The sequence below is a fragment of the Desulfitobacterium sp. genome (assembly GCF_035539115.1).
Classification (GTDB): Bacteria; Bacillota; Desulfitobacteriia; order Desulfitobacteriales; family Desulfitobacteriaceae; genus Desulfitobacterium_A.
This window is the reverse complement of sequence record NZ_DATLJA010000078.1, coordinates 1-43,140: the sequence shown is the minus strand read 5'-3', so window position 1 is coordinate 43,140 and position 43,140 is coordinate 1. Positions and strand designations below refer to the sequence as shown.

The following is a 43,140-nucleotide window of genomic DNA, read 5'->3' as shown; positions in this document are numbered from 1 at the left end:
GCCAGTAAATATTATCCCGCCATTTTTGTGAAAGGAAGGCTTTATATAAGGGTTTGTGACTACTAGTCGGGATGCCGCATTTTGCGGGATAAGTGGTGTGGGAGGTCGGCCACTCAAATAATGGGTGGCCTCCTACCCGATTAGAAAGTCTGTTTAAGCGGTGCCGCTAAGAAAAAATTATCTGATGATAGAAGGAATTAGAAAAACAATCGAGAATAAAATATATTCATATTCAGTTGTATTCAGTTGAAGAGTTTATGAAAGAGTTAATGACATCTCGAAATTACAGCAGGGTGTAATTCGGTGAATGGAGTTAACTCTTTTGTGGTTCAAGCATGAAACTGCATAAGTAACCATAATATTCAGTGAGCTCATATATCCTCGATTATTGGTTCGGGGGTTTCTACGTGGCAACCGAAATTGCCACTCTATGAGTTAAGCCGGAACATTTGTCATGGGCTTAACTTGGAGTGGGAAGGATGGTTGCTTTTATATTTGCAAAATAGAAAAAAGGAGGTGATGCCAGCAAGATCGGGATTGACAAAAGTGAATGAGTAACAAGTCGTCCTGACCCAGTGCTTTGAAAGTAGTGAAGTACACGTTAACGGTTCTGTTCATATTGCATTTCGTTTTGGGATAGGATAGATCGTAGAGGGCTGTGAGGGCCAGATTTGGCGTAAGGAACAGACTGGTCCTCACTCACACACAGAGGAGCGGTTCTCGCGAAACGTTATCAATTTTTTTAGTCGAAGAGAGGGGGTTTTATCATGCTGATCCTCTTGAAAAATGCGAGGATTGTGACGATGAATCCAACACGAGAAATTCTGAATGGAGATTTATTGGTCGATGGGGATCGCATAGCGGCTATTGGGCAAAACCTCACCGAACAGGCCGACCGCGTGCTTGATATTCACGGGGATGTTTTAATCCCAGGCCTGATTCAAACCCATATTCATCTGTGTCAAACTTTGTTCCGCGGGCAGGCTGATGATCTCGAACTTCTTGACTGGTTGCAGCAAAAGATTTGGCCGCTCGAAGGCGGTCATGATCCGGAATCGATCCGCGATTCGGCTTTGCTGGGAATCGGCGAGCTTTTTTTGGGGGGGACAACCACGATTGTCGATATGGAAACGGTTCACCATACTGAATATGCGCTGCAGGCGATCTTGGACACTGGAATACGGGCGCTTTCGGGAAAAGTCATGATGGATGATCCGAACGGAGGTATTCCGGCTTCGCTCCAGGAAACTACACAGGATTCCTTGCAAGAAAGCATGGATCTGTTTGAAAAATATCACGGCCAAGGCCAAGGAAGGTTAGAGATCGCTTTGACCCCGCGGTTTGTCATTTCCTGTACCGATGACCTGCTGAAAGAAGTCGCGCGCTTGGCTGGGGCGAAGAAAATTTTTGTGCACACGCATGCCTCCGAAAACCGCAGCGAGATTCAGGTGGTTGAAAGGACCCGAGGGATGCGCAACATCGTCTACCTCGACAAGGTCGGACTGACAGGGCCAAGACTTCTTTTAGCCCATTGTATTTGGTTGGAGGAGATTGAAAAAGAGATTTTGGTGCAAAGCCAGACACGGATTGTCCATTGTCCCTCTTCAAACTTAAAACTGGCTTCCGGGATTGCACCGATTCCGGAACTGCTTGCCCGAGGTGCCGAAGTTTCGTTGGGAGCGGACGGGGCACCGTGCAATAATAATTTGGATGCTTTCCGCGAAATGCGTCATGCTGCTTTGATCCAGAAGCCCTTGCATGGACCGACAGTTATGCCGGCGCAGCAGGTGTTTGAAATGGCTACTTTGGCAGGAGCACGAGCCTTGGGGCGGGAACAGGATTTGGGCAGTCTGGAAGTCGGGAAAAAGGCCGATTTGGCGGTGGTCAGTCTGGAGGGGCTGCACACTTGGCCGAAGGAAAACATCGATCTGTATACGCAGCTCGTGTATCAAGCCCAGTCGTCTGATGTGCGGCTCACGATGGTGGATGGCCGGATCGTGATGCAGGATCGGGAATTATTGACGATTGATGTTCCTCGTTTAAAGACGAGTTCAACTCAGAGTCTGAAGCGGGTAATGAACCGGGTCGGACTTGCGTAAGGAGAAAAGAAGGGGGATAGTCATGCAGGATTGGCGCCAACAGATGGATCAAGCTCGGGGCTTGGTCCCCATTGATTTTGTTCTGCGAAGGGCGCAGCTTGTCAAGAAAACAGGCCTCGATGAGATTTCTTTCATCGAGGCCTGTTTTCTGTTTGCAAAGCTTAATATTTAGGGGCTGGTTGGTGTGCCATTATGCTTAAGTCTATCAGCAATGGTTTAATTATCCTTATGATGATGGTATAATATGGTTGAAGTTAATTGCAGTGAGAAGGTGGTTTCAAATGGATCCATATGAAAAATTCACATATTGGGAAAATAAAGCGATCTATGATATTGAAACATCTAAGGCTATGCTACAAACAGGAAGATATACGTATGTGGCATTCATGGCGCAGCAAGCTGTAGAAAAGATTGTTAAAGGACTTTATGTGCTATATACTGACCGGGAACCTGTACGAACTCATAATATCTGGACAATTTTTAAAGAACTAATGGAAGAAGAGACGTTTAGAGATCAAAATGGAAATTTATTTGAAAAAGTGGGAAAATATAAACCTTTTTTTTCGGATTTGTTGTTTTACTATATTGCTGAAAGATATCCGGACTATAAGCAACAACTATCATCAAATCTTACTGAAATAAGGGCGAAAGAGGTGCTCAATAAGGCTGAGGAGGTTTTCGCATGGCTTCAGTCCCTCAGCCGGTACAAGAGCTAATCTATGATTTTCTCCGAAGGGTAAATCTTCAAATTAAAATAGATAAGGTCATACTTTTTGGCTCATATGCAAACGGAAAGTACACGAGTGAAAGTGATATTGATTTAGCAATCTTTTCAAATGATTTTATGGGTATGGAACCTATTGAACGATTTAGATTTTTGTTTTTACAAACTTGTGATTATGACTTCGATCTTCAACCCCTAGCATTTACAGCGGATGACCTAATGGAACCTGCTGGGATTGTTGCCGAAATTATAAACACAGGCTTAGAAATTGCGATCACAAACTAGCTCAATCACAATTCCTCAGTCCCGTCGGAATTGTGTCGGGGTCGCACCTGTCTGGGCAATAAGGGGTTATCAATAAGGATGTAAATAATTGTGTTTACATCCTACATTTTTGAGGGACTGTTTGGACGGCTCAGTCTCTCAGCATTTCCAAATACCGATCCAGCTGTTCTTTTTTTCTTTAGTACATCGACTTGGTGATATTGGCCTTCATCGTTTAAAACATAAAATGCTAAAACTTAACTACAAATCGTGCCCTTAAAGAAGTATAATGAGCATCTGATTGAAGCCTAACCACAAAAGGTAGGGAAAACAAGAGAAATTATGGGTATTTTTAAGCAATACTTTAAAAAGTATAAATTCTTATTTATTACGGCGGTCTGCTTGGTGTTTTTAGAAGCCCTTTGCGATCTGCTGCAACCGACATTAATGGCCCGCATTATTGACGAGGGCGTGAAAAACGGGCAGGTGGAGACCGTGGTTAAGTTGGGCTTGATGATGCTGTTGATCACTGCTTTAGGAGCATGTTTCGCCGCTAGCCGGAATATTCTAGCGAGCAAGGTTTCCCAAGGCTTCGGAGCGGATTTAAGGTATGATGTCTTTGCCAAAATTATTAACTTTTCGGAAATCAGTGCTGATAAAATTGAAAGCGGTTCGTTGATCACTCGGATGACGAATGACACCTCTCAGGCCATGCAATTCATCAACGGTTTAATGAGGGTATTCATTAAGGCTCCGGTTACCTGCATCGGCAGCATCACTCTGGCAGTTATGTTAAGCCCCTGGTTGAGTGTAATCTTGTTTATGGTTGTGGCTATTGTTGCTGTTTTTATTGTGATCAGCATGAAAATGAGCTATTTGCGCTTTGCTAAGGTGCAATATGCCATTGATAAAGTCAATACAGTTGTTCAGGAATACCTGATGGGAATTAGGTTGATTAAGGCTTTCGGGCGGTATGAAGATGAAGAAGAAAAGTTTGATCGTACCAACACGGATTTATTGAATAAAAGCATATCTTCCCAGATTGTGATTGCTTATTTTTCCCCCCTAATGTCTCTGACGGTCAGTATCGGGATTGCTTCGATCCTTTACTTCGGCAGCAAACTTTTCGGCAACGGTGAGATCGAAGTCGGTAAAGTAGCGGCTTATATTACCTATATGGCCCAGATTTTAACGTCGCTTATTATGATTACCAATATTTTTAACAGTTTTGTCAGGACAAAAGCATCGACTGAACGAATCAATGAAGTATTGAATAGCGAAGATGATTTTCAAGGCTTTGAGCAAACTTCAACGTATCACTCCGGCGAACTTGCTTTTAACGGTGTGACGTTTGCCTATCCGAACGGAAGCGGTATACCTGCGCTAAAAGACCTGACCTTTGAGGTTAAGCAAGGAGAAACGCTGGCGATAATCGGTCCTACAGGTTCTGGCAAATCAACGGTTTCTTGGCTATGTTTGCGTTTTTATGACATCCAACACGGCACAATTTACTTAAACGGTATCGATATTAAAACATTGGATAGCTATCAGTTAAGAGAAAATATGGCGATAGCGCCGCAAAAGAGCATGCTGTTTGCCGGGACCGTCTTTGAGAACATAGCCTGGGGCAATCCCGATGCCTCGCCCGAGGAAATAAGGGAAGCAGCCCGGGTGGCACAGGCTGATGAATTTATTCAAAATATGCCTGATCACTATGAAAGCAATTTAGGTCAGGGCGGAGTTAATCTTTCCGGCGGTCAAAAGCAACGCATTTCGATTGCCAGGGCACTGGCTAAGAAGTCGCCCATTTTGATTTTGGATGACTGCACAAGCGCTCTTGACGCGGTCACGGAAGCAAAGGTCAGACAAGGCTTAAAATCGTTGGAAGATGAAAAGACAATCCTCCTGATTACGCAAAGGATCGGGAACGCCATGTTCGCTGATAAAATCCTCGTGCTGGATGATGGGGTGAATGTCGGCTTTGGCAACCACCAAGAGCTGCTGCATACCTGCCAAACCTACCGAGAAATCTACGATTCGCAAATTGGCGGCGATTTGAAGGGTAATGAATATGGCTGAAAATAATATTAACGAAAATTATAAAAACATGCCCAAGCTGGGAAAGATGGGCGGCGGTGGCCGGCAGCGTTTTAAACCGACTGAAAAGCCCCAAAATGCCAAGAAAACCTTGCTCAGATTGATGAAGATTTTCAGGCTATGGCGCAAATCTATTTTGTTAGTGGTCGTGCTAACGCTAGCTTCGTCTGCGGTTTCCCTTATAATTCCCTTATTATTGGGCAAGGCCATCAATACGTTTAATATTCAAACTCATTTAGTGGATCAGTCGCTGCTGACCGTTATCCTGCTGGTACTTGTCGCGTGCTACCTGGCAAACTGGATTATTGATACCTTCAATGGGGTGATGATGGCCAAGATTACCCAGAAACTAGTCAAGCATATCAGGACTGAATTTTTCGCAAAGTTGCAGAGGATTCCGTTGAACTTTTACGATGTCAAGCCACACGGGGATACCATGAGCAGGATTACCAATGATGTCGACAATATCAGCAATATCATTTCGCAGACGACAACCCAACTGATCTCCAGCATTTTTTCCATCCTTGGCGCCTTTGTCATGATGCTGGTCTTAAGCCCAGTTTTAACACTTTTGGCCATGGTCGCTATTCCCTTGCTCTTGGTGTTGACCAAAATAATCGCTAGCCGCAGCCGAAGTTATTTTTTGGGTCAGCAGCAAAAGCTGGGTGCTTTAAACGGAGTGGTTGAAGAGAACATTGTCGGACTTAAAATGGTTAAGGCGTTCAACCGGCAGCAAACGGTCTTAACCGATTTTAAAAGCATCAATCAGGAGCTTCGCGATTATTCGACAAAGGCACAGATCTGGTCTGGCTTTATGATGCCGTTTATGAATGTCATCAATAATATAAGCTTTGCTTTGATCGCTTGTGCCGGAGGAATACTCTCAATCAAGGGAATGATAACCATCGGCGTAGTGGTAAGTTTTTTGACTTATTCGAAACAGTTCGGTCAGCCGCTCAATAATATAGCCGGCATGTTCAATAACATTCAGTCGGCTCTGGCGGGGGCGGAACGCGTTTTTGAAATCATGGATGAAGAGGAGGAAACTCCGGATAAGATCGGCGTTCAAGAGCTAACCCAGCCTCAGGGAGAAGTAGAATTCTGCAACGTGTCGTTTTCTTATAATAGCAACAGTCCCGTTTTGAAGAATATCAATTTTAAAGTCAACCCTGGAGAAGTAGTTGCCTTGGTTGGCGAAACCGGTGCCGGAAAAACAACGATCGTCAACCTCCTGACCCGTTTTTATGAAGTGAACCAGGGAAGAATTCTAATTGACCATACCGATATAACGGACATTTCGCGCAAGAGTTTAAGAAGCTGTTTTTCGGTCGTTTTGCAGGATACCTGCCTTTTTACCGGGACGATTTATGATAATATCCGCTATTCAAGACCGTCTGCCTCTAATCAGGAAGTGAAGGAGGCGGCCAAATTAGCCCATGCTGATGCGTTTATCTCCCGTTTGCCGAAGGGCTATGATTCGTTCATCACAGGCAGCACAGACAATCTTAGCCAGGGGCAGAGGCAATTACTGGCGATTGCCCGGGCCATTTTGGGTAATGCCCCGATTTTAATTCTAGACGAAGCTACAAGCAGCGTTGATACAAAGACCGAAAAGGAGATTCAGCATGCTTTGCTGACGCTCTTGAAAGACCACACCAGCTTTTTAATCGCGCACCGTCTTTCCACAATTCGTGATGCCGATCAAATCATGGTCATCGGCAGTGGGGAGATACTTGAGAGAGGCACCCATGATGAGCTCATGGCTAACAAAGGCGCTTATTATGAAATGGTCATAAGCCAGGTGGGAGCTGAGAGACTTATAACTACAGATTTATGACTCCAGTGCAGTAACACTGGAGCCATTTAAAATTTAGCGGGATTATTTTTTACTTTTTCCTGTTTTTCGTTTAGCGTTTTTACTTTTACCCTGCCCGCTTCCTGGTATGGAATTCGCAGGAGCAGGATTTTGGGAATTTTTCTTAGCCTGGGTTGGGGAGTTGCGTTTTTTCATAAAGCGGTCAAGTAGAAAGGTTAGACTGATTGAGAAGAAAGCACTGATCAAATAAGCATATCGGGCGATACTTTCATTTTGTTGCGATAGAAGCATGTATGATCCGATGAAAACGACAGAAAAAAAACTCCAGATGATTACATTTTCATTGCGTTTCAAAGAGTCCACCTCGCTATTATATTCCGATGGCTAAAAGCTATTAGAAGAATAATTCGCGATAGATCCCTAAATTTCCTGCACTCAAGGGACAGAAGGACTGTACTTGGTTAGAAGAGTTCGCTTCAAGGCACGATGTCTGGCTCCATGAAAAATTATAAATTGGAGATTGACAATTAAGGGTGAGCTCGATTATAATATAATTAAGAACGATAATCATTATAAATAATGCATAAAATTATGGGATATTTAACCGAATAGGTAATAATAATACTAGTACGTGGGTTTAAGAAAGAAGTCGAATATTGAATTAAATATGATATGGGGAGGTATTTGCATGGCTATCTTGGAATTCGCTATAAATATGGAACATGAAGGAGAAAAATACTACCTTGAGCAAGCTGAAATCAATAAAGATAATGGTTTAGACGTGGTTTTTCGTATGTTAGCAAAAGATGAACACAAGCATGCCGAAGTTCTCCAAAACAAGGCTAATAACCTAGCTTATAAATTAGATCCAAACGAAACACTTACCGAGATTAAAAACGTGTTTAAGGGAATTGGCGATTTTAAAGATAAAATAAAACAGATTCCGAATCAATTAGACGCGTATCGGAAGGCCTTAAAAACCGAAAAAGAAAGTATTGATCTTTATCAGACATCTTTAGCGGAAGCGACGGATGATAAGTCCAAAGAATTATTCGAATTTCTGATCAAACAAGAACAAGATCACTATACAGCACTTGAGGAATTAGTTTCACTCCTTAGTAAATCTGAGGAATGGGTAGAGGATGCTGAATTTGGGTTAAGAAAAGACTATTAAAAAAGATGATAGATGTGATTTTGAAAGTGTGATTTAGAAAGCGCAGTCTCAATGAGATAATTCTCACCGAGATTGCGCTTTCTAACTTAATTTTTGTGAATCAATGATGACTGATGCTAAAGTAAGGAGGATTTTTGTAAGGAACCGTACACTTTCTTGGTCAGGATCCCGGCAACGATAGTCGCGACAACAGTAGTGATAGATGATGTTAAGAGGGCAATCTTCCAGTCAAGATGAAAGACATAAATCAGTCCGATCATCACGCAGAAGTTGCCAGGCACATTACAAGCGATCTGGGCTAGGATATGATGGCTTAATTTCTCCATGGAAAAATTTCTGGCAACTAAAGAGTAGCCAATGGAGCCGATGGTATTGGCGAATAAGAAGAAAAAGGCCAGGGGTGAATAGGCTGTTGCCATGGCGACAATGACTTCCACTAATCCGCCAATTACACCCGCTGGTTGTTTGTACATTAAGACAATGAGGCCGGTAAAGAAGGACCAGGTTGTGCCATTAAGAAGTAAAAGGGTAGGGTCCATAATACCGTCGATACGTCCTGTTACCTGCTCCATAATGACGAACAAGATTCCGACGATGACCGAGCCTACAAGTGCTTTTGTGTCTGTTCTGAATAATTTTTCTTTCAATTAATTCTCCTCCTTAAAAATATTGTGATTATATTAATGGTAATATCCTGCTTGTAAAGCTGATGATTATTACCAATACCATCGCAGTGATTAAAGCAATATCGTAAGGCTTAATCGCTAAACTCGAAGAAAAGGTTCGGGTTTTGGTTCGTCCATAGCCTCTTAACTCCATGGCCAGGGCGGTTTCTGTTGAGCGTCGGACGGCGCGATATAAAAAGGGTAGGAAGGTTGGAATAATGCCTTTGAGATGATCCCAGACGCTTTCCATCTTAAGGCCCCGGGTACGCTGGCTATCGACAATGGATACATATTCAGTTTTCATGATAGGGAAGAAGCGGACTGTCAATCCCACAAGCATGGCAAAGCGGTAGGGAACTTTGAATTTCATGAGCATTAAGGTAAATTCTTGGGGTGTGGCCGAGGTAAAAAATTGCATACTTGCAAAGAAAATAATGCTAGCCTTTAGTATGCCGGTGATCGCTAGGGGTAGGGCTTGACTGTAGATTTTAAGGATTCCCCATTGATAGATGAGAACGCCTTCACGGCAGAAGAGCAACTGAATGATCAGAATCTGAAGTCCCAAAAGCAAGAGGACCATAATCATGACCTTATACTGCTTCAAGGAACGGGTTAAGATAAGAGAGGCCAGAATACATACCAATAAAACAAGGCCCAACTGAACTGCGGTTGTGGAAATCAGTGAAAAATAGATCATGAGAGAATACCAGACAAGCTTTGTCCGGGGATCAAGCTTCGAAAGTTCCATCTTGAACCTCCCTAAATGAAATTGTATTATTTAAAATTCAGGCCAAAGTCTTGAAGTGCAGCGAGATGTTTTTCGAGGTCTTTTGTTGAAATGTCCAGTTGAATGCGGTGGTTATGAAGGGCAACTAAGCGGTTTGAATAGGTTTTAGCCATGGCCAAGTCGTGGGTAATCACCAGGATTGTTTTGCCCTTTTGTGATAAATCGAAGAGCTTATCCATGATCATATACCCTTGGTTCTCGTCGAGGCCGGAGGTCGGCTCATCCGCAATGATGAATTCCGGATCACTGACGAGGATGGAGGCGAGTGCCAAAAGCTGGCGTTGGCCGCGGCTTAAACGCTGGGGGTGTAGTTTCTTGTAGTCCAGCAGCCCCACAAATTTTAGGGATTCCTCAATTTTTTGATCGATTACTTCATTCTGTTCACCCCTCAGCTTGAGGGAAAAGCCAACTTCTTCTTCTAGGGTGCTGGCAAAGATCTGATAGTCAGGGTTTTGAAACAGGAAACCCACTTGCGTGCGGATCTTTGTGAGGTTTTTTTTATTTAAAGGCTGGTTAAACATTTTAACTTCACCCATAGAAGGTTTTAACAGACCAATCAGCAATTTAGCCAAGGTCGACTTACCAGAGCCGTTTAAACCGATGACTGAAATAAAGTCGCCCTGATAAATTTTTAAATGAAGGTCTTCACAACCCAGTAAGTTGTTTTTGTACTGGTAGGAGACCTGGGTCATTTCGGCAATAATTTCTTGGGGTTTATCATTATTGGATTTTAACCTTTCTGGGCGATACCCGATTTGATCCTGGTAATATTCCTCAGGTGAATACTGCTTGACAATTTCACCGTCTTTAAGATAGAGGACTCTGTTGGCATAGTTCAGGACTTCTTCGATTCGGTCCATGACCAAAATAATCGTAAGCCTCTGGGTTTTATTCAAAAGTCCCAGCCGCTGATAGAGTTCGAAGCGGCCTTGGGGATCGAGTTCCGCCGTCGGTTGGTCAAGGATCAAAATCGGGGCATTGAGGGCCAGAACTCCGGCCAAAACAACACGTTGAGCCTCCCCGCCGGAAAGCGAAGCGGTTTGTCTGTTTTCATAGTCTGTCAGACCTACAAGTTCCAACGTCTTTTTAACGGTTTGAGCGATTTGTTCAAGGGGAATTTCCAGGTTGCCGAGACCGAAGGCCACATCTTCATAGACATTCAGACTGATCAATTGATTCTGGGGTTCTTGCATCATGTAACCCACATAATCGGACATTCGATTGAGGGGTATGTCCTTGATATCTTGGCCCAGGAGGGTAATTTTGCCGGTTAATTCCGCAGGATGGTAGTGAGGGATGGCGCCTGTGAGGGTGTGCAGCAACGTCGATTTCCCAGAGGCTACCCCCCCGGTAATGACGATGAAATCGCCCTGATTAATTTCAAACTCGATGTTTTTGAGCGCTGGCTTATCTTCCTGCGGAAAGATGAGTTTTTCAATTTTAACGTGTGCAATCGTCTCCATGGCGGCTCCTTAACTCTAAAAAGATAAATAAAACAATTAAAAGTAAATAAAAAAGTTCTAGCTTACACGAAGCTAGAACTTTACCATTGTTCCTTTGTAATATTTTATAGGCAGGTCTCCTGACTTATAGATTCCGATGTGCGCCTTCCCAGTAATCCTAGTTAGCCCAGCAATCCCAGTGGCTTAATGCACATCTTCAACATCTAATTACAGTGGTGGGTCCGTCCAGGATTAGTAACCTGGTTCCCTATTATCCCTTGCGGGCACCTATCAAATAGTGTATATTCATTTTTCATTTGACCCTATGTTAGAATAGTTTTTTTATTTTGTCAAGCTAGATTCAGGAATTCTATCAGACAAAAGCTGAAGAGTCGAAGAAGACGGTTGGTGTCTTGATCGGATATAATATAATTTTTCCCGCTCGTTATCCAATCTTTTCTTAAAGTTATATTGACAATGAGCAGGAAAATACTGTAAACTAATCATATAACTTCATCCGCTTATAGTCTTAAGTTAATCAAAAGTTATAAAGGAGTCTGCTATGCTTCCAATAGATAAAATCAAGTTAGTATTTGATGGCCACGGCGAGGTGATGCGCACTGTCGATCTTTCCGCGTCCAAAATCTATTATGCGGATATTCAAAAGCTGATTCGAGAAGGAGTAATCGAGAAGATCCGCTATGGCTACTATCAATGGATCGACCACGAGAACCCCAGTGAGGTCACGGCCGTCACAGGGCTGTTCCCTGACGGAATTTTTTGCATGAACACGGCGCTGTTTTACTACGGATACAGCGACCGGACGCCGTTGGAGTGGCACATCGCTGTCAGCAAAGACTCTGGCAAGTCACGATTCAATGTTGATTATCCTTTTGTGAAGCCCTATTATATCGAGCCTGCAGTGCTGGAAATAGGGCAGACAAGGGTCAAAATGGATGGGCGTCAGGTTCGCATTTACGATAAAGAGCGTGTGATTTGCGACTGCCTGCGCTATGCAAAAAAGATGGATAAAGAAATCTTCAATAAAGCGATCCAAGCCTATGTGAACGACACCGGAAAGAATATTTCGCGTCTGATGGAATATGCCAAGAAGCTGCGTGTTGAAAAAAAGGTAAAAGATTTGATTGGAGTATGGCTGTAATGCTGGATATCGGGGTATCTGTTCTTGCAAAGCTGAAAAACAAAGCCAAGACTTCCGGAGTGAGCTATCAACAATGCCTGCAGCTCTTTTTTCAAGAAGAGTTTTTGCGTAGGCTATCCGCTTCGTCTTATGCCGAAAATCTGGTGCTCAAAGGCGGTTTGTTTATCTATACAATAACTAACTTTGAGAGCAGAGCAACCGTAGACATCGACTTTCTGCTGTGGCACTTGTCCAACGATTTGGAGCGAATGGACAGCATTATTTCGGAAATCCTGTTGGTCTCCACAGGTAACGACTTCGTACAGTTTGAAGCCAAAAAGATGGAGCCGATTGCGGTACATCGAAAATATCGCGGGGTCAGCACCCAGATCATTGGCCGTATCAAAAATGTGCGAGTCCCCTTTAATGTAGATATCGGCGTGGGCGATGTGATTGTCCCGAAGGCGGAAAAACGAATGATCAAAACCCAGCTGGAAGGATATGAATCCCCAGAAATATTGACCTATTCGCTGGAAAGCACTATTGCCGAAAAGTTTGATGCCATCCTGCAACGATTTGAGCTGACCAGCCGCATGAAAGACTTTTACGATATTTACTACCTGGCATATACCTTTGATTTTGATGGACTCAAGCTCCAGGAGGCAATCAGCCAGACATTGCAAAATCGAGGGACACCCTATGAACGGGACAGCTTTAAGCGTGTATTGCAGCTGGTAGATGACGAAGATATGCAAATCAAATGGCGGTATTTCCTCAAAAACATCCGTTCATCGGAGTTGGATTTCCAGACGGCCATGAACACGATTAAAGTTTTTTTGCAGCCGGTCTATGCAGCTATCGTGGATGAGGACGAATGGCTGAAGGAGTGGCGTTGTCAAGAGCAGCAATGGATGAGTGTAAGGTGAGCGGCTCAGAAATATGGCAATCGATAAAGATGCGAGTCGGTGTTGTTTAAAAATTTAATGTAAAATTATAGGACTTGGCAGGAATATTAGAAACTATGCCGAATTGCATATACAATTCAATAGCTGTTTTAGGTGCCCCGTGTCGGGGATAATAGGGAACCGGGTGTAAGTCCCGGGCGGTCCCGCCACTGTAATAAGTGAGTTACGCACAATGCCACTGGGTTGCCGGGAAGGGTGCGGTCAACGATGAACTTAGAGCCAGGAGACCTGCCTGAAATAACGAATGACCTGCGTCGGACAGGTATTTTGTGGATGATGGAAAAGCCCACAGTCGTTTTGACTGTGGGCTTAATTTTTTGATTTAGAGGAGGAATTACTGGTGCAACAAGATTTACGTTCGTTTATGGCCCAAGTCGAACAGGGAAATTCCCAAGAGGTTGTCCACATTTATGAGGAAATTAAGCCTGAATATGAAATCAGTACCTTAATGATGGAGCTGGAAAAAGCGCAGCGCTATCCGATGGTTGTCTTTCACAACGTCAAGGGACATCAGATTCCCGTTGTGACCAATGTTTTGGCTCCACGCCAACGCCTTGCACAGGGACTCGGGGTCGCGCCAGAGGATCTAGCTGCGGAGTTCTCACGGCGCATTAACCAGCGCTTTGAACCCCGGGTAATCGAAGAGGCCCCATTCCAAGAAAACGTGTTTTTCGGCGAGGCAGCGAATCTTTATGACTTGCCGATTTTAACCCACTTTCCGATCGATGCGGGACCTTACATTACAGCGGGACTCGTGGTGGCTAAAGATCCGGAAACAGGGGTGGAAACAGCCGGTTACCACCGGATGCAGTTGAAGGGCAAGGATAAATTAGGGATCAGCTTCCACTCTCGCCAACGGTTATGGGAATATTTCCGCCGGGCTGAAGAACGGGGACAATCGTTGGAAGCAGCTATTGTGCTAGGAATTCACCCCAATATTTCGATGGGCTCGATGGCTTTAGTGCCTTATCATCTGGGAAAATTCGGTGCGATGGGCGGTCTGTTTGGCGCCCCGCTCGACGTTGCACGCTGCCGCAGCATCGACCTCTGTGTTCCCGCTTACGCAGAAATCGTGATTGAAGGGGAAGTCTTGGCCGGCGTGCGGGAACCGGAAGGGCCTTTTGCAGAATTCACAAACTATGCCTGCTACCGGAGTACCGAAAATGTATTTAAGGTTAAAGGAATTCAATACCGGACGAAACCCTATTTTCAAGATATTACCCCAGGCATCAGCTCAGAACATATCACGATCGTGGGTGTTCAGCGCGAAGGTGATGTGCTCAATGCGCTGAACCGGACACTGCCGAACGTGAAAAATGTCCATGCTCCTGCTTCGGCCTGTGGTTTGTTCCATTGCTATATTTCCATGAAAAAGATTGCCGAGGGGCAAGCCGCGCAGGCTATTTTCACGGCTTTTTCTGTGGATCACAACCTGAAGTGTGTGATTGTCGTGGATGAGGATGTGGATGTGTTTGATGAACGTCAAGTCCTTTGGGCGGTAGCGACGCGACTGCAAGCAGATAAAGGGGTGATGATTATTCCCCAGCATATGGGGATGGGCGTTACTTTAGACCCGTCTAGTGATGAGTTCAGTCGGAGTTCAAAAATGGGGATCGATGCGACTAAGCCGTTATCCGGTTTTGCACCGACGGTGGAGATTTCTCCAGAAGTTCAAGCTCAGGTGCGCCGTTTTATGCCCAATTTCGGACTATAGGAAGGGATGAGATCATGTACGAAATTTCAGTCGATGTCGGGGGGACCTTTACCGATTTTGTGTTCCGCGACCCTGCCGGCGCGATGAGCACGCTTAAAGTCCCTTCCAATTCACAACACCCGCTGCAGCCGATTCAGCAGGGCTTGACCGAATTTGCGGAAGGTCAGCAAATGACTATACAGGAATTGTTAAAGAAAACCGGGAAATTCCTGCACGGCACGACGTTGGGCATTAACGCGCTGCTGCAAGGACAAGGCGCTAAGACCGCTTTGTTGACAACTGCTGGGTTTCGCGATGCGTTGGAAATCCGTCGCTCTCAGCTCAAAAATCAATGGGATTTTACTGCAGCCTTGCCACCGGTGCTGGTTCCTCGCTACCTTCGCCTCGGGGTACATGAACGTCTGGATTACCAAGGTGTTACCCTGACACCGGTGGATGAGGCTCAGGTTCAGGAGATTGCCCATTTTCTGGCCCAAGAAAAGATTGAAGCAGTCGCCGTTTGTTTCCTTTTCTCCTGTCAAAATCCAGAGCATGAGCGCGAAGTGAAAGCGCTGCTACAGGCACTTCTGCCAGAACTCTTTATCACGCTTTCGTCCGAGCTTTCACCCCAACTGGGAGAATACGAGCGGACCGTCACGACCGTTTTAAATGCGCGCATCAGTCCCTTGGTCAATGCTTATCTGGATTCCTTGCAAGGTCTTTTGCAGGAACAGGGCTTAGGCGTGCCCATTCTGGTGGCCCAAAATAAAGGGGGCTTGACTGATCGGCTGCGGGCTGGCCGTGAAGCGGTCTTGACCCTCTTTTCCGGGCCAGCGGGGGGAGCTAAGGGCGGTTGGGCTTTAGCCCAAAATACGGGTTTAGCTAATTTGGTTATCGCCGATATGGGTGGGACGAGTTTGGATATCTCCCTGGTCCGCGAGGGACGTTTGGAGATGACGCAAAATGCTGAAATAGCTGGCTGGTTCAAATTCAAATGTTGGATATTCATACGGTGGGAGCTGGCGGCGGAAGTATCGCTTGGCTAGATGAGGCCGGCATGCTCCGTGTGGGTCCGCAATCAGCCGGAGCCTATCCTGGACCCGCTTGCTATGGGCCGGGTGGCGAAGAACCTACGATTACGGATGCTACGCTCATTCTAGGACTTCTTGATAAACACGATTTCTTGGGTGGGCGAATGGAGTTGGATCAAGAGCAAGCCCGTCTGGCCATCCAACACAAGATTGCTGGACCCTTAAAGATGACGGTTGAAGAGGCGGCTTACGCGATTTACCGGATTGCCCTTTCCCGGATGATCGATGCCTTGTACTTAATGACGATTAAAAAGGGATATGATCCGCGTACTTTTACCCTTGTTTCTGTCGGGGGCGCTCTTTCCATGTTTGCTACGGCTTTGGCCAGAGGAGCGGGAATTCGCCAGGTTATCGTACCTGATTCGGCCCCCGTATTTTGTGCAGATGGACTTCATTATGCCCGTCTGCAGGTGGAGGGGGTGCGGAGTGTCCTTCAAACGCTTAATGAACATACTCCAGATTTCACCGCTGCCCTCCGGCAGAGTTTGCGGGTGCAGGCTGACCGCGAATTGGATCGTTTGGGGGTTGATCCCGATCAACGTCAATACTTCGGTTCCGCCGATTTAAAATATACGGATCAGCATCATACGCTCAATGTTTGCTTCACTGGTTTTGGCGTTTCAGATGGATTAGGTGACTTAAATGGGGAAGACGCTGCCAGGTGGCAGCGTCTGGTCGAGGATTTTCACGCTAAACATTGCCAGCTTTATGGCTACAGCCAGCCTGAACATGAGCTGCAGTTGGTGAATCTCCGTCTTTTCGCTCAGGAAGCGGAGCTGGGGGGTAGCCTATGGGCTAGAACCAGCACTGGCGAAGCTAATTCCGCTGAAGCTAACGTTGCGCAAGGGAAACTTCCCCTGGCGCAAGCGGAGGGTTATCGCTCAGTTTTCCTCGAGGGACGGTCGCCGCAGGAACTGCCTGTGCACGACTGGAATCATGTGCAGAGGGGGCAGATGATCAAAGGACCCGCGATTATCCGTAAACCGTTGACGACGCTCTTCCTTGATTCGCACAGTTGGGGTGAAATCGACCGTGTTGGTAATTTCCGCATCACGATAGAAAAGGGGGGTGAGTTAAGGTGACCTTGCTGACCTCAGATCAAGTGATTGATCGCTCGGTGATTGCCAATCGCCTTGATACGATCACCAAAGAAATGGGCTATGCCTTAGAGCGTTCTTCACGTTCACCGATTTTTGCCGAGGCCTGTGACTTCGCCTGTGGCATTTGCGATGGTCAAGGTAATTTAGTTTCGCAACTGAGTGGCATTCCTATTCTGGCTGCGGCGGGTGCCTTTAGTGTGCAAGCTATCCTTGCCAAATTTCAGAACAACATCCACGATAGGGATGTGTTTATCATTAATGACCCCTATCAAGGCGGAAATCATCTTCCTGACATCGGCATCATCAGTGCGCTGGTGGTGGACAGCGAACGTGTCTTCTTTTGTGTCAGCCGAGCCCATCATGGGGATATCGGCGGCTCGGTGGCGGGGAGTTATAACACGCAAGCCACGGAGATTTTCCAGGAAGGAATCCGCATTCCGCCCACGAAACTGATGAACGCTGGGGTGCTCAACGAAGACATCATGGACTTGATCACACGCAACGTCCGCGATCCGGAAATGATGCGCAGTGATCTCTGGGCTCAGATCGGGGCCAATCAAATTGGGCTTGCCCGTCTGCAGGACATGATCCGGGAGTTTTCCTTGAAACGGGTGCAGGAGTCGGTGGCGAGGATTCTCAGCCATGCTGAAACATTGACCAAGAAAGCGATTGCCGTCCTGCCAGATGGAGTTTATACAGGTGAGGAGTGGGTGGATGATGATGGGTTTCAAGCAGAACCGATCAAGCTGGCACTCACGGTTAAGATCGCCGGGGAAGAGATGGTCCTGGACTTTACGGGGACAGATCCCCAAGTCAAGGGCTTTGTCAATACAGCGAAGGTGACGGCGACGTCCGCGGCTTGGATTGGAGCGCTTTGGGCTTTGGGTGGGGATATTCCCCGCAACAGTGGGGCTTTCCAGGCGATTAAAGTTATCCTGCCGGAAGGAAGTATCGTCAATCCTTTGCCTCCGGCACCGGTCACTTTGAGTACGTTGACCCCGGCTAGCGAAATGATCAGCCTAATTTTCCGTACCTTGGCACCGGCTGCACCGGGACGATTGCCGGCTGGCTTTGGCCGTTATTGCGGGCCGTCCTTTTATGGGATTGACCCGCGTAATGACAAGTTCTATATTGGCTTTTGCTTCTGCTCCCTCGGTTCAGGAGGGGCACTTGAGAGCAAAGATGGCAATCCTTATATGGCGCCGTTGTCCAATTATGGCGGTGTGCGGACCCCGAATATTGAAGCAAATGAAGTTCAGTACCCGCACCTCACGCTCTGCCATGAAATGGAACCAGATTCGGCGGGCGCTGGACAATGGCGGGGTGGCGCCGGTATTCGCTACACAATAAAATTTTACGGTGATCCGACCCACATTGTGATGTACGGGGATGGCATGAAAATACCCCCGTTTAGTATCGGTCAGGGGTTACCCGGTAGTCTCAATCGGGCGTACCTAACCACTCCGGAAGGGCGAACCCGTGCTATGGCAAGTAAAGAGGCGCCTCAAGAATTGCCGGGGGAAACGGTGCTGACTGTGATTACCTCAGGTGGAGGGGGCTGTGGTGAGCCGCTCAAACGCAGTCCTGAACTCATCCTTGAGGATGTGCGCAATGGCCTTCTTTCGCCGGAGCGAGCCCGTGCGGATTACGGGGTAACTTTTGTGGATCAAACGATCGATTGGGCGGAAACACGTCGCCTGCGGGAAGAAAGGGGTAGCGAATGAATACCTTACCTTTTCAACAGCATGACCCGCAGGGCATGGGGGTAAAATACCTCGAGGAATACAAAACTGAAAAACAAAGCCAAGACTCTCGGGGCGAGCTATCAACAATGCCTACAGCTCTTTTTTCAAGAAGAGTATTAATAGTTATAAACTCTTGCTTATATTCAATAAAAAAATGGTCAATATTATATTTACAATATTTTTATTGAACTTTATGAATTTGCAAGATAAGCTTACCACATTGGATCAAAAACGTAACAAGCCCGATCATTTTATCATGGTCGGGCTTTGTTGGGTTCTTTCTAATAGTCAGGATGAGTTATTCTGCGTTCAAATTCTTGAATTCCCATATTGGCATAACAGTAGATTCTTTGAATTGCATAAGGATTGGTTTCTTGGCTAGCCCAGCCTCTGACGGTTGTGAAGCCTGCCACGTAGCCGTCCGCTTGGGTAAGGTTCATAATCGATGAATTGTACCCTCCGAATGGGTAGGCCATGTATTTAAGGGGTTGGCCTAGGAGGTTTTCTAAGGTGCTTCGCGAGTTTTTTAACTCTTGAACGGCTGTTTCATTGCTGACTTGGGATAAGTCGATATGATTTTCCGTATGTCCGCCAATGGTCCATCCCGCGGTTTGTAATTGTTTGAGCTGATCCGTTGTTAAAAATCCATCTCCGTCAATATAGCTTGACACCATAAAAACGGTTCCCGGAAAATTATATTTTTGCATAATTGGAAAGGCGTTCGTGAAATTATCGCGATAGCCATCGTCAAAGGTAATGACGATAGGCTTAGCAGGAAGTGAAGCTTTATTATAGAAGGCATTATATAGCTGATCAAGAGTGAGGACATGGTAGCCGTTCTGGGATAAGTAATTCATCTGGCCCGCAAATTCTTCCGGTGGCATCCGCAATTCGTTTCCAGACTCGACCATGATCGAATGATAATAGAGGATTGGAACATTTGTTGTAGTTTTTAGGGAAGATTGTTCGGCGAATAATGCTTGAAAACGCGGATCGTTTTTCACGGGATTAAAGTCTTTTTCGTCCTTGGCGACGTCTCTGACGTCGGGCTGGAGCGCAATGGCTTGTTGCAAGTACGCTACAGTCTGATCGACATTTCCCTGTCTGCCATAGATGCTGGCGATGCCGTAATAACTCCAGACGTCTTTGGAATCAAGATCGATAGCTGAGTGATAGGCTGTGATTGCAGTATCCCATCGCCCTGCGAGTTCATTGGCTAAGCCTAAGTTGAAATGACCATAAACGAAATCGGGTTTCAGCACAAGGGCTTGATTGATCAGGTCAATTCCTTCATCATATCGTCCTAAGAAGGCATAGGTAGCCCCCTTTCCGTTCAAGGCCTGATAGGAATCCGGGTTTAACGATAAGGCTTCATTGAAAAGAGTTAAGGCAGAATCAAACTGCCGATCATAGTAAAGTTTAAGGCCTTGGTCATATAGACTGAGTGACTGTTGTTGAGTCTCTTCAGAAATGGTGGGTGTTGGAGAGATACTGCTAGCAGATTGGCTGGGCTGTGGAGATGGTGTTGTTTCAGTCTCTTGGGCTCCGTTCAAGGAGACGTAATAAGCAATACCGATTATTGCGCTAAGAACTAAAGACAAAATAAGGAGTCGGAATCTGTTCACTGAAAAAATTTTCTTCTCCAAGGGGTTCCTCCTTAGTAACGAGATTATATTTGTTGTCAATTGTATGATAATTTAAAGATTAGCATTTTGTCAAAATAAGTAGAACATTCGTTGAGAAAATCAGGTATGAAATTAGAAAAGAGCCCTCGTTACGAGGGCCCAAAAGGAAACCAACTACATGAGAAAGAGGAAAACTGATCCTCTCAATAAACTATACGCTTAAGTTGGGAAATTTCCTTCGACCAAATTATATGTAAATTTTTACATTTAACGAAATAAACGATATCATGACGAATTAACACGAAAGATCTATTCTATGTTCGAAATTGATGTTATTATATGTATATAAGGACATCGACAATGGCAAACTTGGTAAAAGCCAAGGACGCAAAGCTATGGGTCTTCCAGAGTTACTCTGATGACTGCCAAGCCGCCGAAAGCACTCTAATAGTGAGAATTGTCGCCATGCCTAGTCTGCTGGCGATTTTTTTGTACTAACAGAAAGTATAAGTCTGGGGGCAGATAGTATAAGTGCAACCAGCGGCTTTCGTTTTCCTACGATGAATGCGGTTAAGTTCGGCAGGATAAGGCGACTAAGGCCACCGCTTTGGCGCTGACCAAGTCTTCTATATCCTACGATGCAAGTGGTTAAGTCCGGCAGGATAAGGCAACTAGGGCTACCACCTTCGCTAGGGCTTGGTGCTAGCCAAGTTTTCTTTATCCTACGATGCTCCCTGCGCTATCGCTTGTGCCAGCTAAGTTTCCTTTAACCTATTTATACGGATTCTGGGGATATCTATCGAATGAGAGGAAGATTTTGATTGCGCCAGTTAAGTATCAATCGACTTAAACAAGGGGATGTGCTCGGGCGGACCATTTATACCAATGATGGCCGCGTCTTGCTGGGTAGGGGGATTGCTCTTACTCCTTCCTTCATTAAGCGGTTAAGCAAACTTGGAATTACCATTGTTTATGTAGATGATGAAGAAACAAAGGATGTTGTCATCGAAGATGTGATCTCCGAGGAACATAGGCGTGAAGCGATGTCCTCCTTAGAATATTCGGGTCAAGCTGTTCAATTAGGGAAAGACTTTGATGGCTTTAAGGTGAAAAAGGCTGTTAATAATATTATCGAGGATATTCTTTTTCAGAAAGAGATTTTTATTAGTTTGACGGATATGCGGAGTTATGATAATCAAGTCTTTGCGCATTCTGTGAGTGTTTGTGTTTTAGCTACGGTATTAGGTAAAGCCTTAGGACTCGATCAAAATAACCTGGAGGCCTTAGCAATTGGCGCTTTGTTTCATGATATTGGAACTGTGAAGTTGCCGAAAACGCTTTTAAGCAAGCGTGAGGTGTTTACGCCAAAGGAAGCTAGACTTTATGAAACACACACCAGCGAGGGGTTCGATATTTTGCGCTCGAAACGCGAGTTAAATCTTTTAAGCGCGCATATCGCTTTCCAACATCATGAGCGGATGGATGGAAGTGGATACCCGCGAAAATTAGAGAGCGATGGTATTCATCAGTTAGCGCAGATTGTAGGGATTGCCGACTTCTATGATAATTTAGTCAATGACGGACCTGGTCATTCTCGGATTTTGCCGCATGTAGCTTGTGAAATTCTTATGGGATGCTCTGACAAGTTATTTTCCCATGATCTTGTGGTCACGTTTTTAAAACATATCGCAGCTTATCCAACCGGGTGTACGGTCAAGCTTAATACTGGAGAGATCGGAATTGTCGTTGATCAAAATAAGAGCTTACCCATGCGCCCGATTGTACGAGTTTTACTCGCTGGTCAAGATCTGAATCAGGTTAAAGCCAAGGAATATGACTTAGTTAAGGAACGGACAACGTTCATTGAGGCTATGCTTGAGTGATTTTATCGTAAATGCCCGACCTCCACGCCAGAAAGGACGATGAAGATTGGGCACTTTTAGGTTATAATTTCATGGAAGCCGTAGGTAGTCGCTCATTCCCTGCTCGGCTTGAGAAGGGTTCTTGTCTTTGATCGCACCATAAATTACCTGTAGATGTTCAAGAATTGCTAGCTGTTGACTTGAGGAAAGGAGTAACTGGAGTGAAAGAATTTCAAGTAAACCCGTGAAATTGGCGCCAGTTTCCATGATGAATGGATTTTGGCTTGCTAGGGCCAAAATATGATGAAAGGCGATGTCGGTTTGAAGAAAAAGATAGGAGGAAGGGGTAGATAGGCTCAAATCATTCAAACGTAAGAGAAGGGTATGTAAGGAAGCCAAATCTTCCTCTGACCTGCGAAGCGATGCCAATCCAGCAATCGGAACTTCGATTAAGGAGCGAATCTCAAAAAAGTCTTCTAAGGAAAGATGGGAAAGGTTGAGCCGAGATAAAGCATAATCTTTTAAACTTTGAATCATTTGAGAAGAGGCTTTTTTGGAAATAAAATGTCCGCCGAATTTTCCTTTCCGGGTCTGAATGATTTGTTCAGTTCTCAGGAGATTAAGTGCATCTCGAACGGTGGAACGGCTTACACCAAAAAGTTCAGCCAGTTTATTTTCAGACGGAAGTTGATCACCTAGTTGTAGTTCGCCGCGTAAAATGGAATCATTGATTTGACCCGCAATTTGCTCAGGAATAGTAAAGAGACGTTTTGTGAAATACACTTAGATTCCCTCCAACAAAACGGGGGAGCTTAAATCAGTATATCATGCGATATAGTGTATTATAGCAAAAAAGTGGCATAAAATAGGTAAATGTATGAAGATTAGACATTAGAGAGGTATGCCCCGGATAACGTCGAATCGTCAAGAAATAGAGCGATAAAAGAGAAGTTGAAAGAGAAGGCGGTAACAGAGGGTGGATTTGCGATTACAGGATCTCAATCAAGATATGCGGTTTTTCGGATGTGAGAAGTTGGAAAAGGCAATCGAGATGGTCAGTAAAGTGATTTCTGAAACCAAAGAATATATCACTTCAGGCGTTAACTTTGATAGCTTGCGTACTTATGATAACTGTACATTTCTCCACTGTCGAAATGTTTCTTTGCTGACCGTAATGTTGGCTCAAGAAATGGGGTACAATGGAAAGGGCTTAAAAGAAATTGCATTAGGCGCGTTGCTCCATGATATTGGAAAGTTAATTGTTCCGAAGAGCATTTTGGACAAACCGTCATCACTGAATGAAGATGAATATAACCTCATGAAAAAACATCCTGAATATGGGATGAAGATCCTTGAGACTTACTCTTTATCTGAGAATATCCGGATGCCGATCATCCAACATCACGAACGTTTGGGTGGGACAGGGTATCCCTTTGGTCTCAAGGCGGATGAAATTCATCCCAATGCCCAAATCGTCGCTGTTGCCGATGTGTTTGACGCTTTGATTTCCGACCGTCCTTATCGACGCAGCCTTCCTTTGGGTCAATCCATAGAAATAATCATCACTGGGAAAGAAAAAGATTTCTCTCAAGAAGTAGTTGAAGCATTCTTGAACCTATTCATTTTATAACGATGCTAATGATCATATGGCGACGAAAAATCCTGCTCGAACATCATGGAGAGCAGGAAATAACAAATATCGTCTGCAAAGCAATTGAACAGCGGCATTACATAGAAAATTAACTGTAATTGGCCCTTGAGAAAAAGGAGTATGAATTATGAAGGATGTACCTCTTCCTTATATTAGAGCGAACCAGTCAGGAATTATAGCCTTTGTTATCCTAGCTTTTCTGGTCCAACTCCCTTTATTTATTGCGGTATTGTGGCTGATTGAACTCATTGGACTCTTGTTTGGGGTGAAGGCCAATCTTTTTATTCAACTTGCAAAACCCTTTTTAAGCAAATGGATTGATAAAGCGCCAACGAAGGCAGGTAAGTTATTCCATAATAACATCACGTTTACGGTTATCTTCCTGACAATTTCGTTTTTGTTTTTTGAGTTGGGATGGGCCCTAGCTGGCTATGTCGTTGCAGGAATATTGGTTGTCGCCGTATTGATTGGACCATGGAGAAAGTAACTAACTTCCATGGCCTTTTTTTTGCGCATTTTTAGTCATTTTTTGGGTAAAGAATAACTTGACGAACTGCCTGCTATCAGTTGTATAATACTCATGAGTGACCGAACGGTCGGTTCCGAGAGAAGCCCATTTTGAGGAGGCTGTAAGAGTTTGAAGAAACAGAAAACTGTACGATTATTAGTAGCTACATTAGGAGTAGGCTTGGTTCTCTTGACAGGTGGCTGCGGTTCACAGAAAACGGCGGCTACAGTTGAGGAAAAATACATACCTGTAGAAGTGCTGCCTGCCGCTGTCCAAACCTTGGTTGTGACAACGAATTTTAGCGGTAAGGTAGACTCCAATCAAAATCTAAATCTTGTCCCGAAAATGCCAGGTAAAGTAAGCTCTGTTCAGGTTAAAGTCGGAGATGTGGTGAATGCGGGAATGGTGCTGTTCACGCTCGAATCCTCTGATTTGCAAAAAGCTGTGGATATGGCTTCGATTGGTGTACGTACGGCAGAAACGAATTATCAACAGACGAAGGAGCAGATCGATCTTGCCAAAATGAATCTGGAGCGTCAGAAACAGCTTTATGAGGCTGGGGCGATCCCCAAGGCGCAGTTAGAAACATCCGAGAATCAAGCTTCGGAGACTCCGTTGCAACTGGCGCAGATTCAGTGGGATCAGGCGAAGTTGAGTTTACAGCAGGCCCAGGATGCATTAAACAATGCCGTGGTCACAGCACCGCTAGAGGGGACGGTTACTGCCGTTAATATCAAACCGGGTGAGATGGCTTCGAGTGCGCAACCTGCGGTCACCTTGACCCAGCTTAACTCCCTTTATGTTGCGCTGAATGTCCCGGAGAATATTGTCAATTGGCTGCAACTAGGACAGGACGCCAAAGTGACGATTACTTCAGCTGATGCTCAAGACATAAACGGAAAAATTGCCAGCCTTGCTCCTGCTGCGGATGCTCGGACCATGCTCTACGCGGTGAAGGTAGCTGTCGATAATCCGGAGGGCAAGATTAAGCCCGGGATGTTTGCCAAGGTTGGGATGATGACGCAGTCACGGCCCAAGGTCTTAGCGGTGAATAGTGAGGCGATTGTGACGAAGAATGGTAAGCCGCTCGTCTATGTCATCGAAAACGAAACTGCTGTGGAAAAAGAAGTGACGACTGGCCTGGATACAGGATCTTTGGTCGAAGTCTCAAAGGGTTTGCAGGCAGAAGAACAAGTGGTCATTAAAGGGCAAACCCTGGTTGAACAGGGGAGTAAAGTCAAGATCGTGGGAGGGAGCGCATCTTGAAATTAGCGGAGGTATCGGTTAAACGCCCTGTCACTATCATCATGGTGATGCTGATTATTATTTTGCTTGGTTCAGTTTCGCTTAGCCGTCTGCCGATTGATTTACTCCCAAATATGGAAATCCCGGTTGCGGTGGTAGTGACTTCTTATACTGGTGTCGGACCTCAGGAGATCGAGAAACTGATTACGAATCCGGTCGAGGGTGCGCTCTCGACTGTAGAAAATATTGACACTGTGACTTCGACCACGACGGAGGGAAACTCAATCGTTGTGGCGATGTTTAAATATGGAACGGATATGAATTTTGCCACCTTACAAATGCGGGAAAAAGTGGATCTAGTGAAGCGCGTGTTCCCGACGGAAGTTCAGGCGCCGATGATTATGAAAATCGACCCGACCATGTTGCCGATTGTTCAGCTGACAGTTTCGGAAAAGGACGGGGACCTGGCTGCGTTACAGACCTTAGCGGAAGACAAGATTAAGCCACGATTGGAACGAGTCAAAGGGGCAGCTTCGGTTACCGTAAGCGGTGGGTATGAGACTCAAGTGAGCATTAAAACTAATGCTGAAAAAATGAAGGGGTATGGCTTGAGTATTGCAACCCTTTCAGGGATTCTCGGGGCGGAGAATCTGAATGCTCCAGGGGGGCAGGTACAGAAGGGAAACCAGGATTTGACTATCCGTACCATGGGCGAATTCCAGTCGCTTGAGGAAATCCAGAATCTCCTGATTCCTTTGTCAACCGGCGGACAAATTCGCTTGCAGGATATTGCCGAGGTGAGTCTCAGCCATGCGGATTTGAGCGCAATCTCCCGAACCAATGGTCAACAGAGTATCAGTATCGCCATTCAAAAACAATCTGGGACGAATACGGTTCAGGTTGCCGATGATGTCACTTTAGCGCTTCAGGAACTGAAGACGGATTATCCGAATTTGAGTTTTGACACTGTGATGGATCAGTCCATCTATATCAAACAGTCTATTAACACCGTCGTGAGGGAAGCCTTGTTGGGCGGACTTTTGGCGATCGTCGTGCTTTTCCTCTTTTTCCATAACCTGCGCACGACCTTTATCACAGCGACGGCGATTCCAATTGCGATGATGGCAACTTTTGCAGTGCTTTATTTCTCCGGGATTACGATTAATATGATGACCATGGGCGGTCTATCCTTGGCGATGGGGCGTTTGGTGGACGATAATGTCGTAGCACTCGAGAATATCTATCGTTTCCGACAGGCAGGGTATAGTAAGAAGGAAGCTGCCATTAAAGGGGTTTCCGAAATCGGAATGGCCATTACGACTTCCACCTTGACGACGGTTAGCGTTTTTATACCGATTGTTTTTGTGCAAGGAATTACGGCGACCCTCTTCCGTGAACTGTCCTTGACCGTCGGTATTTCACTTTTGGCTTCGCTGCTCGTTTCCCTAACCTTAGTGCCGACGCTTTCTTCGAAGATTATGAAAGCGGACAGTATTCAGGAGGGTAGACGGGGACTTTTTGGGGTGATGGATCGTTTTAGCCGCGGGTTTGATCGATCTTTTGGCAAAGTCGAAGGGGTTTATCGGAAGTTTCTCCATTTTGCGCTCCATCATCGGAAAACGGTTGTTGTGATTTCTCTCATGATTTTTGTGCTTTCTGGATTGTCGACCCTGAAGCTGGGGGCTGAATTCATGCCCGTTACGGATTCAGGACAGTTGACGGTTAATGTCACTTTGCCGGATGGTGCGAAACTTAAAGATACAGATAGTGTCATTACCCAGATTGAACAGCAATTGGAAGGAATTGCGGAGGTTAAAACCGCCTTTGTTCAGATTGGGAGCGCTGGAGCCATGACGCTGGGCGGAAGTACCTCGAATGTAGGAACCATCAACGTACAACTTACGGATCTCGCAGCACGCTCGCGGAGTGTTGGGCAGGTCACGGATGAGATCCGGGGGTTGACTCAAAATATTGCGGGAGCACAGATCCAAGTCACAGTGACGGATAACATGTCGATGGGCAGTACAGCTCCGGTCGATATTGCGGTGAAGGGAGAGGACCTCGATCAGCTGAAGAAAATCGGGAATGATGTGAAGGGGATTGTCGCATCAGTCGATGGGACGCGCGAAGTCAAAACGAGTATGAACGAAGGGGTACCTGAGGTTCAAGTGCATGTGGATCGACAGAATGCAGCTCAGTTTGGCTTAACTGCAGGGCAGATCTCCCAAGCGGTTAAAGGGACGATCTCCGGCACGACCGCTACGCGTTATCGCTATGAGGGCAAAGAAATTAATGTCGTGATCAGTGGCGATGAGTCGTTGAAATCGAGTGTTTCCAATTTGGAACAAACCCCGATTCCGACACCTGCTGGAATAAGCGTACCTTTAAGTGAAGTCGCTCAGGTCACCTTAGATCGTGGGCCGGCTACGATTAGTCGGACCGGCCAAACGCGGGTCGTGAACATCACAAGTCAGATTATTAACCGGGATATTAACAGTATCTCGAAGGATATCGAAAGTAAGCTCAAGGATTATCAAATGTCGGAAGGGTATACGTATGAATTAAACGGTCAGAATAAGCAGATGATGGATTCTTTTAAAGACTTAGGACTGGCTATGGTATTGGCGATTGTCCTTGTCTATATGATTCTGGCCTCGCAGTTTGAGTCTTTACTCCATCCATTCACGATCATCCTGTCTCTACCGATGGGTTTCTCGGGTGGGATGCTCGGCTTGTTTGTTACCCGGAAAAACCTCAGTGTGCCTGCATTTATTGGCTTAATTCTCTTGATCGGGATTGTCGTAAGTAATGCGATCGTGTTAGTCGATTATATTAATAAACGCCGGGAACGTGGGGAAGAACGGGAGGAAGCAATTGAAAACGCCGGACCGATTCGCTTACGTCCAATTATTATGACCTCACTGGCCACAGTACTAGGGTTGATTCCGATGGCTCTTGGGATCGGGGAAGGCTCGGAACTTATGTCCTCGATGGCTATCGTAGTTATTTTTGGAATGGCCTTCTCGACTATATCCACACTTTTGCTAGTACCAGTGATTTATACGATTTTTGAAGATATTCGCCAGAAACGTTTTTTCCGCAAGAAGGGGAATGTTCCAAGCCAACCGACGCTGACGGAGTAGGTCTAATAAGACTTTGATAAAAAGTTCCATTAGCTCTTGTCAGATAGCTATAGGTTAAGTTATTATAGAACAGTAGAATTTGTAGTAGGTCAGTAGAACTGTAGGTTAGTAGGACTTTGAAGAATAATTGTAGGATTTGGGAAACTAAATCAGGGTAGGACGGTAGGAGGCATTTATTAAAATGAAACAAGAGTACACGTTTAAATACGGTGAAGGATATCTAACCCTAAATTTAGAGCCGGAAAATGTACTGCAGGAATTACAGGCTCAAGAAATTAGTTGCGTAGAGGATGTCGAAAAAGAAGTTCAGAAGCTGTTAGATCACCCCATGGGAACTCTGCCATTTAATGCGCTTTTTAATGCCAGAGATAAGGTGACGATAGTCGTTAGCGATATCACACGGCTCGTGAAGCTCCATGAATTTCTCCCCTTTATTGTGAAACGGTTAAATGAGTTGGGAATTCCCGATCAGGATATTTTGATTTTGGTGGCAACCGGGACGCATCGGGGGCAAACGCCTGAAGAACACAAGAAGATCGTGGGGGAAGCGCTTTATCATCGGATCAAGGTTGTCGATCATGATTGTGATCATTCAGATATGGTCAATGTAGGGACAACACCGCGTGGAACGGAAGTTGTCGTAAACAAATTGGTCGTGGAACGCAAAGTGATTCTGACAGGTGGTATTGTTCATCATCTGATGGCAGGCTTTGGCGGAGGACGGAAATCGATTCTCCCTGGAGTATCGAGCCGAAAGACAATTGCCCAGAACCATTTGCACTCTCTCGATCCAAACGCCGAGCGTTCTAATCCGCTGATTGGGGTGGGAGCCTTAGAAGGGAATCCTTTGCATCAAGATATGGTCGATGCGGCTCAACTGGTTAATCCGGATTTCCTCGTCAATGCGATTATTCATACGAATGGAAAAATTGCTCGTTTAGTAGGCGGACATTGGCTGACCGCGTGGGAAGAGGGCTGCCACTGGGCGGATGAAAAGTTCGGAGTTCCGATTGATAAACAGGCTGATCTAGTGATTGCCAGCTGTGGAGGCTTTCCTAAGGATATTTCTCTCTATCAAGGGACAAAAACCTTATTCAATGCCGCATTAGCCGTTAAACCTGGTGGTACAATTTTGATGCTGGCTGAGTGCCGGGATGGAGCAGGGGCGGATGAGTTTTTTGGTTGGAGTGATCCTCTCCTCAAAGGCACCTTAGATCCAGATTTACGGAAGAACTTTACGATTCCGGGCTATATCTTTTATGCAGCCGTGGAGTCTGCCCGTAAGGCTAAAGTTATCCTTTATTCCACAATTGCTCCGGAACTTGTAGAACCGATGGGTATCCTTGGGGTTAACTCACTAGAGGAGGCTCTGAAGAGTGCAGGTGTAGACAAAGAGCAACAGGATATCATATTAATGCCTTATGGGGGGGCCACAATCCCCTTATGGAAGGGATTGCTTGTGCCGCAACCTTCTTGTTAGTTCCTCTTTTTGATTCATAGTACATTCATTATCGCGAAGAAACGTCGCTGGAGACTGCTCCTCACAGAGCTATTTCCTAAGGAAACCTAGAAAAGCAATTTGAATTCACTTAGCAGCAGTATAAAACCTTTGGGGACTTTTTGCCGATCATTCTCGATTATATTAAAGCGGCAGCATTGGCAAAAGGCTAAACAAACCATTAAAGAAATCACGACTAAGGCTGCAAGTATGTTGGTTGAAGCATGGAACCGCTGATGGTATAATATGGTTAATGATAACTCCCTTGTAACCGTAAATGAAGGAGTTGATTCAAATGCCGATACCACAATCAGATAAAAAATATACGTATACAGATTATCTTACTTGGCCTGAAGATGAGCGATGGGAAATTATTGAGGGAGTTCCTTATATGCATGCTGCGCCTACATGGCAGCATCAGAGCATATCGGGCGAGCTCTATCGACAAATCTCAAACTATCTAGTAGATAATCCTTGTCGAGTGTTTGCCTCTCCCTTTGACTTGAGGCTTCCCGAAGCGAATGAAACGGATGAACAAACACGATGTGTAGTACAACCTGATCTCGCGATTGTCTGCAACAATGAAGGGCTAAGAGGAACAGGTTATTACGGAATTCCTACGATGGTGATTGAAATTACATCCCCGTCTTCCAGTAAAGTGGATAGGCTCTACAAGTTCAATATGTATGAAAAAGCCGGGGTAAAAGAGTATTGGATTGTAGAACCAGAAGGGAAAATTGTGAGCGTTTTCATACTTCAGAATAATACGAGGTATGGAAGACCTGAGGTATATTCAGAGGACGATCAAATTGCAGTCCGTGTTTTTCCTGATTTCTCGCTCAATCTGAAATCAGTTTTTAAGGAATAGGGCTTTGCGTAATTAAAGGGACAGAAAGGGACAGGTTTTCGTTCACGAAACGAAGAACCTGTCCCCCTGTTTCAGCCCTTAATTACGGTTAGCAACATTTTGAAGGCCTTGCGGGCTTCGAGAGCATGAGGGATGTCAGAGGGCATAATGACGGTCTCGCCTTCTTTAACGGTCAGCGTTTTATCACCGATCGTGATTTCCGCTTCTCCATCGAGGACTTGAACCATTGCATCACCGGAAGTGGTATGGGTACTGATTCCTTCTCCTTCATCAAGTGAGAATAAGGTGATGTTGGCAGCGGGGATTTGGGCAATCGTCATACTAAGAACTTGTCCTTTTTGATAAGAAATCAATTCCTTAAGATGGAGTGCTTGCGAAAATTCGATATTTTTCATGATATTCACCATTGTCGATCGACTCCCTTCGATACTACTTCATAAATCTATTCTAACCTTCTTTTCGAGGAAAGTATGTGATATAGGTCACTTAATTATGCTGAAGGGCTAAATCAAACTAGGAACCTTTCCCCTCATGTGGTGTAATAGACCTAAAGCAAAAAGAGGATTGCGTGATTGATCTGGACAGGGTTAATCACGCGTCAGGAGGTATAAGACGGTGGATATTCGCACATTAGTCCATGACCAAAAAGACTATGTTATAGAATTAAGAAGGGAATTTCATCAGTATCCGGAATTGAGTCTTCAGGAAGTTCAAACCTCGCAAAGAATTCAGAGAGAGCTTGCCCAATTAAAGATTCCTTATCGTAGTGTTGATGGTATGGGGGTCGTGGCGACGATTCAAGGAAATAAATCCGGTAAAACGATTGCCTTAAGAGCAGATATAGATGGCCTCCCAGTCACGGAACAGAATGAGGTCGAGTTCAGATCAAAAAACCAAGGGCTAATGCATGCCTGCGGGCACGACTGTCATATGGCGATGCTTTTAGGTGCAGGTAAATTGTTAAGTGAGATGAAGAATCAGCTTCAAGGTACGGTAAAATTACTTTTTCAGCCCGCTGAAGAAGTGGCGAGCGGAGCGAAAAAGATGATTGCAGCAGGCGTGCTTGAAGGGGTCGATGGGGTTTTTGGTGAGCATGTTTGGAGTGATCTAGAAACGGGACAGGTTTGTGTTCAGGAAGGACCCAGGATGGCATCTGCTGATTTTTTTACTATCCGTGTGCAAGGAAAAGGGGGTCATGGGTCGGCACCTCAGCAAGGTGTTGATGCAGTCCTGGTTTCCTCAGCCATCGTTATGAATTTGCAGTCCATCGTGAGCCGAGAAGTGAGTCCGCTCGAAACCGTGGTGGTGAGTATTGGATCCCTAAATGCGGGGTCGGGAAATAATGTTCTAGCGAGTGAGGGCATACTGAAGGGAACGACCCGAACCTTTAACCCAGAAATCCGGAAAAAACTCCCTGATATCATAACGCGCATTATTGAGAACACAGCGCAAGCTTATCGGGCCAAAGCCGCACTGGAGTATCAATGGGGTTCTGCTCCTATCATCAATGATCCTGAAGCCTCGAAGCTAGCTACCCAAGCTGTTCAGAAAATTGGAGCTCAGCCGTTTGATTTAAGGGTTACGGCGGGTGAAGATTTCTCTGAATTTATGAACTGTGTCCCAGGAGTATTCGCCCTTGTAGGCGTAAGAAATAAAGTTAAAGGAGCTATCTTTCCTCAACATAATCCTCACTATACGGTGGATGAAGATGCTTTAGAAGTCGGTACAGCTCTTTATGTCCAGTATGCGTTGGATTTTTTGACAGCGACAAGAGCTTAAAAATCACACCTTCGATTGCTAATTAGGTATTGATTATTCCCTAAAGGACAACTACACTAGATTAGCAATGATGTTCCTGCGAATCTTATGAAAACGTTTAGAAAAAGGTGTAACCCATGAGGAACAAAACAAAACGAAGAATAAGTTATTTCCTTTTCATTCTCGTGATGAGTATCGTTTTAATATTATTGATACGTAATCATGGGGCAAGAAATAAGGCTGTCAGCGAACAATCTAGCCTTCCGGAAATACAAGCACAGCAAGTTTCACTCGCAGCGATGACCCCTGTTCAAGATCAGAGCCCTAAGGTAAGAAAATTTCCCTTCCCTTATGAGGGTATGCTAGCGATTTCGTCAGATATTGATTCAACTTCAGTTGCGGAATTCGAAGGTTACCATCGTTTTTTAAATACTAAGGAAGAAACCCCTTACGGGAAGGGGTTGGGGTTAGATATTGCTGACTCGGCTTGGATGTATAACGTTGATAATTATTCCGATCAATTGGATAAAGAGGGACATCATTTAGACTACTCAATGTCGTATTTCCAGGGGATGGATCCGAAGACCATAAAAGACGCTGATAAAATTATCCACTATTTTAAAGTCGGGTGGATAGATTCCCTGCATACGTTTGGGGATTTCAGCCGGAATGATCAACAGAGATTATTCACGCGAAATTTGGCTGAGGTTGCATGGCAAGAGATGAAGACGAGCGGCTTTATGCCCAAAGTGTGGATCAATCACGGGACCGTAACAAATGTCCAGAATTTCGGAGCGTACAACCCTAAGGGCCTTTTTCAATATCAAGCGGGTGATGATCCTAAATCACCTTATTATCATACAGATCTTACCTTGAATAATGGGATTAAGTTTGTTTGGAACTCAATTGGGATGAGTCAGTTTAGCTATGAAGATCCTCTTTATCCACTTAAACTTCGTGATGGTAAACAGGTCTGGGGTTTTTACCGATATACAAATGATGAGGTCAAAGGCAAGAAGCTTTGGACCTGGGAGACGCATGAATTGCCCCGCCAGCTTAACAAACAGCATTTAGATGAAGTGTTTCAAAAAGGGAAATATTCAATTGTGACGCAGCATTTGGGCAAAGGTTATGATTCCTTAGTTTTTAACGAAAAAGATGTGCAGGCACTTCAATTGCTTAAAAGTTACCAAGATGATGGGAAAATCTTAGTCTCACGGACAGAGCATTTGCTCGAATATGCTCGTGTCAATCATCATATTGCTTATTCGATCTATCAGTCAGAGGGGAAGTTCTATATTAATTTGACCAAAATCGAGGACCCCGTGTTAGGTGGGTCCGTGCCAACTTTAGCGGATATCCGGGGACTGACTTTTTATGTGAAGGATCCGGGGAAGTATACGATCTTATTGAATGCATATCCTCTCTTTGAACAAGACATTCAACGCAATGAGGCGGATAAAACCGGAAGTAAGAGCATAGGTGTAAAGTGGTTTGAACCAGATTATACGGATTACACGAAGTGAAAGTATTGGAGTGTAATTTCGAAAATCAACTCCGCATCACGATAATTATTTCAAGTGGTGTGGAGTTATTGTATTAAACAGGATTAAACAGGTTGTGTTCTAATTAAAAGTAAAGGATAATAGGAAAGGGTTATAATATATGGAATAAGTTTTTTGGGGGATACCCGTTTTAGATTTCAATTGATAGGCAAAACTAAAGCGTGTAAATATATAATTACAGGGAGATAGAATAGTATGACTTTATTTAGCGAATTAGGTTTGAGTGAACGCGTGATTCAATCCGTAGGAAATATGGGTTTTGAAGAAGCAACTCCGATTCAGGAGCAGACCATTCCCAAGGCTATGGCAGGAAAAGATCTGATCGGGCAGGCGCAAACGGGTACGGGTAAGACAGCAGCCTTTGGGATACCCCTAGTGGAAAGAATACAGGAAGGGTCGGAGCAAATCCAGGGAATTATCCTTACGCCAACGCGTGAATTAGCCGTACAGGATGCCGAAGAACTCAATAAGATTGGGCAATTTAAAGGAATTCAGACCTTGCCGATCTATGGAGGGCAAGATATGGATCGGCAGATAAGGGCTCTGAAGAAAAGACCGCAGATTATTGTAGCGACTCCAGGTCGTTTGATGGATCATATGAGACGGAGAACTATCCGCCTCGATCAGATCAAGATGGTTATCTTAGACGAGGCTGATGAAATGCTCAATATGGGCTTTGTCGAAGATATCCAGGCGATCTTAAAAGAAGTACCAGAGGATCGTCAGACATTGCTTTTCTCAGCTACGATGCCGAAGAGCATTCAAAATCTTGCCCAGCGCTTTATGAAGGAACCGGAACTCATCAGTATCAAATCCAAGGAAGTTACGGTTGCAAATATTGAGCAACAATACCTGGAAGTGCAGGAAAAACAGAAGTTTGATGTGCTTTGCCGACTCTTGGATATGCAATCTCCTGAGTTAGCGATTGTGTTTGGTCGAACGAAGCGTCGGGTGGATGAACTGTCTGAAGGGTTAAGTAAGCGGGGCTATTCAGCCGAAGGAATTCATGGCGATTTGACGCAGAGCAAGAGAGACAGCGTGTTGCGCCAGTTTAAAGAAGGGACAATCGAAGTTCTAGTAGCTACTGATGTGGCTGCACGTGGGTTGGATATTTCTGGAGTAACCCATGTTTATAATTTTGATATTCCTCAAGATCCTGAGAGCTATGTCCACCGGGTCGGCCGTACGGGACGTGCTGGCAAAACTGGATTAGCTGTAACCTTTGTTACTTCACGTGAAATTGGGCAATTGCGCATGATTGAACAGCTGACGAGACGGAAGATGATCCGCAAGCCTGTTCCGACCCTAGTCGAAGCGATCGAAGGGCAGCAACGGATCACGATGGAGAAGCTACTGCGCGTGGTTGCTGAGGAGGACCTCAGTCCATATCAGGGGTTAGCGAAGGATCTGCTGGAAGAAAATGACTCGGTACCGCTCTTAGCGGCTGCTCTTAAGATGTTAACTAAGGAACCCGATTCTGTCGAAGTGCACTTAACGGATGCAGCCCCATTCCGGGGCAAGAGTGCCTACAAAGGACCTTTTGATCAAAGAGGATCTGGAAGAAATGATCGGGGACGGAATGACCGAGGAGGCTATGGCAAGGATCGCGGGAGACGGGATAATAAGCGAAGCGGCTGGAAGCCAAGTTCTTTTTCTAAAGACTAAGAACGAAAAAGTAATAAACCTTAATTTAATAGTGAAATAACTGGATGATGCTTGGCAGGAGAGTGGCAGGTTGCCCACCGAAGGAGTAATACTCTCAGGTACTTTGTAAGAAGTGGAACTGGAAGCGGACAGGACTCTGGAGAGTTCCGGAAAGGACGCCGAAGGGGCAAGTAGCGCGACGCTATAATCTCTCAGGCAAAAGGACAGAGAGTGATAAAAATTCTAACGTGAATGTTCTTGAAACATCCCTGAACTTTTCCAGAGTCAAATCCTTAGGGATGAGACTCTTTTCGCTTATTTGAGAGTATGAAGAGCATCGAGAGACTAGAATTATGGAAAATATCGAAGATGGGGGAGTCGTAGAAAATGAGTAGCAGCGTAAAGAAAGAAAAAACCAATCGGGTTATCGTCACTGTGTTAGGAAAGGATCAAATCGGAATTATCGCCTGGGTGACTGGTCGCTTAGCGGAATACTCAGTTAATGTCCTAGATATCAGCCAGACAATTTTACAGGACTTTTTTACCATGATTATGGTGGTAGATATGAGTCAGTCCTCAATTTCCCTCGGGGAATTTTCAAAAACGCTGAGCGAAGAAGGGGAAGAACGCGGGCTCAAAGTTACAGCTCAGCATGAGGATGTTTTTGCTTTCATGCACCGGATCTAAGGAGATTAAATAGAAGAGGAGAGAACAGGAATGGCTCTTAATATATCACCCCAGGAGATTATGCAAACGTTAGAAATGGTTGAGCAGGAGAATTTAGATATCCGGACGATTACGATGGGGATTTCCTTGTTGGATTGTGCGGGGGATGACGTCAAAGTGGTTGAGCAAAAGATCTATGACAAAATTACACATCAGGCTGAGAACTTAGTCAGGGTTGGGGAAGAGCTCGTGGCACGATATGGGATCCCGATTGTTAATAAGCGAGTTTCCGTGACTCCGATGGCTCTTTTGGGATCAAATTTTAAGCCGGAGGAAATGGTTCGGCTTGCTAAAGCGCTGGATCGGGCAGCAAAAACGGTAGGGATCAACTTCCTCGGGGGATTTTCGGCACTTGTTCAAAAGGGGTTCACGCGGGGTGACGAAGCGCTGATCGAGGCGATTCCGCAGGCACTTGCGGAGACGGAGTATGTGTGTTCCTCAGTGAATATTGGGTCAACTAAAGCGGGAATCAACATGGATGCCGTTTTAAAAATGGGCGAAGTTGTTTTGGCGAGCGCTCGGCTCACAGCCGCTCAGGATGGAATTGGTGCCGCCAAACTTGTCGTTTTTTGTAATGCCCCGGAAGATAATCCATTTATGGCCGGCGCATTTCATGGGGTGGGAGAACCAGAAGTAGTTATTAATGTCGGAGTGAGTGGACCTGGCGTTGTGGCTGAAATAGTGAAAAGAAATCCGGAGGCTGATCTGGGAGGACTGGCTAATCTTATTAAGCGAACCGCCTTTAAGATCACACGGGCAGGGGAACTCATCGGACGAGAAGCTTCGAAAGCTCTAAATGTTCCGTTCGGGATTGTGGATTTATCCTTAGCACCTACTCCCGCGATTGGCGACAGTGTGGCTGAGATCCTGGAAAATATGGGTTTGGAACGCTGCGGAGCACATGGGACAACAGCGGCTTTAGCCCTTCTGAATGATGCGGTAAAAAAAGGAGGAGCGATGGCTTCTTCCCATGTCGGAGGGTTAAGTGGGGCGTTCATCCCTGTCTCTGAAGATGCGGGAATGGCCTATGCCGTAGAAACGGGTGCCTTGAGCATTGAAAAGCTGGAAGCGATGACCTGTGTCTGCTCCGTGGGACTCGATATGATCGCGATTCCTGGGGATGTGGAGGCTGAGACGATTGCCGGGATTATTGCCGATGAGGCGGCAATCGGCATGATCAACAAGAAAACGACGGCGGTTCGAGTTATCCCGGCGATTGGGAAGAAGGCGGGAGATCGCGTCGAGTTTGGAGGCCTGCTCGGTGGGGCTCCTGTGATTAAAATTAATCCATTTTCGGCGCGCCAATTTGTGCGGCGTGGAGGCAGAATTCCTGCTCCAATTACCAGTTTGTCGAACTGAAAAGTGTATTTCGAAAATGAACCGATGTTCCTGAGCAGAAGGAACATCGGTTTTTTTGTTACTAACAGAAGGTGTAAATTTTTGGCAGATAGCATAAGTGCAACCAACGGCTTTCGCTTTCCTACGATGAATGCGGTTAAGTTCGGCAGGATAAGGCGACTAAGGCCACCGCTTTGGCGCTGACCAAGTCTTCTATATCGCAAAGCTCGGCGAAAGCCGGGTTTTCTTTATACTAACAGAAAGTATAAGTTTTGGGCAGATAGCATAAGTGCAACTAAGGCTTCCGCCTACGCCAGAGGCTTGGCGCAAGCCAAGTTTTCTTTATACTAACAGAAAGTATAAGTTTAGGGCAGATAGTATAAGTGCAACTAAGGCTTCCGCCTGCGCCAGAGGCTTGGCGTAAGCCAAGTTTTCTTTAAAGCAGTATCCTGGAGACTCTAAATTCTCATTTAATCCTTTTTCTTTCCTTTACCCTTCGGCGAATTCCCCTGAAGATCTTGTACTGGATTAAACCAAGAATTGAAGGTATTGGGGTCAAGCCCGAAGCGTTGAAAAATCTTATCCTTCAGATTCTGAGAGGGCGTTTCAGCGGGATTTTGTCCATTATTACTGTTTCCGTTGTTCTTCTGATTTCCGAAGATGTCAAACGGATTGGGCTGCCAAGGATCTTGGTAACCTTGCGGGACTTCAAAGTTTGCTACAGGAGTATTCTTTAGGGCCCGGGAAAGTACTTCATGAAATACAACGGCTGGTCCAGCACCTCCAGAAGTTGTGAGGTAATGGTTGCGGTCGGTTTTATCATACCCCATCCAGACGGCTGCAGTAAGCTCAGGGGTATACCCGACGAACCAGACATCTTTGGAACCCTTTGTGATTCCCGAAAATTCCTGGGTGTGGGGAAGTTCAACAGAACCCGTTTTACCTGCGGTAGGCCGTCCAAAGGAGGCGTTCTTGCCTGTCCCATTATCCACGACGTTCTCTAAAAGCTTAGTCATGGTATAGGCATTTTGCGGACTGGTTACCTGGATAGACTCGGGTTTCACTTGGGCGAAGACGTAGCCGTTATCGGAAGTGATCTTCGTAATCGCATAGGCTTTATTCATCGTTCCGAGGTTGGCGAACGTACCGTAAGCTTGCGCCATTTGTAAGGGGGAGACTCCGCTGGATATTCCACCGAGCGCGAGACTCAAGGTTCGGTCTTCTTTCGTTAAGGGAAGGCCTGCCTTTTGAGCAAAGGATAGTCCTGTATCCAAACCGATCTCATTCAAAAGCCACACCGCAGGGATGTTCCAGGAATTTTGCAAGGCTTCTTCCAAAGTCACTTGTCCCCGTGTCTGATAGTCATAGTCCTGAGGGCTGTAGCCCTCAATGTTGAGTGGTCCGTCATAGAGCATCGAGCTCGGCGAATATCCCTTTTCCAAAGCTGGACCGTATACAGCTAAGGGTTTAATCGAGGAACCTGGTTGACGCTTGAGCTGAGTTGCATGGTTAAAGGAACGGAATGCGCTTTCGCCACGGTAGCCGACGAGTCCACGAATCCCTCCAGTATGTTGATCTAGAATAGCCATCCCACTTTGAATGCTTTGATCCGATTTCCCTTGAGGAAAGTACTGGTTATCCTGATAGACCGTCTCGGCTGCTTGTTGGACCTTCGGATCCATTTCCGTGTAAATTTGCAGCCCACCAGTCAGTAGTTGATCTTCGGTAAAACCATAGCGTGAGATGGCTTCCTCAATGACATAATCAACATAGGGCGCAAATTTTCCGGAGAGATCATTCAGGGCTCCTTTGCGGAGCGAAATCGGAGCAGAGCGGGCCCTTTGATATTCAGCGGCTGTAATATCGTTTTGATCTTTCATTAACGAAAGAACCAGGTTGCGACGCTCAAGTGCTTTATCCTTACTTTTTAAAGGAGAATAAAGGCTCGGGGCTTTAGGTAGTCCTGCGAGCAGGGAAGACTCTTCCAAGTTTAAGTCTTCTGTGTTTTTCCCGAAATAGTAACGAGCAGCGTTCTGAATCCCCCACTGGCCTTCCCCAAAATAAATTTGATTGAGGTATTCTTCAAGAATTTGGTCCTTGCTTAAGGTCAGCTCGATTTTGAAGGCATAAGCTGCCTCTTTGAATTTCCGACCTAAGGTTTTATCTGAGGGCAGAAAGAGATTTTTGGCCAACTGTTGGGTAATTGTACTTCCTCCTTCGGAAAAACCACCTGACCGTAAATCGTGCGCCAAAGCCCGTAGGATAGACCAAACATCGACTCCCTTGTGTTCATAGAAACGTCGATCCTCAGTGTCGATGATTGCCTTACGCATCGTCTGCGGAATCTTGGCAATCGGTACTGGATCAATTTTGGAGGAGGACAGCTCGGAGACTTTATTTCCAGTCTGATCATAGATATAGGTGGGTTGGGCGAGTGGGCTTTGGAGCTTGCTGACATCCAAGGACATCATCCAGAATGTAAAGGATCCTGCACTGAGGAGGCAGAGAAGGAGGACACTTAACGAAAATCCTTTCCAGAACTTTGGCTTTCGCCAAAACTGGGAGGAATGGATGCGATGGGTACCTCGCTTGAGCCAAGTCAGACATGATTTCCCGAAAGGCTTCACAACCTGGGTATTCAGGAAGCTCGCGGCTTGAATCAGATTTTTTTTTGCTTGCAACAGAAACGCTTTGATTTTCTCTTGCCTACTTTCCAATGGATAGCCTCCCTTTTTTAACAACACCAAAAAAGCCATCGCCTAAGACGAAGACTTAATAACCTAATTTATTATACGATTAATTATGCAAGTTTATGGGGGTGGAGGCTTGATAGAGGACAGATTTTTCTCCGATTAATTGAACTCCATTTTTCGGAATAAACCCACTAATCTGGGTTTGGGATGCTTCAATCACACTAAGACTGAGATGAGCGATCGGGAGGGCTCGACATTCTTCGATCGTGAAGAAGCCAATATCGCTCACTTCTTCGAGTTCAGGTTGTAATTCTCCGCCGATATAGCGAAGAAGAAAAATCATATACAGGTCGTGTTTATTCCCTGGCCGGTCACGCAGGGCAATCAGCGAAACAGGTTCAGTTTCAAGTCCGGTTTCTTCCTGAAGCTCACGGACGATGGCTTCGGCAATGCGTTCCCTTTGATCCACAAATCCGCCGGGAATAGTCCAGTTTCCCTTGCCGGGGTTCTGGGCTCTTCGAACGAGAAGAACTTTATCTTCGTGCCAAACAATACCCCCGACACCTAGAGAGAATTCTCCCCAATGAACAAACGAGCAGTCTGGACAATGAGAGTAAGTTTGTTTCGCGATTTCGGCACGAACTAAGGGCTTACCACATTGTGGACAAAAGTTATAGGCAATGATTGGGTAATTAGACATAATGGTTCCTTCCTTTGCACGCTGAGTATAGTCTATGCTTTTCTTATATTATCATTCGCTCAAGTTTAAGGGTCAAGTACGCTAAAGCTTCGCTCAGCGCGTTGGTAAAGGAAAAAGGCGAGAAGGGATATCCCAATAAAACTTAAGGCCAGCATCCAGTTCATCCGTCCGCCCCAATGGTCAAACACAATGCCCCCAAAAAGGGGTCCTAATACCCGTCCTCCAGAGGAGGCCCCGGCGGCAATCCCTTGATATGTCGCGGATTTTCCTTCGGGAGCAATTTGAGCAGCGGCTGCAGGGACTGCGGGGAGGATGAACATTTCTCCGAGCGTTAGCACGAAGAAGGCGAGAAGATAGGAATAATAGGGAAGTTGGGCCAGAAAGATGACAAACGAGAATCCAATTAACAGACAGGCCAGGTAAAATTGGCGTGAAAAGCTGTGAGCCCAATGTTTGATCGTCCAATGAATAATGGGTTGTAGGGTGACGATAAAGAGCCCATTTAGGGTCCACAGGATACTGTATTGAGGTAAGGAAAAACCGAGTTGAGTCATGATGATCGGTAAGACTGTGGTAAGCTGGATATAGGCAGCCCAGACCATCAGGATCCCGCCGCCGAGCGGAAGAAGGATCGCAAAGCTTGGATCGTGGATCAGGGGTTGACGGGGACATTCTAAACTCGGGCGGATTGTTGTTTTTGTGGTCTTGGTAGAGGAAGTTTGCTTGGGAATCCCTACAAGAACGAGGATTAAATAGAGAAAGAAGGCCAGGGCGTTAAAGAGAAAAACCAAGCGGAACGAGTAATTCGCGACGATTCCGCCTAAGGCCGTGCCAATGGCAACACCTGCATTATTAAACACGTAGAGAAGATTGAAGCCACGTCGTCCTCCCTCAGGCCAAAGCAGATTAACGAGAGCATTGAGTGGGACAAAGATAAAAGCGACGGAAAGGCCGAAACCTAAAAGTCCAGGGGCATAGACCGCCCAAACCGGGAAAATCCCAATGAGCCCTACCGATAAGATGGCGCCAACAAGACCAAAGAGCATGACGCGGCGCGCGCCAAAACGATCAGCGATAAAGCCGCTGATAAACTGGCCGAGAAGCATGAGTAAAGCCTGCCCGGACATAAGCGTGCCTGCTTCGGTTAGCGAACGGCCAAGGATATTATGCATAAAAAGACTATTTAGGGGCCACATTAAAGAGTTACCCGCGGATTGAACAAAACCACCGAGTGCCAGCAGAAGAACGGGCTGGGGAATATCAAAATTCTGAAAGCGTCTAAAGAGCCATGTTTTCATTAACGTCATCCTTTTATCGTGAATAACCAAGCTTATAAAATTCGCGGAGCTCTGTCAAAACCCTTCTTTAGGATGTAAAGGCAAGAATCCTCCCCATTTCAATGGGGAGATGAATTGTCCCTCGTACTATGTGTATGGTTGATATTCCTGTTGATAATAGTATTTATCGGGTATTTATGCTATACTATATACATGAGAAAAGATAACCTTATTCA

The 43,140-nt window shown here is 45.5% G+C and carries 35 protein-coding genes and 5 riboswitches; of the genes, 25 read left to right on the top strand and 10 right to left on the bottom strand.

Annotated features, from left to right (window positions below; translation table 11 throughout):
• Positions 1–351: 351 nt before the first annotated feature.
• A riboswitch (purine riboswitch) is annotated at positions 352–451 on the top strand.
• Between the two features lie 316 nt (positions 452–767).
• The 6 genes from VM640_RS12665 to VM640_RS12640 all read left to right on the top strand — a co-directional run bounded on the left by VM640_RS12665 (position 768) and on the right by VM640_RS12640 (position 7,021).
• Complete coding sequence (locus tag VM640_RS12665; protein WP_325392766.1) at positions 768–2,099, top strand: 5'-deoxyadenosine deaminase; 1,332 nt, start codon at positions 768–770, stop codon at positions 2,097–2,099.
• A 22-nt stretch (positions 2,100–2,121) separates the two neighbouring features.
• Positions 2,122–2,271, top strand: a complete 150-nt coding sequence (locus VM640_RS12660) for a hypothetical protein (protein ID WP_325392764.1) — start codon at positions 2,122–2,124, stop codon at positions 2,269–2,271.
• Between the two features lie 109 nt (positions 2,272–2,380).
• Positions 2,381–2,815 (top strand): HEPN domain-containing protein, encoded by a 435-nt coding sequence (locus VM640_RS12655; RefSeq protein ID WP_325392762.1) that lies wholly within the window; start codon positions 2,381–2,383, stop codon positions 2,813–2,815.
• Positions 2,782–3,108, top strand: coding sequence for a nucleotidyltransferase domain-containing protein (locus VM640_RS12650; RefSeq protein ID WP_325392760.1), 327 nt, complete (start codon positions 2,782–2,784; stop codon positions 3,106–3,108). The genes VM640_RS12655 and VM640_RS12650 overlap by 34 nt, the downstream gene beginning before the upstream one ends.
• A gap of 321 nt (positions 3,109–3,429) precedes the next feature.
• Positions 3,430–5,166, top strand: coding sequence for an ABC transporter ATP-binding protein (locus VM640_RS12645; RefSeq protein ID WP_325392758.1), 1,737 nt, complete (start codon positions 3,430–3,432; stop codon positions 5,164–5,166).
• The gene (locus VM640_RS12640; RefSeq protein ID WP_325392756.1) at positions 5,159–7,021 is read left to right on the top strand and encodes an ABC transporter ATP-binding protein; all 1,863 of its coding nucleotides are present in this window, start codon (positions 5,159–5,161) and stop codon (positions 7,019–7,021) included. The genes VM640_RS12645 and VM640_RS12640 overlap by 8 nt, the downstream gene beginning before the upstream one ends.
• Positions 7,022–7,063: 42 nt before the next feature.
• Here VM640_RS12640 and VM640_RS12635 read toward each other — a convergent pair whose 3' ends face one another.
• Positions 7,064–7,354 (bottom strand): hypothetical protein, encoded by a 291-nt coding sequence (locus VM640_RS12635; protein WP_325392754.1) that lies wholly within the window; start codon positions 7,352–7,354, stop codon positions 7,064–7,066.
• A gap of 334 nt (positions 7,355–7,688) precedes the next feature.
• Here VM640_RS12635 and VM640_RS12630 point away from each other — a divergent pair, with 334 nt between their 5' ends.
• Positions 7,689–8,174 (top strand): ferritin-like domain-containing protein, encoded by a 486-nt coding sequence (locus tag VM640_RS12630; protein ID WP_325392752.1) that lies wholly within the window; start codon positions 7,689–7,691, stop codon positions 8,172–8,174.
• A gap of 116 nt (positions 8,175–8,290) precedes the next feature.
• On the opposite strand, the gene VM640_RS12625 is transcribed toward VM640_RS12630, so the two are convergent.
• The 3 genes from VM640_RS12625 to VM640_RS12615 are packed head-to-tail and all read right to left on the bottom strand — an operon-like array spanning position 8,291 to position 11,089.
• A complete protein-coding gene (locus tag VM640_RS12625) occupies positions 8,291–8,821 on the bottom strand; it encodes a hypothetical protein (protein WP_325392750.1) in 531 nt (176 codons plus the stop codon).
• Positions 8,822–8,849: 28 nt separating this feature from the next.
• Positions 8,850–9,587: an energy-coupling factor transporter transmembrane component T family protein gene (locus VM640_RS12620; protein WP_325392748.1), complete on the bottom strand. Its 738-nt coding sequence runs from the start codon at positions 9,585–9,587 to the stop codon at positions 8,850–8,852.
• 26 nt (positions 9,588–9,613) lie between these two features.
• On the bottom strand, positions 9,614–11,089 hold the full coding sequence (locus tag VM640_RS12615; RefSeq protein ID WP_325392746.1) for an ABC transporter ATP-binding protein: 1,476 nt from the start codon (positions 11,087–11,089) through the stop codon (positions 9,614–9,616).
• Positions 11,090–11,181: 92 nt separating this feature from the next.
• A riboswitch (cobalamin riboswitch) is annotated at positions 11,182–11,375 on the bottom strand.
• A gap of 255 nt (positions 11,376–11,630) precedes the next feature.
• Between VM640_RS12615 and VM640_RS12610 the strand changes: the two genes are divergently transcribed.
• From VM640_RS12610 to VM640_RS12585, 6 genes are all read left to right on the top strand, one after another.
• Positions 11,631–12,230 carry a type IV toxin-antitoxin system AbiEi family antitoxin domain-containing protein gene (locus VM640_RS12610; RefSeq protein ID WP_325392744.1) on the top strand — a complete coding sequence of 200 codons (600 nt, stop codon included), beginning with the start codon at positions 11,631–11,633 and terminating at the stop codon, positions 12,228–12,230.
• On the top strand, positions 12,230–13,135 hold the full coding sequence (locus tag VM640_RS12605) for a nucleotidyl transferase AbiEii/AbiGii toxin family protein (RefSeq protein ID WP_325392742.1): 906 nt from the start codon (positions 12,230–12,232) through the stop codon (positions 13,133–13,135). Before VM640_RS12610 ends, VM640_RS12605 begins: the two co-directional genes overlap by 1 nt.
• Positions 13,136–13,248: 113 nt before the next feature.
• A riboswitch (cobalamin riboswitch) is annotated at positions 13,249–13,424 on the top strand.
• A gap of 90 nt (positions 13,425–13,514) precedes the next feature.
• Positions 13,515–14,888 (top strand): UbiD family decarboxylase, encoded by a 1,374-nt coding sequence (locus VM640_RS12600; protein ID WP_325392740.1) that lies wholly within the window; start codon positions 13,515–13,517, stop codon positions 14,886–14,888.
• 59 nt (positions 14,889–14,947) lie between these two features.
• The gene (locus VM640_RS12595; RefSeq protein ID WP_325392738.1) at positions 14,948–15,913 is read left to right on the top strand and encodes a hydantoinase/oxoprolinase family protein; all 966 of its coding nucleotides are present in this window, start codon (positions 14,948–14,950) and stop codon (positions 15,911–15,913) included.
• Positions 15,862–17,040 carry a hydantoinase/oxoprolinase family protein gene (locus tag VM640_RS12590; protein ID WP_325392736.1) on the top strand — a complete coding sequence of 393 codons (1,179 nt, stop codon included), beginning with the start codon at positions 15,862–15,864 and terminating at the stop codon, positions 17,038–17,040. The genes VM640_RS12595 and VM640_RS12590 overlap by 52 nt, the downstream gene beginning before the upstream one ends.
• A complete protein-coding gene (locus tag VM640_RS12585; protein WP_325392734.1) occupies positions 17,037–18,782 on the top strand; it encodes a hydantoinase B/oxoprolinase family protein in 1,746 nt (581 codons plus the stop codon). The genes VM640_RS12590 and VM640_RS12585 overlap by 4 nt, the downstream gene beginning before the upstream one ends.
• Before the next feature lie 302 nt (positions 18,783–19,084).
• Here VM640_RS12585 and VM640_RS12580 read toward each other — a convergent pair whose 3' ends face one another.
• Positions 19,085–20,449 carry a polysaccharide deacetylase family protein gene (locus VM640_RS12580; RefSeq protein WP_325392732.1) on the bottom strand — a complete coding sequence of 455 codons (1,365 nt, stop codon included), beginning with the start codon at positions 20,447–20,449 and terminating at the stop codon, positions 19,085–19,087.
• 331 nt (positions 20,450–20,780) lie between these two features.
• Positions 20,781–20,866: riboswitch (cyclic di-GMP riboswitch) on the top strand.
• A gap of 383 nt (positions 20,867–21,249) precedes the next feature.
• Between VM640_RS12580 and VM640_RS12575 the strand changes: the two genes are divergently transcribed.
• Complete coding sequence (locus tag VM640_RS12575; RefSeq protein WP_325392730.1) at positions 21,250–22,311, top strand: HD-GYP domain-containing protein; 1,062 nt, start codon at positions 21,250–21,252, stop codon at positions 22,309–22,311.
• 69 nt (positions 22,312–22,380) lie between these two features.
• Here VM640_RS12575 and VM640_RS12570 read toward each other — a convergent pair whose 3' ends face one another.
• Positions 22,381–23,073: a FadR/GntR family transcriptional regulator gene (locus tag VM640_RS12570; RefSeq protein ID WP_325392728.1), complete on the bottom strand. Its 693-nt coding sequence runs from the start codon at positions 23,071–23,073 to the stop codon at positions 22,381–22,383.
• Positions 23,074–23,266: 193 nt separating this feature from the next.
• Here VM640_RS12570 and VM640_RS12565 point away from each other — a divergent pair, with 193 nt between their 5' ends.
• The 6 genes from VM640_RS12565 to VM640_RS12540 all read left to right on the top strand — a co-directional run bounded on the left by VM640_RS12565 (position 23,267) and on the right by VM640_RS12540 (position 31,203).
• Entirely contained in the window at positions 23,267–23,920 is a 654-nt protein-coding gene (locus VM640_RS12565; RefSeq protein ID WP_325392726.1) for an HD-GYP domain-containing protein, read from the top strand.
• Positions 23,921–24,068: 148 nt separating this feature from the next.
• Positions 24,069–24,428: a DUF4395 domain-containing protein gene (locus VM640_RS12560; protein ID WP_325392724.1), complete on the top strand. Its 360-nt coding sequence runs from the start codon at positions 24,069–24,071 to the stop codon at positions 24,426–24,428.
• A gap of 150 nt (positions 24,429–24,578) precedes the next feature.
• Positions 24,579–25,715 carry an efflux RND transporter periplasmic adaptor subunit gene (locus VM640_RS12555; protein WP_325392722.1) on the top strand — a complete coding sequence of 379 codons (1,137 nt, stop codon included), beginning with the start codon at positions 24,579–24,581 and terminating at the stop codon, positions 25,713–25,715.
• On the top strand, positions 25,712–28,837 hold the full coding sequence (locus VM640_RS12550; RefSeq protein WP_325392720.1) for an efflux RND transporter permease subunit: 3,126 nt from the start codon (positions 25,712–25,714) through the stop codon (positions 28,835–28,837). The genes VM640_RS12555 and VM640_RS12550 overlap by 4 nt, the downstream gene beginning before the upstream one ends.
• 181 nt (positions 28,838–29,018) lie before the next feature.
• On the top strand, positions 29,019–30,317 hold the full coding sequence (gene larAH10, locus VM640_RS12545) for an NPN-dependent 2-hydroxyacid racemase, LarAH10 family (RefSeq protein WP_325392718.1): 1,299 nt from the start codon (positions 29,019–29,021) through the stop codon (positions 30,315–30,317).
• Positions 30,318–30,630: 313 nt separating this feature from the next.
• Positions 30,631–31,203 (top strand): Uma2 family endonuclease, encoded by a 573-nt coding sequence (locus VM640_RS12540; RefSeq protein ID WP_325392716.1) that lies wholly within the window; start codon positions 30,631–30,633, stop codon positions 31,201–31,203.
• A 71-nt stretch (positions 31,204–31,274) separates the two neighbouring features.
• Here VM640_RS12540 and VM640_RS12535 read toward each other — a convergent pair whose 3' ends face one another.
• The gene (locus tag VM640_RS12535) at positions 31,275–31,610 is read right to left on the bottom strand and encodes a cupin domain-containing protein (protein ID WP_325392714.1); all 336 of its coding nucleotides are present in this window, start codon (positions 31,608–31,610) and stop codon (positions 31,275–31,277) included.
• A 208-nt stretch (positions 31,611–31,818) separates the two neighbouring features.
• On the opposite strand from VM640_RS12535, the gene VM640_RS12530 reads away from it, so the two are divergent.
• The 5 genes from VM640_RS12530 (at position 31,819) to VM640_RS12510 (ending at position 38,255) form a co-directional block, all read left to right on the top strand.
• Positions 31,819–32,982, top strand: a complete 1,164-nt coding sequence (locus VM640_RS12530; protein ID WP_325392712.1) for a M20 family metallopeptidase — start codon at positions 31,819–31,821, stop codon at positions 32,980–32,982.
• Positions 32,983–33,149: 167 nt separating this feature from the next.
• Entirely contained in the window at positions 33,150–34,487 is a 1,338-nt protein-coding gene (locus VM640_RS12525; RefSeq protein ID WP_325392710.1) for a hypothetical protein, read from the top strand.
• 234 nt (positions 34,488–34,721) lie between these two features.
• A complete protein-coding gene (gene cshA / locus VM640_RS12520; RefSeq protein ID WP_325392708.1) occupies positions 34,722–36,191 on the top strand; it encodes a degradosome RNA helicase CshA in 1,470 nt (489 codons plus the stop codon).
• A gap of 126 nt (positions 36,192–36,317) precedes the next feature.
• Positions 36,318–36,408: riboswitch (glycine riboswitch) on the top strand.
• 149 nt (positions 36,409–36,557) lie between these two features.
• A complete protein-coding gene (locus VM640_RS12515; protein WP_325392706.1) occupies positions 36,558–36,857 on the top strand; it encodes an ACT domain-containing protein in 300 nt (99 codons plus the stop codon).
• A 30-nt stretch (positions 36,858–36,887) separates the two neighbouring features.
• Positions 36,888–38,255: a PFL family protein gene (locus VM640_RS12510; RefSeq protein WP_325392704.1), complete on the top strand. Its 1,368-nt coding sequence runs from the start codon at positions 36,888–36,890 to the stop codon at positions 38,253–38,255.
• Between the two features lie 449 nt (positions 38,256–38,704).
• Here the strand turns inward: VM640_RS12510 and VM640_RS12505 are convergent, their stop codons facing one another.
• The 3 genes from VM640_RS12505 to VM640_RS12495 all read right to left on the bottom strand — a co-directional run bounded on the left by VM640_RS12505 (position 38,705) and on the right by VM640_RS12495 (position 42,925).
• Complete coding sequence (locus VM640_RS12505; protein WP_325392768.1) at positions 38,705–40,837, bottom strand: transglycosylase domain-containing protein; 2,133 nt, start codon at positions 40,835–40,837, stop codon at positions 38,705–38,707.
• A gap of 193 nt (positions 40,838–41,030) precedes the next feature.
• On the bottom strand, positions 41,031–41,627 hold the full coding sequence (locus VM640_RS12500; protein WP_325392702.1) for an NUDIX hydrolase: 597 nt from the start codon (positions 41,625–41,627) through the stop codon (positions 41,031–41,033).
• Between the two features lie 65 nt (positions 41,628–41,692).
• Complete coding sequence (locus VM640_RS12495; protein WP_325392700.1) at positions 41,693–42,925, bottom strand: MFS transporter; 1,233 nt, start codon at positions 42,923–42,925, stop codon at positions 41,693–41,695.
• Positions 42,926–43,140 lie beyond the last annotated feature (215 nt).

What these genes read in the sequence shown, in the direction of transcription:
- VM640_RS12665 (WP_325392766.1), top strand. Translation starts at nt 768, where the DNA reads ATGCTGATCCTCTTGAAAAATGCGAGGATTGTGACGATGAATCCAACA.
- VM640_RS12660 (WP_325392764.1), top strand. Translation starts at nt 2,122, where the DNA reads ATGCAGGATTGGCGCCAACAGATGGATCAAGCTCGGGGCTTGGTCCCC.
- VM640_RS12655 (WP_325392762.1), top strand. Translation starts at nt 2,381, where the DNA reads ATGGATCCATATGAAAAATTCACATATTGGGAAAATAAAGCGATCTAT.
- VM640_RS12650 (WP_325392760.1), top strand. Translation starts at nt 2,782, where the DNA reads ATGGCTTCAGTCCCTCAGCCGGTACAAGAGCTAATCTATGATTTTCTC.
- VM640_RS12645 (WP_325392758.1), top strand. Translation starts at nt 3,430, where the DNA reads ATGGGTATTTTTAAGCAATACTTTAAAAAGTATAAATTCTTATTTATT.
- VM640_RS12640 (WP_325392756.1), top strand. Translation starts at nt 5,159, where the DNA reads ATGGCTGAAAATAATATTAACGAAAATTATAAAAACATGCCCAAGCTG.
- VM640_RS12630 (WP_325392752.1), top strand. Translation starts at nt 7,689, where the DNA reads ATGGCTATCTTGGAATTCGCTATAAATATGGAACATGAAGGAGAAAAA.
- VM640_RS12620 (WP_325392748.1), bottom strand. Translation starts at nt 9,587, where the DNA reads ATGGAACTTTCGAAGCTTGATCCCCGGACAAAGCTTGTCTGGTATTCT.
- VM640_RS12615 (WP_325392746.1), bottom strand. Translation starts at nt 11,089, where the DNA reads ATGGAGACGATTGCACACGTTAAAATTGAAAAACTCATCTTTCCGCAG.
- VM640_RS12610 (WP_325392744.1), top strand. Translation starts at nt 11,631, where the DNA reads ATGCTTCCAATAGATAAAATCAAGTTAGTATTTGATGGCCACGGCGAG.
- VM640_RS12605 (WP_325392742.1), top strand. Translation starts at nt 12,230, where the DNA reads ATGCTGGATATCGGGGTATCTGTTCTTGCAAAGCTGAAAAACAAAGCC.
- VM640_RS12590 (WP_325392736.1), top strand. Translation starts at nt 15,862, where the DNA reads ATGTTGGATATTCATACGGTGGGAGCTGGCGGCGGAAGTATCGCTTGG.
- VM640_RS12560 (WP_325392724.1), top strand. Translation starts at nt 24,069, where the DNA reads ATGAAGGATGTACCTCTTCCTTATATTAGAGCGAACCAGTCAGGAATT.
- larAH10 (WP_325392718.1), top strand. Translation starts at nt 29,019, where the DNA reads ATGAAACAAGAGTACACGTTTAAATACGGTGAAGGATATCTAACCCTA.
- VM640_RS12540 (WP_325392716.1), top strand. Translation starts at nt 30,631, where the DNA reads ATGCCGATACCACAATCAGATAAAAAATATACGTATACAGATTATCTT.
- VM640_RS12535 (WP_325392714.1), bottom strand. Translation starts at nt 31,610, where the DNA reads ATGGTGAATATCATGAAAAATATCGAATTTTCGCAAGCACTCCATCTT.
- VM640_RS12525 (WP_325392710.1), top strand. Translation starts at nt 33,150, where the DNA reads ATGAGTATCGTTTTAATATTATTGATACGTAATCATGGGGCAAGAAAT.
- cshA (WP_325392708.1), top strand. Translation starts at nt 34,722, where the DNA reads ATGACTTTATTTAGCGAATTAGGTTTGAGTGAACGCGTGATTCAATCC.
- VM640_RS12515 (WP_325392706.1), top strand. Translation starts at nt 36,558, where the DNA reads ATGAGTAGCAGCGTAAAGAAAGAAAAAACCAATCGGGTTATCGTCACT.
- VM640_RS12510 (WP_325392704.1), top strand. Translation starts at nt 36,888, where the DNA reads ATGGCTCTTAATATATCACCCCAGGAGATTATGCAAACGTTAGAAATG.
- VM640_RS12500 (WP_325392702.1), bottom strand. Translation starts at nt 41,627, where the DNA reads ATGTCTAATTACCCAATCATTGCCTATAACTTTTGTCCACAATGTGGT.
- VM640_RS12495 (WP_325392700.1), bottom strand. Translation starts at nt 42,925, where the DNA reads ATGAAAACATGGCTCTTTAGACGCTTTCAGAATTTTGATATTCCCCAG.